The organism is Hyphomicrobiales bacterium, assembly GCA_016710435.1.
Lineage (GTDB): Bacteria > Pseudomonadota > Alphaproteobacteria > Rhizobiales > Aestuariivirgaceae > Aestuariivirga.
This window is the reverse complement of record JADJVV010000001.1, coordinates 1806816-1862609: the sequence shown is the minus strand read 5'-3', so window position 1 is coordinate 1862609 and position 55794 is coordinate 1806816. Positions and strand designations below refer to the sequence as shown.

The following is a 55794-nucleotide window of genomic DNA, read 5'->3' as shown; positions in this document are numbered from 1 at the left end:
CGAGGCATTGGGCATCGACCACTTCGCCCTGCCGACAGACAGCCTCGCCATCGCCGCCCATGAAGGGCGCCTCAACCGCAATTTCCAGGGCTACACCGACGATCAGGCGGATATCCTGCTGCCGCTCGGTCCCTCCTCCATCGGCCGCTTCGCCGATGGCTATGTGCAGAATGACTCCGCGACCGGGCAATACATGGCAAAGGTGAATGCGGGTGGCCTCGCACTGTCGCGCGGCATCAGCCTCACCAGCGATGACAAGTTGCGCGGCTGGGTCATCGAACGGCTGATGTGCGATTATGCCTTCAGCCTGACAGACGTGAGTGCCCAGTTCGGCGCGCCGGCGGACGAGATCATAGACTTGGCCAAACGCCTTGCGCGCGAGGACCAGGACGGCTTGTGCGAGATTGCCGATGGACTGTTCAAGATCACGCCGGAGGCATGGCCTTTCGCCCGCATCATCGCTGCCCGGTTTGATGCCTGGCTGGCGCTGGCACCGCGCCAATACTCGAAGGCCGTGTAACGCTCAGGCGTTGTCCTGCTCGGTCATCTGGCGGAGACGATTGAGCTCCGGCACTTCCACCGTGCGGTTGTTGTGGATGTTGATCACCCCGGCATGGCGCAGCTTGGTCAGCTGGCGGCTCACGGTCTCGATGGTGAGGCCGAGGAAGTCGGCGATGTCCGAGCGCTTCAGGGGAATGTCGAAACTCACGCCGCCCTCGTTGGAATCCAGTTCCGGATCGGCATGGGTGGCGATGAGATAAAGGAAGCTCGCCACTTTTTCCGATGCGGTCTTGCGGCCGAGTGTGAGCATCCAGTTGCGCGCCTCGTCCAGTTCCTTCAGGGTCTGTTCGTGCAGGCGGCGTTCGAGGTCGGGTGAGGAGCGGACCAGCGTTTCCAGCGTACCCGCAGGGAAGGAACAGACCTTCACGTCGGTCGCCGCTTCCACTGTCACGTCGCTCTGCCGCGCAAAAGGCCGGCCCATGAAATCGGGCGCGAACTGGAGGCCCACGATCTGCTGGCGGCCGTCGGCGGTGAGCTTGCTCAGCTTGACGACGCCGCTCAAGATGTTGGCCTGGCGGGGAATGTCCTGGCCCACGGGGGCGATCTCGCTCTCGGACGAAAAAATCTGCTTGGTCGTGTGCTTGCTCAGTTCCACCAGTTGCTCAGGCGAGAGCGCGCCGCAGATACCACGGTGACGGGCTTCGCAGGCGCGGCAGACCACGGGCACATCGGAGTTGTGCACGTCCTTCCGGGTCTCGTTGTTCTTGAGCACGTCTCTCTCGCTTTTAAGCGTGGCCGGAATTCGCCGTCGAGCCATCTTATAGGCGGTGAAACTCATAATTCAACCAACTCCCCGTGTACCACCGCCGCTATTAAACGCCGCAGTTGTGATTCATGGGGCCGGGTTTGGAAATATTCCCTTGACCTTCCCAGCATGGGAAGCACCATAACGCTGTTCATCCCGGCATTTTCCGGGCCACATCAGGTGGAGAACGCAGTTGAAATACGACCCTTCCGGCTCCCTCCCGCGCCTTGCCTTCCAGGCGACGCTGCATTGCATGACAGGTTGTGCCATCGGCGAGATCGCCGGCATGGCCATCGGCACGGCCCTTGGCCTCGGCGCGTGGACGACTGTCGGCCTTGCCGTCGTCCTGGCTTTCATCAGCGGCTTCGGGCTCACAATGATGCCGCTCTTGCGCAGCGGCATGGCCTTGCGCCAGACCCTTGCGGTGGCGCTGGCAGCCGACTTCGTGTCCATCTCCATCATGGAACTTGTCGACAACGCGGCAATGTTGATCATTCCCGGCGCAATGGCGGCAGGTCCTTTCGACAGCCTGTTCTGGATCAGCATGGCGGCTGCCCTTGGGGTGGCGTTTGTGGCGGCCTATCCGGTCAATGTGTGGATGATCGGCCGGGGGCAAGGCCATGCGGCGGCTCACGCGCATCATCATTGAGATGAAACCCCAGCGGAGACTTTCCCCATGAACATCGGTGAAGCATCGGCGGCGACGGGCGTGTCAGCGAAGATGATCCGCCACTACGAACAGACAGGATTGATCAGGCCGGCCTTGCGCAGCGGCGCCGGGTACCGGGTCTATGGGGACGCCGATGTGCACGACCTCCGTTTCATCCGCCGGGCGCGCGACCTCGGCTTCAGCACCGCGCAAATGGCGCAACTGATGAAGCTGTGGCGCGACCGGTCGCGCGCCAGCAGTGACGTGAAAGCCGTGGCGCTGGCGCATATCGGCGAACTGGAGGCGAAGATGCAGGCGCTGCAGGACATGACGCGGGCGCTCCGTCACCTCGCGGAGCATTGCCATGGCGATGCGCGCCCGCATTGCCCGATCATCGAAGACCTGTCGGCCGCAGGGGCAACACCGGCCGACGAGGGCCGCAAGGCCCTGGGCAAGGGCTTCGAGGTGCTGCGTTAGATCAGGCCGCCACGCCGCCATCCTGCAGCTGCCGTTGCGGGCGGTTGCTGGCTACCAGCGCCAGGGCCGTCAGGTTCATGACAACGGCATAGATCAGTGCCGGAACGGCCAGTTCGGCCCGGCCCAGAAGCGACGTGCAGATGAAAATCGCGATGGCGGCGTTCTGCAGCCCCGTTTCCACGGCAATGGCAAGAGCCTGGGTACGCGATATGCCGTGCACCAGGCGGGTGGAAAGGGCGAGCAGAACGGCACCCACGTTGAGCATCACAACGGCTGGTCCGGTCTCGCCCGCGTGCACCAGCAGCACCTCCCGGTTCTGCCAGAAGGTCGCGAGCACGATGCCGGCGAAGACCAGTTTGGCGGGTCGGTCCAGTGCTGCTGCGATTGTGCTTGCGCGCGCTTCTTTGGAACGCCGCACCAGCATCCCGGCTGCCAGCGGCACGGCCGTGACAGCCGTCATCACCAGTGCCATGCGCAACAGGCTGGTTGTGCCGATCTCGATGCCGCTCAGACCCAGCAGGGCCGGAATGGTGAGGCTCGCAGCGAGGCTTGTCACCAGCGTCATGGCGGTGGAGAGGGCCACATCGGCACCCGCCAGCAGGCTCACATAGTTTGAGGTAATGCCGCCGGGGCAGATGGCGATGATCATGAGGCCAAGGGCGATATCAGGCGGAAGGTGAAGAAGCCGGATCAGAATCCAGGCCAGCGCCGGCAAGACCAACATCTGCACCACCAACCCCGCCAGCAGGGCGTGGGGGGCGCGAGCAGTTGCTGAGAGATCCGCTACCGCAAGCCGCAGGCCGACGGTGAACATCAGGAAGGCGAGGGCAAGGGGCAGGATCAGCGCAAGCATGTGTCTCTCCGTTGCCTTCCGATATGCCCTGAAGGCACCCCTGCCCCTGACCAAAGTCAAGGGCAGAACCAGGCCGGCGACCTAGAACAGCCACATGATGAATACCCTGATGTCCCGCCGCCACATGCTCGTGGCCTGTGCCATGCTTGCGGCCGTTCCTGCCGCCTTGGCCCAGGAGGCCCCGGAGCAACCTGCCCGCCGCTTCATGATGGAGGACGCCACCACCGGCAATGTGGTGGATGATGACATCTTGCTGGGCAAGGTCTCGCTTCTCTATTTCGGCTACACCCACTGCCCGGACATTTGCCCCACCAGCCTTGTGCAGATGGCGGATGTGATGAAGGCGATGGGCGATGACGCGAAGAAGGTGCAGCCCATCTTCGTCACCGTCGATCCGGCGCGCGATACCTCTGCCGTCATGCGCGAATATGTGAAGAGTTTCGATATCCGGATTGTTGCACTTCGCGGACCTGCGCCCTACACCGACGCCATGGTCAAGGCCTATAATGCGCAATACGAGATCCAGAAACCGGGCGGCGATGATCCGCTGCTCTATACCGTCGATCACACCGCTTCGATCGCCATGGTGGGTGCGGACGGGGCGCTGTTGAAACGGTTCCCCTATGGCATCGCCACCGCCGAGATGACGGCGGCAGTCCAGGCCGCCGTGAAGGCCATTCCGGCAGCACCGTAGTGCTGACGCGCAGGGCCCTCGTCGCGGGCGGTCTTGCGGCTGTTGGAGGATGTGCCGTTGCGCGGGCGGAAGATGCGCTCTCGGCGGCGGTTCTCGCCATCACCCATGCCACGCCAAAATCACTCGACGGGATTGCGATGACGGGACCTGACGGGCCTGTGCGCCTCACGGATTTCCGTGGCCGTCTGGTGATCCTCAACCTGTGGGCCAGCTGGTGCCTGCCATGCCGGCGTGAAATGCCGAGCCTTTCACGGCTCGCTGGGGTTCTCACGGGAAAGCCTGTGGTGGTCTTGCCGCTCTCCTTCGACCGGCGCGGCCTTGAAGCGGTGACGGAATTCTACGCGGAGCTTGGCCTCACCAACCTGCCCCGGCTCGCGGGCGATACGGCGAACCTGCAGGCGGTGAACGTGGGACCGGGACTACCCGCCACGCTGGTCATCGATGCGGCAGGGCTCATGCGCTGGTCCGTCACAGGCGAAGCCACGTGGGATGATGCGGATACGCTCCGCTGGCTTTCCGCGCTATTGCCCGCCGCCTGACATCAGACGAGATCGGTTGAGCGGAAGCGCCAGAAACCAGCAGCGGCCGCGACGACCCCCAGCACGGAAGGATAGACCAGGGCCCAGACGACGTATCCCGGCACGCCGAAGCGGTCGAGGATGATGTAGGAGGCAGGCCCCAGCAGGATGAGCTGCGGATCGAACAGGATCATGCTGGCGGTGCGGAAAGTCTGCAGCGGATTGGCCAGCGCGATGCCGACAATGAAGGCGGGATCGAACTGCGAGCGGATGAGGATCGACAGCAGCAGCAGGTCCAGCAACGCCACCAGCAGGAGCCAGATCACCAGCGACGAGCCGAGCGAGACTTCCGTCGAACGCGCCAGGCTTGAGAGGAAAAATCCGAGGCCGAGGAAACAGGCGGCCAGCGCGCAGACGAGGCCCGCATAGAGCGACACCTGCATCCACGGCACATCATGGCCGCGCAGTTCGCCATAGACGACGGCGAAGGCGAGTGCCGCCAGCACGGGCACGACAATGAGAATCAGCCGGCCCAGGAACTTGCCCCAGTACCAGTGACCAAGCCGCATGGGGAAGGCGAGCATGTATTCGAGGTTGCCCACTTCCCGGTCACCCACCAGCGAACGCGCTGTCGTCACCAAAATGAAGAGCGGCAATACTGCCATGGTGATCTGGATGTAGGTGACGAGCAGCCGCGAAAGCCCCGTGAAGCCGAGCACGCGAGATTCCGAAATGCCGGTGAAGGCCAACAGCAGCATGAGGCCGAAGAAGACGGCGGCATAGAGGAAGAACCAGCGGGCGCGCAGGGATTCCTGCACCTCCAGCCGCGCGGCGACGCGTAGTCCCGAGGGGTGGCTCATGTCTTGCTCACGTCCGGTTCAAGGCAACGGCTGGAAAGGCCCTTGGAGAGCACGGCCTTGCGCGCCTCCTCGAATGTTACAGCGCCACTGCGGGCGTCCGCCACCGCGGCATAGCCATAATCCATGGGCGTGATGGCGCCCGAGGTGAAACTTGCCTTGCGGGCATCAAGCCAGGTGGTGCCATCATCGGAATTCATCACCCAGAATTCGGCAATGTCGGCGTCCTCCCACTTGGCGGACTTGAGCCATTGCGCGGCGCAGCCGAAGTCATCGAATTTCATCAGCGCCTTGTCCTTGACGATGCGGATTTCCGTGGCGAAATGCGGGTCGGAAATGATCATGCCGCACATGGTGCAGCTTTCGCGGCTGTAGTGGATTTCCTCGGCGCCCTCCGCCTGCTTCATGCAGCCGGAGAGGGCGAGCGCGGTGAAGGGCACGAAGCCAATGAACACGCGTCTTGTGCAGGGCTGCATGGGTCAGCGTCCTTTCCGGCGGTGGCTTTCCACGTCCATGGAGAATTTTTCGACAAGGCCGGCATAACGCGAGAGCATGGAGAGGAAGCGGAAGCTCTCGGCCGCGGGAACCTGGCCGGTGAAGGTGAGGTCGCCCTTCGCCGTCAGTCCCCAGGAGAGGAAGGCGCGGGCCATGGGTTCGTGCATCTCGCGCAGCACCACCATGCAGGCATGCTGTTCACCAGCCGACAGGCGGTCAGCCACCGCATCGTCCAGCACCACCTTGCCGCGGTCGAGTTCAACGACGCGATTGACCAGCGGCGCCACCTCTTCGAGGCGGTGGCTGGCGATGAGCATGGCGCAGTCCTGACGGGCCGCCAGCAGTTCGATGAAGGCGCCGCGCGCGGCGGGATCGAGGTTGGCTGAGGGTTCGTCGAAAATCAGCAACTTTGCCTCGCGGGCCAGCGCCACCGTGACCAGAATCTTCTGTTTCTGCCCGCCGGAGAGACGGTAAAAGGGCTGGCGCGCCACGGCGTCGAGGTCGATGCCCAGCTTCGCCGCCATGCCTTCCATCACGGCACGTTCGGCACCGGTTGTTTCGTGGGCGAAGCGCAGCAGTTCCCCCACGGGCATGCGGAGCGGCGGCGGCAGTTGCGGCACGAAGGCCACCTGGGCCAGCAATGCCGGCTCCCGGCGGCGGGCCGAAGCGCCATCGATGATGATCTCGCCTTCATAGCCATAGTGGCCAAGAAGGCAGCGGAACAACGTGGTCTTGCCCGCGCCGTTCGAACCTACCAGGGCGATGCGGTCCTGCGCCGCGATGCGCAGCGACAGCGCATCAAGCACGGCGCGGCCGTCGAATCTCTTGGTCAGATTCCTGATCTCGATCATCGGCTCAGATCACCTTGTCCAGTCCGCGGACCTTGAATTTCAGCGCCCCCTGCGGGCAGGCATCCACGCACATGCCGCAGCGCGTGCAGTCGGCGCCGATATACTCGAACGTGTCACTGGCGTAGCCCATCTTGGTCACCTCCAGCACATGCGGCACGAGACAGACCTTGCGGCATTCGCCTTCATGCAGGCAGAGCTCCAGATTGTATTCCACCTGCACCGGTGATACCGCGCCGGTGATGCCGTAGCTCAAGCCGATCGGGCACACGTAGCGGCACCAGAAGCGGCGCGAATAGAACACCTCGATCCCCAGCAGGAACAAGACCCAGAAGATGGCGACGGTCGGCCCATAGATGAGGGCGCGCGAGACGATGCCAACGGGGTTGATGTATTCGTAGATGGTGTAGCTGGTGAAGAAGGCGAGCGCGAGGAAGACTGCCCACAGCACGGTGCGCAGTCCGCGGTGGAAGACGTGATCCTTGGCAAGCCCGAGGCGCGCCAGCTTGAGGTGGATCATCTCGGCCCATTCGGCCAGCAGGTGATAAGGGCAGATCCATGAACAGAAGGCGCGGCCTCCCACCAGCCACCAGGCGATGACGACGGTTGCGGTGCCGATCACCAGGTTCAGCATCACCTCCTTGAAGGCGAGCATCACCTGCGCGGCACTGAAGACGTCCGCCATGTGGAAGCCGAAGAAGCGAGACGCCGTGAGCGCACCTTCCACCAGTTGCACGTCGAACCAGTAGGAGATGATGAACAGCGCGTTGAGAATGACGATGGAAGCCCAGCGCCTGTTCCGCCACTTGTTGGAGACGACGGGAAATTCATGCTCCTCGGCGATGCGTTGCTTGCGCAGCTTCACCTGGTCGGGGAGCTTCTTGAATTTCATCATGGCGCGGGCGGCGTCGGTCACTTCACCCTCTTCGGGCTTGCGCGGCGCTGCGCCGAACATCATGGCGAAGGCGTGCAGGAACCACTTCATGCCACGCGCTCCTTTGTCACCTTGGCATCCACGACGATGGCTGCTGGTTCGGCAGGGCAGATCATTTCGCAGGTACCGCAGCCCACGCAGGCGTCATGGATCACAGGGCGGCGGCGGGTGTCGCCGGCGTCGGTGCCCACACTTTCCAGCGAGATCGCACCCGTGATGGGACATTCGCGCACGCAGAGATCGCATATCTCGAGATCATAGGGGTGATCAGCCACGCGCATCGGCGTCCAGCGGTCGATGTCCTCGTAGCGCAGCATGCCCTGGAAGAGATCGCCGCGCGCCAGACCCTTGAAACCCTGTCCCTTCATGGCGAGGCAGGCATCGGGCCGTGCCAGGCGGGCGACACCCATGCGGACTTCTTCCTTGCGGGCAATCTCGTGGGTCAAGGCGCCGGTAGGGCAGGCGAGCACGCACTGCACCGCATCGCAGGAGAAATCGCAGGCCTGCTTGCGGGCATCGATATAGGGCGTTCCCAGCGCGTAGCCTTCATCACCATCGGCGAGCTTGATGGCTTCCACCGGGCAGACCTGCACGCATTGCCCACACTTGATGCAGGCCGCGAGAAAATCATCTTCCTCCAATGCGCCGGGCGGACGCAGGCGGTCGAACAATTGCTTGAGGACGGGGAAGTAGCCGACAAGCGACAGGCCCACGAGCGTCACGCCTGCCCCAACCGAACGGAGGAACATGCGGCGCTTTTCCAACTCGCGGCGGGTGAGGCGCTTCTTCGGCGCCTCGGGAATCATCTCGTCGATCTCGGGATCAGGCCTGGGCGTTGCGTCGGTCATTGCAGCAACAACTCAAGGGCGTCGGTTGGTTTCTTCTTTTCGGCTTCGGCCATGACCGGCGGCTGCACGAGCGGGTTCTGTTCGCGCATCAGCAGGCGCGGCTCACTGAAGGGTGCGAGGCGCTCGATGAAGTCCAGCGCTTCTAGCGCGAAGCCGCCACGGAAGAAATTCGCCTCGCGGTTCTCCATCCAGAGGCGGTCGGCGTAGCTGTAGATTTCAAAGGGACTGTCGCCCTTGCCGTCATGGTCTTCGTCGAAGCCGGTGAAATCGTCCCAGTAGTTCTGCTCCCACGTCTCGCGCATGGCCGTGCCGTTGCCGCGCACCGCGATCTGGGTGAAGTTGGTATTGAAGCTGTTGTTCCTGAACACGTTGGATTCCCAATCTGCCGAGAATTCAACACCAGTTCCGTTGTAGGCGACTTGATTTCGCTCAAATTGGTTGGTGGCGTCCGGATCATAGGGCGACAGGTCGAGGAAGATCCCCACGGCGTTGCCCATGATCTCGTTGTTGGCCGCAACGACGCCGCTGCTCTCCTTCATGCCGATGCCCATGCCGGAGGCTCCCCAGGAGCGCAGCAACTTGTTGCCGGTGATGGTGAGGTCGTTGGAATACATGAGGAACAACCCGACGACGCAGTCGGCGATGTCGTTCTTCTCCACGTTGTTGTGGTGGGCGTACATGAAGTGCACGCCATAGCGCGTGCCGTGGATGCGGTTGCCGCTGATCGTGTTGTCGTGGGAATACCAGACAGCAAAATCGCGGGTGCCGTGGATGAAGTTGTCCTCCACGCGGTTGAAATGGCTGTACCAGAGCCGGATCGAGTCGCCTTTCAGTTCCAGCGGCATGTCCTTGGAGGAGATGTCGTTGCGGCGGAGGATGTTGCTGTCGCCCTCATGCACGTCAATGCCGAAGAGGGTGTTCTCGATGGTGTTGTCCTTGATCAGGTTGTTGTTGCCTTCCACCCGGAGGCCCGCGTCGATGGCATTGTGGAGCCGGCCGGAATTGCGGATCGTGAGGTTCTTCAACGTGGCCTTGTCGGTGAGTAGACGCACGACGGTGCCCTCGCCGCCGCCATCGATCACCACGCCGCTGCTGCCATCGAGGTCGACGGGCTTCGTGATTGTGATGTGTTCGGCGTAGATTCCGGCAGGAGGTTTCACGGTGGCGCCATCCGCCGCGGCGTCAATCAGGTCCTGCAACGGCCCTGCCATGGCGGTCGCGGCCATGAAGCAGGCAGCGCAGGCCGCCGCAATCATTGCCGCCACGCGCCGCATCAGGTTTCAGGTCCCTTTTCTCCGGCCAGCAGCAACTGCTTGCGGCGAATGAGGGCGGCAAGGGCCAATAGCAGGCTCGACGCCACCATCAGGCCGAAGCCATAGTGTGGGTAGGAGTGGGTGGTGAACTGCGCCACCTTGCCATCGCCGAACACGGTCGGCATGAAGGGTTTCAGTGTGAAGGCGCCCATCTCGTTGAGGCGGTGGCCATACCACCAGAGCCAGGCCGAATATTCCGCGAGGAAGCCCAGTGGCAGCACCATGGGCAACAGCACCAGCAGCCAATAGAAGACGCTGCGCACGCTCCACGCGGCAAAGATGAGAAGCGCCATGCCGCCAACGATGGTCGCCGCCAGCAAGACCGAAATGGACTCCATCATGCGGGCCAGCGGATCATTGCGTTCGGGACTGTTGAACCAGCGCGCCAGGCTCTTGTCATAGTGCCAACCCATGACCTGATAGCCGCTGCCATTCCATCGCTCCTGCCCGGAGGCGGGCTTCTTGTTCTGGTCGAGGGAGAAGTTGGCACGCAGGTTTTCGATCAGATCGTCGCGTGAGCCGGAGGAGACGACAGCGTCCTTCTCCTTCTTGTTGATGTCGGCCATGGCCTCCTTCAACTGCTTGACGATGGGATTGAGATTGGAATCGTCGATCTTGTCGGCGGTGTCCTGTCCCAGGGAATTGACGAGGCCTTCGAGATAACCCTGCGACTGATACCTGACGCCGCCGGGCGTGAACATGGTGACGCCCATCCAGATCGCAATGGCGGCGTATCCAGCAACGGAGACGGCCATGCGCGACTTGCGCCCGGGGGCGGCGAAGGCGAGCAGCATCACCACCATCAGCGAGAAGAGGAACGGCGCATAGGCCTTTTCCACCGGGCCACCCGAGGCAATGGGATACATGCCGACGTAGTGGTTGATGGTGTCCATCTCATGGACGCAATCGAGCGCTTCCTTCTCCTCCACCTCCTGCGAGGTGCGGATGGAGCAGCCGTTGCGCACGCTGTCCATGTGGAAGTCGATGCGGATGCCATCGGGGAAGGTGGCTTCCGGATAGTTGGGCGCCGTCAGCGACACCCACCAGGCAGGCGAGAAGAAGGAGGCGATGATGAGCACCGCGGCGATCAGTGTGAACAGGCGATAGACAATGGCCCTGCGATCAGGTGACGAGGTGGTCATCCCGCATTCCTTCTTCCGTTGTTGTTCGTCGTTGTCCGGCTGGCGGGCTTACTGGAAGTCCGGATTGACCCAGTCGGGCGCGCCCACCAGTTCGGCCGGCGCTTTCAGACGGGAGACGTAGTCCAGCACCGCGACGGTATCTTCATCGGTGAAGTTCTGGATCTGCTTCACCATGTCCGGGTTGGCGTTGCGGCGCTTGCCTTCCTTGATCCACTTGTACTGGCGCAGCAGGTATTCATAGTGCTGGCCCTGGATGCGCGGATAATACTTGGCATCGTCGCCCTGACCCTGGTCGCCGTGGCAGCGCACGCAGTTGTCGGCATAGAGCTGCTTGCCCTTTTCCACACTGGTACCGGGACCGACGCCATTGTTCGGGTTCATGGGAAGCTTGGCGATATAGGCCGTCACGTCGGCGATCGACTGCGGGCCACCGATTTCCTGCGGCAGGGCGAAGGGATACATGGTGGGATTATCGCGGTTGAGGGCGCGAATGTCCGAGAGCTGCTTGATCAGCACGTCACGGTGCTGGCCGGCGATCTGCGGGAAGGTGCCGTCGGTCAGGCCCCAGCCGTTGGGCTGGTGACAGGCGGAACAGACTTCATAGACGTCGCGGCCATTTTCCAAATTGGGCGTGAGGGCGAGCGCTTCATCCTGTTCGCCGCCGCCCTGGTTCCACGCCTTGGGCGCGGTGGCGGGAGCATCATCGGCGCCGGCGAGCGGCGCGAAGGTCACACTGGCGAGAAGGGTGAGGGCGGCAATCTTGAGAAGTTTCATGAGTGATGATCCTTGTGGTTACTTGGCAGACCGGTCGATCTGCGAGAGGTAGGTGGCGATCGAGGCGATGGCGGCGTCATCGGCCTTCTTGATGATGGTGAGCATGAGCTTCGACTGGCCGTTGACACGCAGGCCATCGCGAATATCGGTCATCTGGCGGATCAGATAGTCGCGCTGAAGCCCGGCGAGGTTGGGATAGTTGGGAATGCTCGCCTTCTTGCCGTCTGCGCCATGGCAGGCGACGCAGCCCAGCTTCTTGTAGTTGGCAGCACCCGCGGTGAGGTCGTCGGCGCTCGGTGCCGGATCAAGGAGCTTCGGCTTCGGCGGATCAAGCTTGCTGAGGTATTTGGCGATCTTCACAAGGTCCTCGTCCGTGACGAGATGCATCACCGCCGACATGCCTTCGGTGAAGGGATGGCCGGTGGGATCCTTGCTCCCCACGCGCTTGCCCGCCTTGATGTCGCGCAACTGGGTCAGGATGTATTTTTCATTCTGTGCGGCGAGGGCCGGGAATGTCTGAATGGGGCGTGCGCCCTTGATGCCGTGACAGGCGACACAGGTCTTGGTCTTGTAGAGCTTCTCTCCGTCGGCGATGTCGTCCGCCCAGACGGCAGACGTGAGCACCGCGAGTCCGGCGAAAGTGGCGAGAAGTATCTTTTTCATCGTATGGTTCCCTGGTTGAAGGACCGGGCGGCCCGAAGGCCGCCCGGAAACGTGTGTCACTGCACCTTCTTGGCGCCGTTCTGTTCGAGGTAGGTCTTGACGCGCAGACCGATGTCCGCAGCCTTGACCTGGTACTGCCACCACTGGCCCGCCCAAAGGGTGGCATTCTGCCAATCCTTCTTGGCGGCGAAGTCTTCCGCCTTCGTCTTGGCCTCGCCGGCGAACTTCAACTGGTCGGTGGCGTCCTCGACGAGGGCAACCGCATCCGGATAGTCCTTGAAGTTCAGGCTGGTGATGTAACCGACCACGCTGTCGATGATGGCTTGCGTATCGGTGCAGCTCTTGTGCTGCTTGTCGTAGTCGGCCTGGGTATAAGCCTGGCCTTCCGCGCCTGTTGCCGTTGCTTCCTTGAAGCCCTTCGGCTTGACCACGAGGAAGCCGGTCATCTCGAGATGCAGCGCCGAGCAGAACTCGGTGCAGTAGTACGAGAAGACGCCGGGCTTGTCGGCCTTGATCTTGGCCGTCGCGGTCTTGCCGGGTTCAAGCGAGAGGTTCACACCGTAGGTGCTGACCGAGAAGCCGTGGGTCTCGTCCTCGGCACGTTCCGAGTTCGTGATCACGAATTCCACTTCGTCGCCTTCTTCCACTTCCACGATTTCAGGCGTGAAGTGAGAGCGGATCGCGGTCATGTAGACCTTGACCTTGTTGCCGTTGCGCTCGACCTTTTCGCTGCCCGGACGGACAGAGTCAGGATGCTTCTCGCCGGTGCGGCTGTTGGTGCCGTACTTGTAGCGGACCAGCGGCTTCAGCTTGTCGGCCGAGATCGCGGTCGCGTAGTGCGGCTCGCCGAGCGGGATGGGCATGTCATACAGCAGCTCCATCTTGTCGCCGGAGATATCGATCAGCTGATGGTTCTGCGGATGCAGCGGACCCACAGGGTTGAAACGGTCGATCGCCAGCTTGTTGAGGGCGATGAGATACTTGCCAGCCGGATGGGCCGACTCGCCTTCCATCGCCACGAGATGGCCGATGTTGTAGTGGACGGAAATCTTGTCCAGCACCTTGCCTTCGCAATAATCCCACTTCGCCACCTGGCTGTCGACGTAGAGCGAGGTGTAGACAACGCAGGGCTTGGAGTCATACTGCGTGTGCAACGGGCCAAGGCCGAGTGGCACCTGCTTGTGCAGGGCATCTTCCAGCGCGATGATCGGAACGCCGTAGCTGTCCTTGCCGGAAAACTTCTTGCCGTCAATCGCTGCCTTGATCTTCTCGAAGGAGTAGACCGAGGCCTGCGTGTCGAGTTTGCCGCCGACGATGATGAACTTGCCGTCGGGCGAGACGTCGACGCCGTGCGGCGACTTCGGTTCGGCCACGAGGGCGAGCACGCCTTCATCGATCAGCGTCTGCATCGAGATCACGGCATGATCGTTGATCTTGGTGAACTTGCCGGCCTTGAACAGTGCTTCCGCCTTCTTCCAGTTGATGATGTGCAGATAGTCGGTGTCGTTCTGCGAACAGCCCGCTTCAAACGGCGGACGGCCACGCTCGATGCCGCCGACATAGCGTTCCGAGCAGAAGGAGTTGGTGAAGGACCAGCCGTCCGACACGCCCTTGCCGGCATCGCTCAGGTCCTGCGTATAGGGCGGCAGTTCCACGGAGAAGGAGTTCTCCGGTTCGATGCGGCCCTTTTCGCGGTTGAACTTCCAGTAGGTGACGGCACCGCGGAACTTGTCGTTGAATTCCGACAACGGCGCAAAGCCGCGGCCCAGCACGCCCGGATACTGGGCGGCTTCAATCACGTATTCGCTGTTCGGCGTCACGAAGGCGCCGCCGTGTTCCGACTGCATGATGGGATTGACGACGATCTGCTGCGTTTCGAAGTCATGCAGCGAGATGACGGCGATGCGCGGCGCGGACTTGTCGTTGATGAAGAGATACTGGCCGTCCTGATCGCCATTGGTTTCGGTGATGGCGGGATGGTGGGTGTCGCCCCACGGCACGTCGCGGCCGTCGATCTTGCCCTGTTCCAGAACCTTCTTGGATTCTTCGTCGTAGCCATAGCCCTGCCATGGCTCAGGCGTGAACACGCCGATGTACTTCAGGATGCGCATGGACGGCACGCCGTACACGATCACCTGGCCCGACTGGCCGCCGGACGAGAAGACGATGAATTCGTCGCGCTTGCCGGTCGGCGTGTAGGTCTTGGCGGCCGCCAGCAGGTCCTGTTGCGTCAGGCCACGGCGGGCCAGCACCTGGTCCAGTGTTTCTGCTGACGCGCTGCTCCCGGCCAGAATGAGGCCCAGCCCCGCCACACCAGTTGCGGCGAGAAGGCCTTTTTGAATTTTTTTCAACATGATTTGCCCTCAAATGAAGGCCGGAAACGTGATTGTGCCCGGACCTCCTGTGGCGTGCGGGAGTCTTGCCACCCCGGCGCCTGATCCGTTTTCGCACTGCAGCGGGAACTGCTGCCTTGACTTTCGTTAAGGTGGCAGAGGTGGCCCCTTGGCAAATGTGACGCAGGCCGCTCCCAATACGGCCGGCCACTCGACCACATGAAACGCACTTCTGCCATCTCAAGAGTCTTCCGGGCGCGCTCGTTCATCGCGCGGCTGGCGATTCTTGTGCTGGTGCTGCAGGCCCTCATCCCCGGAGTCCTTGCCTACTCCGCCGGACTGGATGGCGTGTGGTGCCGCTCGCTGGCAGCGGCAGACACCGGCTCCCCTTTTCCCTCCGCCGGTGCGGAACCCTGCCTTGTCTGCGTGCTCATGTGTTCCGGGAATGCACCCCTGCCCGCCGCCGCGATGGTTCTTCCAGCACCTCCGGCGGTGGCAGGGGCTTTTTTCCCTTCGCTTGGCGCCGTGGCTGGGCCACGCCGCGCCAACGACCATAATCATCCCATCCGTGCACCACCCCGAAGGCCTTCCGGCTTCCGGCCGGTCTCCGGTGCTGATGGGTGTGCCCTCACCTGACGCGGCCTGAGACCGGTCCCGAGTCCGGGGCTGTCTGAAGCGGGTCAGCGGTTGACTTTTGTCAATGCTGTCACATCCGTTGCTACCGATAAGGGGCGCATCCTCCAACCGGATCCCGCCCATGACCCTCACCCGCGCCCTGCTCCTCGCCTCCCTGCTCTTCATTCCTGCCGCGCAGGCGGAAGATGCGTTCTTCGATGCCGACTACCAGGGCAGCGAAGTCGTGTCGGATGGAAAGGGCCAGGTCCATGTGAAGGTCGTGTACTTCCCCGGCGAGGATTGCTGGGCCATGGCGAACCTGCGGGAAGGGGTCCCCGACAAGCTCACCGACCAACCGACGGAACGGCACCTCTACGTCACGGTCAATGTTGCGAAAACAAAGCAGGACTGCAAACTGACGAGCACCTTCCTCGAAGGGCAGATCGTCATTCCCGACAAGAAGGGAAAGATCAGTCTCGATATCTTCTTCGTGGATGAGCGCGGCGTGCTCGTGCGTTCGCAGCGTCACCGCATCCAGCGCGACACGTGCATCGAATCCTGCTGATCAGCCCTCAGCCAACCCGGACATCGCGAGCGCTGCAAACAGTGCAAACTGAAACAGCACCGTGAGCGGCAGGCAGCGGTTGATGGCCGCTGACACAGGCGTTCGCCAGACGATCACCGCCAGTGCCGCAGCCATTGCCATTGCTCCCAGCGCCATCGCACGGGACAGCGGAGCGGGCTCCGTCAACAGTGGCAACAGCAGCGCGGCTGACATCACCAGCACGGCATAGAGAAGCCGCGAACCTGTCACGCCTGCGATGATCGCGAGGGTGCGCCGGCCAGCGGCGGCATCCGTCGTCCGGTCGCGGTGATTGTTGAGGAGAAGCACGGCACTGGATGGCAGGCCCATCATGATCCCCGCAACCGGTCCTGTGGCCGTGAGGGCCGAGCCCATCACATGCATTGTGCCCGTCACGGCGATGACGCCGAAGAAGGCCAGCACGATCACCTCGCCGAGCGGCGTGTGGGAGAGTGGAAGCGGACCCATGGAGTAGGCATAGCCCAGAAGCAGCGAGAGAAGTCCGATCAGCACGATGGCCCAACCACCGGCCAGCACCAGCGGCAAGCCCGCCGCCAGCGCTGTTGCGAAGGTGAATCCCGCTGCAGCCTTCACCTGCCGCGCATGGAGCAAGCCAAGCGCCGTCATGCGGGGCGGCCCAAGGCGCTCGGCGGTGTCGGTCCCGCGCTCAGCGTCTGCGGCATCGTTCCACAGGTTGGTGCCGATCTGGATTGCCATGGCGGAAAGTCCCGCGGCGAAGGCCAGGCCCGGCCGCACCGGTCCTTGCTGGGCGGCGAGCCATGAGCCGCACAGCACGGGCGTCAGCGACAGGCCGACAGTCTTCAGCCGCGCGGCAATGACCCAGCGCAGGGCGACGGGCAGGCGGGCGAGACGTTCGCGTGTGTCGAGAGTGCTGGTCATGCCGGAACCCTGGCGACATGCAGGACCGCGACGCCAAAGACGAAGCGGCGCAGCGTTACATCCGCAAACCCTGCCGCTCGGAGTTCCGCCGCCATGGTCTCGGCATCGGGAAAGAGGCGGATCGAGTCGATGAGATAGCGGTAAGCCTTGCGATTGCCGGAGACGAGTGCGCCGAGTGCCGGAATGACGAAGCGGGAGAAGAGATTGTAGAACGGCGCGAACCAGCCATCGGGCTCGGAAAATTCCAGCAACACCAGTCGTCCGCCCGGCTTCAGAACACGGCGGACTTCGCGGAGCGCCTTCGGCGGATCGGTCATGTTGCGCAAGCCAAAGGACAGCATGACGGCTTCGGCTGATGCGTCTTCGAACGGCAGCGCCTCGCCTTCCGCCACTTGGCAATCGATCTGGCCGGCGGCGCGCCGGCGCGCCACCGCCACCATGCCGGGACTGGCGTCGGCGAGGATGATGCGGGCCTCCGGCAGGCGTTTGCGCAGGGCCAAGGCGAGGTCGCCCGTGCCGCCCGCGAGATCAATCACCGTGCCGGTGGCGGCACCGGGGGCGGCCGAGGTGACGGCAACGGCGGCCCGCTTCCACAGCCGGTGCAGGCCAAAGCTCATCAGGTCGTTCATGAGGTCGTAGCGGGGAGCGACCTGATCAAAAAGATTGCGGACGAAGGCACGGCGTTCGGCCTCATCCACTTGCGTGGCGCCGAAGGTGGTGCGGAGCGGCGCAAGAGACTCAAGCCTGTCGAGGGAGGGATCGTGGGTCACTTCATGGCTGCCTGGAGTTTGGACAACATCGCATCAGGCGACGCCGTGTGGGGAAATTGCGTGCGGAAGGTCCCGTCCGGACCCATGACGTAGAAGATGGAGGTATGATCGACGGCGTAGTCATCGCGGCTCGTGTCTCCGGCGAATTGATAGCGCGCGCCATAGGCGGCCGCCACCGCATCGAGTTGCGCGCGCGTGCCCGTGACGGCGGTGACGTTGGCCCGAAAGGCCTTGCCGTATTCGGCAAGACGCGCACCCTGATCGCGCTGCGGATCAACCGAGATGAAGAGAACAGCGGGCTCCCGGTCCTGGGCCAGGCCAAGCCGGTCAATCACCCCCGCCAGCCTGGCGAGGGCCATGGGGCAGACATCCGGACAACTGGCGTAGCCAAAATAGACGATCAGGATCCGGCCCCGGAAATCGGTGTCGCGGACGGTGTTGCCGTCGCCATCGGTGAGTGCGAAAGGACCGCCAATCACGTGGTTCGCGCCACGTTGCCATGTCCATGCACCAACGGCTGCCGCGGCGGCGAGGGCCGATCCCGTCACATGCCGGCGGGTCAGTGCTGATGTGATGGATGTCTTCATTTTGCGGGGGCAAAATAGACGGTCAGATACAGCTTCAAATTGACCAAACTCAAATTGCCGGAACGCCGCAAACCGTCTATGCGAATGGCCCGGAGCTGGTGATGCAACTTCCCATATCTACCACTGATTTCAAGGTTGTGCGCGAAACCGCGCTGCTCGGCGGCTTGTCCGATGCGGCCCTGCGCAACATCATCAGCGATTCCTCGGTGCACCAGTTCAGCCGTGGCCAGACGCTGTTCACGCAAGGCGACAATGCCGATGCCTTCTTCGTGGTGCTGGAGGGATGGATTAAACTCTTCCGCCTCACCACCAGCGGCACGGAAGCCGTGATCGGCATCTTCACGCGCGGGCAGAATTTCGCCGAGGCTGCGGCCTTCACCGGGGGCGTCTACCCGGTGAGCGGCGAGGCGGTGACGGACTCGCGGCTGCTGCGCGTCTCGGCGCGGCGCCTGTTCGAGCGCATCCGGGAATCGCCCGAGATCGGCCTCGCCATGCTGGCCTCGACCTCGCAGCACCTGCACCTGCTGGTGCGCCAGATCGAGGCTCTGAAGGCCCACACCGGAGCCCAGCGCATCGCGGAATTTCTGTTGGAGCTATCACCCTCGGCTAACGGCCGCTGCGTGGTCGACCTGCCCTACGACAAGGCCCTCATTGCAGCGCGTCTCGGCATGAAGCCGGAAAGCCTGTCGCGGGCGTTCAACCGTCTGGCTGATTATGGCGTCTCCATCGTGCAGCGCCAGGCCATCATCGAGGATGTCGAGCGGCTGCAGGATTTCGCCGAACGCGAACGCGCCGAAATCATGCGCGGACGCGGCGAAGACTGATCCCGTCACGGCACCGACAGCACCGCCATCAGCAGCAGCAAGACCGTGAGACTGGCAACCGCCGCCTGCCGCCAGCTTTGAGCGGCACGAAGTTCAAGATAGTCCAGCAGGATCAGGCGTGACTTGATGAAGGCCGCACCGAGGATCATGGCAAGCCAGCCGGGGCGCGGCAGTGGCGGGGCGAAAACGAGGAAGCCGGCCACCAGAAACGCCAAGGCCGCCATCACCAGCCAGCTTCGCGTCAGGTGGGTCATCGCGGCACCAGATAGAGCACCGGGAAGACCAGCACCCACACCAGGTCCACCATGTGCCAGAAGGCGACGGAGGGTTCCACGTGCTGCGGCTTTGGGCGCGTGGCGACGAGGGTGAGCAGCGCCACGCCGAACACCACGTGGGCCGCATGGAAACCAGTGATCAGCGCATAGAGGGTGAAGAAGGGATTGCCCTCCAGCGCCACACCCTGAAGCCAGAGATCACGGTATTCCGCAAACTTGAGGACGAGGAACACGAGGCCCAGCGCTGCCGCCACCAGCAGGCGAAGGCGCGCGCCGGCAACACTGCCCTTGCGCGACAGGTCCTGCGCCAGCGCGGCGGCATAGCCGCTGGTCAACAACACAATCATGCCCATGGTACCTGCGCCCGCATGGAGAAGATGGGCGCCGGCACGAAAAGCGTCGGCGTGAAGAAGGCGCATCACGAGGAAGCCCACAAGGGCCACGCTGAAGACGAGGATTTCCGAGGCGATCAGGACCCAGATCAGGACATGGCCGGGAAGGCCATCATGGTGGTCGTCCGTGGCCCGGGTCATCAGCTCACCAGGTGGCGGTAGATGCCGGGCAAGGCTTCCGCCAGCCGCGCGGGGTGGCTGACGATATGAAAGCCGTTGCGGCCGAAGATATGCGGCACATAGGCCTCGGCGCGGCGGTCGATGGTGATGGCGAACACCGCAAGTCCGGCCATGCGGGCTTCGAGCACGGCGCGGCGCGTGTCTTCAATGCCATGGCGGCCTTCGTAGTGATCGATGTCATTGGGCTTGCCGTCGGTGACGACGAGCAGCAGGCGGCGCAGCGCCGCCTGCTTGCGAAGATCGACCGTGGCCTGTCGAACGGCCGCACCGAGGCGCGTGTAGTGGCCGGGGCGCAGGGCAAGGATGCGGTCAAGCACATCGGGGCCCATGGTTTCATCGAAACGCTTCACCCGGTCATAGAAGACGCGGTCACGGCGGACCGAGGAGAAGGTGGAGATGGCATGGGCGTCACCCGTTGCCGCGAGGCCATGGGCCATGGCGAGCAATGTCTCGCGTGCGATCTCGATGATGCTCCGTTCTTCGGCAACGCCTTCGGTGGAGCGCGAGACATCGGCGAGGGTGAGGACCGCGAGGTCGCGCGATACGGGGCGGAGCAGCTTGAAGATGCGTCCCTCGTTGGCAACACCGGCGCGATGGTCAGCGGCCATGCGGAGGGCTGCATCCAGATCCAGTTCGCAGCCGGAGTCCTCGCCGCCCTGCAGGGCCTGGCGCGGCACCAGTGCTTCGAACTGCCGGCGCACGCGGGCGACAAGGCGCGTCTGCGCCGCCGTCAGCGCGGGACGTTCTGTTCCTTCCGTTCCCTTGGCTACACCGGCGAGAATGCGGACATGATCCGGAAGGTATTGCCCGCGGCGGTGGTCCCATTCGGGCAGCAGGCTTCCCTCACCCAGTTGCGCGCGGTCCACTTCCTGCGGCGAGAGGTCGAGGTCGAAGGCCAGCCTGGTCGCAGGTTTGGCATCGGTATCGGCCAGTCCCAGTTCGTCGTGGTCGTCGGCGGCCTTGCGGGCGGTCTCGGCGTCGTCATCCTCCACCTTGCGGCCGAGGTTGAACATCTCGGCCCAGGTCTTGATGGTTTCAAAGCGGTGCAGGATGAGCGGATCGCGCCGCCGTGCCTGATCGGATTCGCGGCGTCGGGCGCGCTTGCGCTTTTCGCCATCGCGCGGCGTGGCGCTTCCCGAGGAAGCCGTATCGCGGGCCGCAGGACCACCGGCAGCCCGCACCTGCCAGTGCGGCCAGTGCTGCACCGGCGCGTGGGTGCAGTATCCCGCAGGCGCCCGCAGTCCGCCGGGCAGCGCTTCGCCCGCCGTGATGAAATTCCAGAGGAGAGCAGGTGACGCGATGGCATCTCCCAGCATGCGGCGGAGCGTGTTCTCCACATCGGTTTCGGCGGGCGGGAGTTGCGTTGCAGGCCGCATGGCAAGGGCTGCGGCATCAAGCGCAGCGGCCACCGCTGCAAATCCGGGCGCGGCTGTTGCAATTGCGGCGCGGCATGTCCAGGCGGCACGCAAGGCATGAAGATCACTGCGCAACGGATCGTCATCGGGTTCCGGCGCTTGCCACGTTGCGGCCCAGGCGGCGAACCAGAGATAGGCCGCCTCGTTGAGCGGTTTCACCTCGCTCCACGCCATGGCCTCCGGCACCGCAAGCGTTTCGCCATCCCAGCCGGGCTGGCTCACCTTTTCGCCGGCATGGCCGATCTTCTGCAGGAAGCTGCGGCGGTGGCGCACGGCGGCAGCGTGAAGCGGTGCAAACACCACGCCCGCATCTCCGCCCAGGCCGCGCAGGATGATGCCCATGCGTGGGCGCATCTCCTCCAGCGTCACCTGTGCGGGGCTGGAAACACCTTGCGCCTCGCGGTCTCCCACGAGGCGGTGCCACAGGGAGCCGATGGCTTCCTCGGGTTCCCAGGGATGAGCGTGCAGCTCGGCCATGGGCGTCAGCCCAGCGTGGCGGAGACGAGATCCCTGAGACCCTGCATCACGGCGGGATCATCGGTCAGGGGCTGGAGCATGGCGACATCGACGGCACGCTCAAGGCTCATGCCGCCCACGATCAGCGTGGCGGCGTAGATCAACAGGCGCGTCGAGGCCGCCTCCTCGACATCGCGGCCGCGCAGGGCGCGAAGCCGCGTCGCCACCTGAACCAGCAGCTTGGCGCGCTCGATCGGGATTCCGCTTTCGGCGGAGACGATGGCTGCTTCGCGCTCCTCGCGGGGAAATCCGAATTCGATGCCGATGAAGCGCTGGCGCGTGGAAGGCTTCAGGGACTTGAGGACGTTCTGGTAGCCGGGGTTGTAACTCGCCACCACCATGAAGGACGGCGGTGCGACAAGCGTCTCGCCGGTGCGATCCAGCAGGAGCGTGCGGCGGTCGTCGGTCAGGGGATGGAGCACGACGGTCACATCCTTGCGGGCTTCCACCACCTCGTCCAGGTAACAGATGCCGCCAGCGCGTACCGCGGCGGTGAGCGGCCCGTCGCACCACACCGTTTCGCCGCCCTTCAGGAGGTAGCGCCCGGTGAGGTCCGCCGAGGTCAGGTCGTCATGGCAGGCGATGGAAAAGAGCGGCAGGCCCAGCCGCGCCGCCATGTGGGCGACGAAGCGGGTCTTGCCGCAGCCCGTCGGCCCCTTGAGCAGGAGCGGCAGGCGGTTTCGCCATGCCGCTTCAAAAACACGGCACTCGTCACCTGTCGGTGCGTAGTAGGGCGCCGGTGGGGCGGCCCGGGTTTCCGTGTTCATGGCAAGCGGCATGGCGTGTGCTCCTGTCATTCGGCCGGGGCCGAAACGACGTTGGTGATCACTTCGCGGCGGGGCACGAAGGTGGCGTAGATGAAGAGCAGAGCGCCCAGCACCACCACCACGCCCGAGCCCAGGCGCATCCAGTAGAACAGCGCGAGCTGGTCCTGCACGTCCATGTAGCCTTGGCCCAGCACACGCTGCAGGTGGGTTTGCACCACGCCGGCAAAGGTGAGGGTGAAGGTCATGAAGGCCATGCCGGATGACATCAGCCAGAAACTCGCCATGTTCAGCACCTGATTATAGGGCTTTCGGCCCAGCAGGTAGGGCATGGCGTAGGTGATGATGGCGAGGTTCATCGAGACATAGGCGCCGAAGAAGGCGAGATGTCCGTGGGCCGCCGTCACCTGCGTGCCGTGGGTGTAGTAGTTCATGGGGGCAAGCGTGTGCATGAAGCCCCACACGCCGGCGCCGAAGAAGGCGAGCACCGAGCAGCCCAGGGCCCACAGGAGTGCGGCCTTGTTGGGATGCTCGCGGCGGCCTTTCCACACCATGATGAAGGTGAACATCACCATGGCGAAGAAGGGCAGGATTTCCAGCGCCGAGAAGACGGAGCCGATCCACTGCCAGTAGCCCGGCGTGCCGATCCAGTAGTAGTGGTGGCCGGTGCCCAGGAGGCCCGTGAACAGGGCGAGGGCCACGATCACATAGAGCCACTTTTCCACCACCTCGCGGTCAACGCCCGTGAGCTTGAGCATCATGAAGGCAAGGACGGAGGCCATGACCAGTTCCCACACGCCTTCGACCCAGATGTGCACGACGTACCACCAGTAGATCTTGTCCACCGTCAGGTTGGCGGGATTGTAGAGTGCAAACAGGAAGAAGAGTGCAATGCCCCAGAGGCCGAGCAGCAGCACGTTGGTGATGACTGTCTTGCGGCCCTGCAGCACCGTCATGGAGACGTTGTACAGGAAGATGAGCGCGGCGACGATGATGCCGAGCTTCACCCACAGGGGCTGTTCAAGGAATTCGCGTCCCTCGTGGATGCCGAAGAGATAGCCCACCACGGCGCCGCTGGCGCCCACCATGAGCAGGATGAGCTGGATATACGCCAGCTTGGGCGAATGCAGCTCACGCTCGGTTTCTTCCGGGATGAGATAGTAGGATGCGCCGAAGAAGCCCAGCAGCAGCCAGACGATCAGCGCGTTGGTGTGGATCATGCGCGCGACGTTGAACGGCACAAGTTCCGAGAGGAAATTGGGCGCGACGTAGATGTATCCGACGAGGAGCCCGAAGAGCACCTGCGCGGCGAAGAGCGCCATGGCACAGGCAAAATAGGCCAGTGCGACTTTCTGTGACTGGTATTTCATGATTGTGTCCCCTCCTCAGCCGCTGTCCTTGGGCGGCCAGCCCTGGGTGTTGATCTTGCTCACCCACTCAAGGAAATCGGCGATGTCGTTGAGTTCCCCGTCGGTGAGATGGAAGTTCGGCATCTGGCGGCGGCCGGGAATGCCGGTGGGCTGGCTCGATATCCAGGCCTTGATGGCTTCCTTTGCTCCCGCAGGATCGTCCTTGCCGCCGTAGCGCACGAAGACGTTGCCGAGTTCGGGCGCGAAGTAGGCGCCTTCACCCAGGATGGTGTGGCAGTCGATGCAGGCATTGCGTTCCCACACGCGTTTGCCCCGCACCACGGATTCAGTCAGGTTTTGCGCATTCGTGGATGTGCTCACTGCATAGTAGTGGCTGTGCGCCGTCAAGGCAGCGAACACCACAAAGAAGAAAAGCGAGCCCCCGAAGAAGATGTTGCGCGCTTGGGATTTTGTCAGGCCTTCACTCATGGCACCATTGCCTCCTCCCCACATGTCGGTTCTGACGTGTTAGGGCGGCGGCGGCGATGCGGTCTTGACCATCGTCAAGAGCGGCCGTCCAAAGCAGGCTTCAGGCGGGCTCGGACTCGTGGATCTGCCGCTCCGCCGGGCATTCGATCTCCTCAAGGGAGAGCTTGCCCTCGGCATGGGCGTCAAGGTTGCGGCGGCAGGCGGAAATGGGCAACTGCTTCATGCGCACGGCAATCTGCTCCGGCGAGAGGCCTTTGAGCAGCGGGCAAAGTTCAGGATCGAATTCGCCCTTGTCGAGCATGGCCTGGCACATGAGGGGTCTCATAGGTCATTCCGCGACGGCGATCAAATCCCGAAGCGGTTGCCTTTCAGGTTGCGGTTGCCGTCCGCCCGATCCGGGAATAGCGGCGGCGATACTCCTGCGGTGTGACGCCCGCGATCTTGCGAAACACCCGGCGGAAGGCGGCCGGATCAAGATAGCCTACCTGGGCGGAGACATCATCAACGGCAAAACCCGAGGTTTCGAGAATCTGCTTTGCCTCCTCGATGCGCAACTCCAGGACGTAATCCATGGGGCTGCGGCCGGTTGCCGATTTGAAGCGACGCGCGAAGGTGCGCGCGTTGAGCGCCGACATTTCCGACATGCGCTGCACCGGATTTGGTTCACTGTAGTTATCCGCGATCCAACCCTGACATGCGGCAATCACGGCGTCGGAGGAGTTCTTGCGCCGATTCATGGCGGCGAAAATCAGTTGTCCCGCTTCGTGCCCCGTGAGCAGATGGACCTTCGCCGTCTGCCGGGCGATATCCGGCCCGCAGAACTTTGTTATCACGTAGAGAACCAACTCCTGCCACGATGTCACGCCACCTGCCGTGACGATCCCATCGGCCTCGTGCGTCAGGCACAGGATGCTGTCGCGCCGGAACGTGCATTTCGGAAATTCCTGCGCAATAAGTTCGGCATAGGCCCAGTGCGAGGCGATTTCCTTTCCATCCAGCAATCCCGCCTCCGCCAGCATCAGCGTGCCCGAACAGACGGAGCAGATCAGCACCCCTTGCCTGTGCAATTGCTGCAACCAGGGCACAAACGCTGCGTACTCGCTGCGGGCCACGGCATGGATGGGACTGTACATGTCGCAGACGATGACGGCATCACATGCGCTAATGGTTGTGATGCTTGCATGGGGCTCGACAACAATGTTGCCGGGACATCGGAAGGCTTGACCATCGGCAGAGACGATCCTGACATCCAGACTCTCCGCGCCGGGCTCGCCCAGCACCATGTCAGGAAAAACCATGCCGGCGGAAAAGAGGACATCATAGATGCCGAACAGTACGGCGGCCGAACTCGTGGGCGCCGCAAGCAAGGCGATGACGGGCCGGTGGTTTTTCATGTGTCCCCATCCTGTCCTGTTTGGACCTTTTATGTCTCCTCCGGCACTCAACACAACTGGCCATTCCTGACATGCTCCCCGGTGATTGCATGGGAGAGAGACATGGGAGACCACAAGACTGCCAATGCTTCGCTCGAACAGCGTCTGCTGAAGCCGGGACAGGCTGCATATGATTCCGTCCGCGCCGTCTGGAATGGCATGATCGACCGCAAGCCCGCGGCCATCCTGCGGTGCCAGTGCGCCGCGGATGTCCAGCGGGGAATCGCGTGGGCGGCCGCGGCGGGCCTGCCCGTCTCAATCAAGGCAGGCGGTCACAACGTGGCGGGACATGCCGTGGGCGCTGGTTCGCTGATGCTTGATCTCTCCGGCATGCGTAAGGTCACGGTCGATCCAGCGGAGCGGATTGCGTGGGTGGAAGGCGGCGCCTTGTGGGGTGACGTGGATGCCGCAACACAGGCCCATGGCCTCGCCACGCCCGGTGGATTGATTTCGGAGACGGGTGTTGCGGGCCTTACGCTTTCGGGGGGCGTGGGCTGGTTGCGATCACGCCATGGCCTGTCGATCGACAACGTGCTTGCAGCCGAGGTCGTGACCGCGGACGGGCAACTGATCCTGGCCGACAACCAGAGACATCCCGACCTCTACTGGGCACTGAGAGGCGGAGGCGGCAACTTCGGCGTCGTCGTGCGCTTCTGTTTTGCGCTGCATCCGGTCGGTCCTGAAGTGATGTTCTGCGCGCCCATCTATCCCGCGTCGGTGGGCAGTGCACCCATCCGCTTCTGGCGTGATTTCATTTCCCGGGAATCGGACCGGCTGGGATCACTGGTCGAATTTTCCACCATTCCGCAGTCGACCGACTATGACGCCGCCTATTGGGGGCAGCCTTGCTACACGATCGCCGCTGTCTACGCCGGAGATGCGGCCGAGGGAGAGAAGATCGTGGAACCCTTGCGCAACCTCGGAACCAAGGCCGCGGATTTCTCGGGCCGCATGGCCTATTGCGATGTGCAAAAGCTTTTCGATGCGCTTTTTCCCACAGGACAATACCGCTGCTATTGGAAGAGCCACCTGCTTGCCGACTTGAGCGACGAGATGATTGAAGAAGGGCTGGCCAACGCCATCGACAATCCCTCGCCCAAATCGATCAGTTCCTTCTGGAATTTCGGCGGGGCAACAGCGCGTGTGCCGGCGGACGAAACCGCTTTCGGCGATCGGGGTTTCGGCTGGATGTATTCCCTGGATTCCGTCTGGGAACGCAAGGAGGATGATGCCAAGGTACGCGACTGGACGCGGGCGGCATGGGACCGTTTCCGCAAGCACGCCTACAGGAAACGGCTCTATCTGAATTTTGCCGGACAGGACGAAGACAGCGCCGCATTGACCGAAGACGCGTTCGGTCCTCACCTTGCACGCCTTCGCAAAATCAAGGCCGCCTATGATCCCGGCAACATGTTCCGCTTCAACCAGAACATTCTCCCCGCCAAGATCTGACGCGGGCCAAGGGACTCAATCAGTTTGCGTAGATCTTGTTGCAGGCGTCCTTTTCCGGTCCAGCCGGGAGTGGAATGCAGGAGGCCAGGTTGACTCTCTTGCAGTCAGTCAATGCTTGTCCCACTTGACCTGCACATCTGTTGACCACCGTTTTCTTTAGAGCAGGGCAAGCACCCGTGTAGACGATTACGCCGTTTGAACAGATTGTGGGAGTCGGGGTTGTCGCCCTAACACTGGGGGTTGCTGCGGCGAAGGCAAAACCCAAAATCGCAGATGCGGCAACAATCTTAGTGGCGGCGAAGGACTTTGAAACATTTGACGACATTGCTTAACTCCCAAAAGGATTTTCTTGTTTGTCGTTGGCCGGGCCACCCCCCGCCCAATCTGGACGATGTCGCGAGGGCGGAAGCTTGGCAAGATATTTCCGAAGTCTGTTAGTGGGTTGCCAAATCTCGCACCCGCGTACTGGGTGGGCGGGATCAGCAACAGGGCGGAATGCGGAGCCACGAGTAGTGCGCCGTGAAGTTCGAGCCACCGAAAATGGTGACAGCAATGCCGAGAGCAGTCCAGCCAAAGTGATGCGCTAACAAAGAGATTCCTAGGACCAGTAGAAGTCCAGCAAGGGACATCTCTATGTCCCTAGGGCCTTCGTCGTTGGGCAGCAGGGCAACATCCATTTGAAGACGTAAATGTCTCTTGGAGTTGGTTGCGGTTCAGAATCTTTCTCGGTCATTGGCGTTCGTCCCGCTCTCCGACATGCTTCTTACTCGGTGTTGGCAGATCCTGTACCTGGTATTCATCACTTAGAAATTGAATGGAGCGCGATTTATCTCAATCAAGTTTCTGTCGGGGTCCATCAGGAATACCTGAGGAAATCCTGCCAACCCCGTTCGCTTCAATATCAGTTTTTGGGGGTGATTTTCAGGATGGTTTTCATCGTACCCTAAATGATGCAAATGAGTGACGGCGGCTTCGAAGTCCTCCACCCGCAGTGCAAAATGAATGTCATCATTGTCTACCGCACGGCCAGTTCGAAAGTTGGCCTTGGGGTGAGCGGTAAGATGGATTTGCAGTGGTCCGATGCCATACCATTCACCATCAATGGAAAATGGGGGCCGTGGCACCTTCTTCAAGCCGAGCACGTTCTCATAAAACGAGCGCGCGGCTTCCATGTTATTGGTTGGGATAGAAACGTGGTGCAGCGAAAAAAGCATAGAGGGCTTCCTTGAGAACCCCCACATCCAGAAAGTATAGGGGTCACAAACTATATGCAAGGTCCCGCGAAATGACAGCAGCTCGGTTGAGTTTTCAACCTTCCGCAGCGGAAGGATTTTGTGTCGAGATACAGCCAGCAGAAACTGGCCCACGAGTGCGTCAGCTTCCAGCGCTTGTCGAACAGGTCTCCGCGCCGATAGGCCCGATTGGAAAAATGGTGCCGCTTAGGTGACTCGAACACCTGACCCCATCATTACGAATGATGTGCTCTACCAACTGAGCTAAAGCGGCCCGGCGGTGCTTTGCACCGCGTTTCAGACGGGCGGGGGATAGACGGTTTCTGTTCCGATTTCAACCGTCAATGCGTTCGGGCGCATCGACGCCCGGATCATCGGGCGGACGGTCGAAGGGCAGCGATTTTGGCGGCTCGCCCGTGGCCTCGCGCACGGCCGCGGGGGCGGCGATTTCCGCCACCCGTTCGGCTGCCGGCGCGTCCAGCGGTTCCACTGGCAGCATGTCGAAGGGCACCTTCCATTCGGAAGGCACGATTTCACCTGTCACCGGGGACAGCGGCATCCAGCGCGGGCTGGCCACGCCATCCGACACCCACATGGGATCGCGGGGGGCATGGATGGCGCGGGCAAACCATTCCCGCGACTTGCCCTTGTCGCCTTCCGCATCTTCGATTTCGCCCATCAGGGCGCAAACCCGGGCCGGGGGACGTTCGGCGGCATAGGGCGCCAGTGCGGCGCGGGCCACGTCGAGGCGGCGCGCCGCCACGGCAGCCCTGGCGAGGGCGCAGGCGCCTTCAAGCGAATCGGGGGTGGCACCCACGAGATCACGCACCCGTTCGAAACGGGCCTCCGGACCATCACCTGTCACGGATCGTGCCATCAACTCGGCAAGGTCCGGATGGGGGGCGAGCGCCCAAGTGGTGCGCAACAGCTTCTGGGCCTTGCGCACATTGCCGGATGCGATGTGACTCCGGGCCGCAATGGAGGCGGCGGGAACGAGCGCGGGATCGAGACGGAGCGCATCCAGCGCCAATTCCAGGGCGCGGGTCCGGTTATCGTCTTCGATGGCAAGTGCTTCGGCGGTGATGAGGGCGGCGCGTTTGCGCGCCGCATCAGCCCGGGAGATCAATCCGGAACGGCCCTGCTGGTCCAGGGTGTGTGCCGCCGGAAGCCAGAGCTTGCGGGCGGCCTGCACCTGCAACACGGCTGTGGAGGCCCAAGGCAGGCGCGGATTGCGGGCCAGCGCCTTCTCGGCATGTTGGAGTGCCGCGACGAGATCGCCGGACTGGCGGGCTTCGGAGAAGAGGCCGCGCAGGCCCATCAGTTCGGTTTCCGGGTCCTTCGCCATGGTCTCGAAGATCCGCTTCACGCTTTCGCGGTCGCCCCTCAATTGCGCGGCCTGGGCGGCCAACACGTTGACCAGCGGTTCGTCCGACAGGGTATTGGCCGCGATCGCGGCATGGCGGGAGGCGGCATGGGCATCGCCGGCACCGGCGGCAACGATTCCCTTGGACAGCGACTCATAGGCCTTGCGGTGCTTGCGGAAGCGGAAGAACTCGCGGGCCGCCGTGGGGCTGCGCAAGACGCGGCGCAACAGTGACCAGAGGAACGACAACGCCACGATCAGCATGATCGTCAACGCCACCGCCACGAAGAGTTTCATCTCATACTGGCGGCCGAGCCATGTGACCGTCACGCTGCCGGGACGGTCGGCCAGCCAGGAGAAGAAAACGGCCACTGCCACCAGCAAGGCAAATCGCCAGATCATCCTGATCATGTCACTGCCCCGCCGCCTGGACGCGGGACGCTGCTGCCACCACATCGCCCAGAGCCGCTTCGAGAGAAATGCGGGCGGCGGCGCGGTCGCGCCACTGCTGCAGACCTGCGGGCAGCGCGCCTTCGGGTTCATCCACGGCGGCGATGGCCTGGGGAAGGTCGCCGGCATCCGCAAGCGCAATCGCCTTCTCGCCCACCTGCTGCCAATTCACCGCGTCAAGATCGCGGATGGTGATGACGCTGGAGAGCATCTCGCCGAAACGGTCCCAGAAGCCGGGCTCGGAGGGCAGAACCTTGATTTCCGGCGTGGGCAAGCTGGGCTTCAGGGCTGCGAGTTCCGTTGCCAGGCCCTTGGCGTTGGGCAGGCCCGTCGCGGCATGGGCGGCAAGAACATCAAGCCCACCCGCGGCCGGCAGAAGCCGCACGATGCGGTCGCTCTCTTCGCCATAGGCGGCACCCGCTTCGATCTTGGCCTTGAGATCGGCAATGGTCTGGGTCAGCACGGCGGCATCGGGCATGCCGGTCTTCTGCGCCTTGAGTGCCGCCACATCCTGTTCAAGTGTTGCGAGGCGCTGGGCCACATCGGGGGAAATGACCGCGGCGGACGTTCCACCTGTTCCGGACGGGGACGGATTGCTGCCAAGCGTGGCAAGCGCTTTCTTGGTTTCGTCGATCTGTGACTGCAAGGCGGTGACGCTGGACCTGGTGGCGGCAAATTCCTCTTGCAGCACCTTCTGGCCAGAGGTTGCGGAGCCTGCTGCTGTTTCGAGCGCGTTCACGTCGGACGTCAGCTGTTCTCCCAAACGCTCCAGCGCCTGCACCTGGGTGGCGAGAGTCTCATGGCCCTTGCCGATGATGTCGACGCGCTGTGCGATCAGCTGAACGTTGTCGCTGGGGAAATAGCTGGAGAGAAGATCGCGGTAGATCCATCCGCCGGCGATGCCGCCCACGGCGAGTGCTGCCAGAAATGCAATGCCGCCATAGGAACCGCTGCGCCGTGGTGGGGGTGGCGGCGGCGGTTCTGCATGCGGCGTGTGCGAGGCATGTGGCGCTTCGCGTTCCACCGTCACTTCATCCGGATCAAGGTCGATCACCGTGGGCCTGACGGGCGATGTATCTGCATCGTTGCTCATGGAGATAAGGGCTATTCCTGTTCGGGCAAGGGTTCAAGCGTTTCAAGTGCCGCAAGCATCGCCTCTTCGTCAGGATTTGCGGCAATTTCATGCGGCCAGCCGGGCGGTAGCGCACGTGCCACGTTGGCGGAAAGACAGAGGTGAGTCATCCTCGCCATGTGTTGTGCGCAGCCCGCCTTTTCAATCGCTGCGCGCCACAGTGCCGCGCTGCGGGGCGAGTAGAGCAGAACGGCATCCGACGTTGAGACAGCCTCCCGAAGGTCGGCCGGTGTTGTCGAGACGGCATCATAGGCGACGACGCGCGTGACATGGAAACCGGCGGCCCGGAGCTTGCCTTCGAGGTCGCCCGAGGTAGCGGCACCGGAGAGATAGAGAAGCGGGCCTTTGTCCTTTGCAAGATGTTGCACGATGAATGCCGCGAGGCCATCGACATCGCCGCCATGGGCCCGCACCTGCACAAACCCGGCGGTGCGCGCTGCGGCGGCGGACTGGGGGCCGACACAATAGACCGGGAGATGCATCACTCCCGCGAGCAACGCCACATTGGCAAGGCCGTTGGCGCTGGTGATGCAGACGCCCTGGTACGGCTCCGCCGGAATCGTGGCACCGCCGCGTGGAGCAATCTCCAGCAGCGGCACGATCAGGGGCTCATGCCCCAACGCCTTCACCTTCGCGGCAAGGGGCGTTGCATCTTTGGTGGGCCGCGTGAGGATCACTCTCATGCTGCGCGCCAGCCCGTTCAGGCCGCGCCGACGATGAGACTGCCGCCCTTTGCCTTCACTTCGGCTGCAGCATCCGTTCCCATCTGCGCGGCATCGGCGGGCGCGCCGCTCCGTTCGGCGGTGAACACCTTGCTTCCGTCGAGGGTCAGCGTTTCGCCGCGGAAGTGGAGAACTCCATTGGCGAGCCTCGCATGTCCGGCGATGGGTGTGCGGCAGGAACCATCGAGCGCCGCGAGGAAAGCGCGCTCGCAGGCGATGGCGTCGGCCGTCTCCACGTGGTTGATGGCGCCGAGCATCGTGCGGATGCGGGCGTTGCCGGCATGGATCTCGATGCCGATCGCACCTTGCGCGATGGCGGGCAGCATCTCCTCCATCGGCACGATGGCGGCGATGTGGTGCGACAGGCCGAGACGATTGAGGCCGGCGACGGCAAGGAAGCTGGCATCGGCCACGCCATCCGCCAATTTACGCAGGCGCGTTTCCACATTGCCGCGAAACTGCACCACCTTCAGGTCGGGACGGAGACGCAGCGCCTGGGCCGTGCGGCGCACCGAGGACGAGCCCAGCGTCGCGCCCAGCTTCAGGTCTTGCAGCGACGTCGCGCTCAGGCTGATCAGGGCATCACGCGCATCTTCGCGCGGCAGCGTGGCGGCGAAGGCGAGTCCATCCGGCAACACCGCCGGCATGTCCTTCATGGAATGAACGGCGAGGTCGATCTCGCGGGCGAAGAGCGCCTCCTCGATTTCCTTGGTGAAGAGGCCCTTGCCGCCGATCTCTGACAGGGGGCGGTCGCGGATGCGGTCGCCTGTCGTGGTGATGACGACGATCTCGAATTCCTCCTCCGGCAGTCCGTGGGCCGCCATGAGGCGGCGGCGGGTTTCGTGGGCCTGGGCGAGTGCGAGGGGCGAACCCCGTGTTCCGATACGGATTTTGGTCATTTGCAAAGTGTAAGTTCCGGATGCTACAGCGGCAACGTCTAATTCATTTGCCCCTCCTCACGCCAGCCGGACTCATGGCCGCATCCGCAACCCTCATTCTTGGACTTGAAACCTCCTGCGACGAGACGGCAGCCGCCGTGGTGCGCCGCGATTCGGAGGGGCGCGGGACCATCCTCAGCAATGTGGTGTTGTCGCAGGTCAAGGATCACGCGCCTTATGGCGGCGTGGTGCCGGAAGTGGCGGCGCGCGCCCACATCCGCCACATCGGCAGGCTGGCAGAGCAGGCGCTAACGGAGGCGAGGGTCGAGGCGGGAGCGCTTTCTGCCGTGGCCGCCACGGCGGGGCCCGGCCTGGTGGGTGGACTGCTCGTGGGGCATACGTTCGGGAAAGGCTTCGCGCTGGCGCAGGGCCTGCCATTTCTCGCCATCAACCACCTGGAAGGACATGCGCTCACGCCGCGTCTCCTGGGGCCGTGCGTTTTCCCCTATCTGCTGCTGCTGATTTCCGGCGGGCACACGCAATTCCAGTTGGTGAACGGCGTGGGCGCCTACCAGCGTCTCGGCACCACCATTGATGACGCGCTCGGCGAGGCCTTCGACAAGACGGCCAAGCTGCTCGGCCTTGGCTATCCCGGCGGGCCGCAGGTGGAAGAACTGGCGAAGCTCGGCAATCCCCTGCGCTTTCCGCTGCCACGTCCGCTCAAGGGCCGGGCCGATTGCAATTTCTCCTTCTCGGGCCTCAAGACCGCCGTGCGCGAGATCGTGCAGGCCCTGCCCCGCGTGAGCGACGACGACCGCGCCGATGTCTGCGCCTCCTTCGAGCGTGCCGTGGCCGAGACGGTGGCGGACCGGACGCGCCGCGCCATGGCGCTGTTCCGGGAGATGTGCCCGGAGGCCGCTACGCCCGCCTTCGTGGTGGCGGGCGGCGTAGCAGCCAATGCGCGGCTGCGGGCGATGTTTGCCGAGGTGGCGGAGGCGAACGGATTCGCGCTCGCTGTCCCGCCGTTTGATCTGTGTACGGACAATGCGGCGATGATCGCCTGGGCGGGGGCGGAGCGCCTTGCGCTCGGACTGCAGGATGAACTGGATTTTGCCGCGCGGGCGCGCTGGCCGCTCGATGCGGTTTCGGCCCCGCTCGTGGGGCACGGACGGCTGGGGGCGAAGGCATGACGAAAAAGATCTGGGTGCTGGGCGGCGGGTCGTGGGGTTCGGCGCTGGCGCATGTGGCACGCGGTGCGGGGCACGACGTCGCCGTCTGGAGCCGCGCCAACAAGGACATGCGGCTTGCGAGAGATGCGGACGCGGTGATCGTGGCCGTACCGGCGCAGGCGGTGCGGCTGGTGCTGACCGAGGTGCAGGTGCCGGACAAGGCTGCCGTCATCATTGCGGCCAAGGGCATTGAACGCGGCACCGGTCACTTCATGCATCAGGTGGTGCGGTCGCGCGCGCCGGAAAACCCCGCACTCATCCTGTCGGGGCCGAGCTTTGCGGCGGATGTGCTGGCGGGCAAACCCACGGCCGTGACGCTGGGCGGCCCCACGCTCGAGCTTGCCAATGCCTGGGCGCAGGCGTTGAGCCTGCCGCACTTCCGCATCTACGGTTCCGACGACGTGCTGGGCGTGGCCCTTGGCGGAGCCATCAAGAACGTGCTCGCCATCGCCTGCGGGATTTCCGACGGACGCAGGCTCGGCGACAGCGCGCGCGCGGCCCTCATCACGCGGAGCTTTGCCGAACTCACCCGTTTTGGGCAGGCGATCGGCGTGCGCGCCGATACGCTGATGGGCCTCTCCTGTCTCGGCGACCTGATGCTGACCTGCACCAGTCCGCAATCGCGCAACTATTCTGCGGGCCGCCTGATCGGCAGCGGTGCTGCCGTGCCTGAGGCGCTGGCCGCGACCGCGGGCACCGTGGAAGGTGCCTATACCGCACTTGTCGCCGTTGATCTGGCCGCGCGTCATGGCGTGGACATGCCCATCGTGTCCGCCGTGCATGCCATCCTTGACCGCAACACCTCGCCCGAGGATGAAATCAACCGCCTGCTGGCGCGTCCTCTCAAATCCGAATTCTGAACCGGAGATTTTCCATGCTTTTTGCCCTCATCTGCACCGACAAGCCGAACAGCCTCGACCTTCGCATGGCGACGCGGCCCGCCCATCTCACTTATCTTGAAACTGTTGATGTGAAGGGGGCCGGGCCCTTCCTGGATGCCAGCGGCAATCCCAATGGCAGCCTCGTCATCATCGAGGCCGCTGACCAGGCGGAAGCGCAGGCCATCGCCGGGCGCGATCCTTACGCCATGGCGGGACTGTTTGCATCTGTCGAGGTGCGGCCATGGAAGTGGCTCATCAAGAATCCGGAGACGAAGTGATGGCCTTCTGGCTGTTCAAGTCAGAACCCGACGTGTTCTCCTTCGACATGCTGATGAAGAAAGGCGAGCGGGGCGAGGAATGGAGTGGGGTTCGCAACTACCAGGCCCGCAACAACATGCGGGCGATGAGACTCGGTGAACGCGGCTTCTTCTATCACTCCAACATCGGCAAGGCGGTGGTTGGCATCGTCGAGGTGTGCAAGACCATCCATCCGGATTCGACCGCCGACAAGCCGGCGTGGGAATGCGTTGACGTGCGCGCCGTGGCGCCGCTGCCGCAACCTGTCAGCCTTGATGCCATCAAGGAAGTGGCGGCCCTTGCGGAGATGGTGCTGGTGAAGAACTCGCGGCTTTCCGTGCAGCCGGTCACGGCCGTGGAATTCCGCGCCATCTGCAAGATGGGCGGGCTCGATCCCGCATCGTTTGCCCCATGACGCCGGACGAGCGCGCCCGCTTCGTGCGTGCGCACACCGAGATCCTTGCGCCACCGCTGGTGCCGGAGGTGAAGCTTCACCTCGCCCATGAGGCGTTGCCGATCTGGCAGAAGACGGAAGAGGAACTGGGCGAGATCGGATTGCCGCCGCCGTTCTGGGCCTTTGCCTGGGCAGGCGGTCAGGCGCTGGCACGGCATGTGCTGGATCATCCTGCACTGGTGATGGGAAAGCGCGTGGTGGACCTCGCCTCCGGCTCCGGGCTTGTGGGCATTGCGGCGCTGAAGGCCGGTGCGGTGGAAGTGCTTGCAGCCGACATCGACCTCTTCGCCGTGGCGGCGATGGAGATCAACGCAGCGCTCAACGGTGTTGCCCTGCGCATCACCGGCGACAATCTGCTGGCCCACGCAGCACCTCGCCACGACGTGATCCTCGTCGGAGATTTGTTTTACGAACAATCACTTGCGGCTACCTGCTTCGCCTGGCTCACAGCGGCGCGGGAAGAAGGTGCAATCGTCTTCATCGGTGATCCCGGGCGCAGCTACCTGCCCAAGGACAAGCTCGTCTCCATCGCCACCTACGCGGTGCCTGTGACGCGCGACCTTGAAGATGCGGAGATCAAGAAGACGTCGGTATGGCGGCTGGCTTGAGGGGCGCGCCGCTGTTGTTCAGGTAAAGCGCCACCATGATGAGCGCCAGCGCGGCCCACAGCCAGGGATCGCCCGCACCGCCGAAGAAATACATGGCGATGAAGACGGCGGCGGGCGAGGAGAGATAGACTGCCTGCGACGTGTAGCTCGCCCCTTTCTCGCGAATGAGGGTGAAGAAGGAAATGCGTTCCGCCACCCACATGCCGGTGGCGAAGACGAGGCTCCACCAGACCACCGGCCCGCTGTAGGCCGTTGACCACGGCGGCGAAAGCACCAGCACGAAGGGCAAGGCCAGCAGTCCCGAGAGCAGCGACTCCGCCGCTCCGACGGAGAACGTGGTGCCGTCTTTCGGCCAGTTCTGCTGGGCGTACCAGTTGTAGGTGGCCCACAGCAGCGGATTGATGAAGGATGCCAGCAGCCACCAAGACACCGCGCCGCTCACCATGCCGTCGCGCGTCAGCACCAGAAGCGAAGAGGCCGCAAAGCCGAAGAGGATGGCGATGATGCGGCGGCGCGTGAGCGGATCACGGCCCGTGAGCGCGCCCACGAGAAAGCTGATGATGGGCGAGATCGAGAACACCAGCGCCAGTTCCGGGGCCGGCACATGGCGCGCCAGGGTGAGGGACCAGGCAAAGGGCACGTTCATCAGCGTGGCGCAGACAAGTCCATACTTCAGGATGGCCGGGCTCCAGCCCCAGTCACCTTCCCAGAGACGGGCGACGCAGAACAGGAATACCGCAAGGCCCAGGCCCGTGTAGCAGATGACATGGCTGACCGGCACGCCGCTCTCGCCCCAGTACTTGTACAGGCTGGGGGAAACGCCCCAGAACGTTCCGAGGGCGATGAAATACAGGATATGGCGCAGAGCCGGCATGGGCGGTGGCGGTTCCTCGGGACTTAGACAGGAGTCGGATTGCAGGCTATAGACTTGTCCGCCGATAAGACGAACAAATCCGGCATGTATGGGAGGAATGACGCCTATGTCCGAGAGAGTCGTTGCGGTTCCGGCGGCGTGGAAAAAGCGCGCCTGGGTGGATGAAGCCGGTTACAAGAAGAAGTATGCGGAATCCGTCAAGGATCCGGTGAAATTCTGGGCCCGGGAAGGCAAGCGGCTGGACTGGTTCAAGGCGCCGAAGAAGACCAAGAACACCAGCTATGCTCCCGACAAGGTGTCGATCAAGTGGTACGAGGATGGCGTCCTCAATGTCTCCCACAACTGCATCGACCGCCACCTGAAGAAGCGCGGCAACCAGGTCGCCATCATCTGGGAAGGCGACAATCCCTACGACGACAAGAAGATCACCTACAACGAACTCCATGTGCAGGTGTGCAAACTTGCCAACGTGATGAAGAAGCACGGCGTCAAGAAGGGCGACCGCGTCACCATCTACCTGCCGATGATCCCCGAAGCCGCCTATGCCATGCTGGCCTGCGCCCGCATCGGGGCTGTCCATTCCATCGTCTTCGGCGGCTTCTCGCCGGAAAGCCTCGCGGGCCGCATCGAGGATGCGAAATCGCATTTCATCATCACGGCGGACGAAGGTTTGCGCGGCGGGCGCAAGGTGCCCCTCAAGGCCAACACGGATGCCGCCCTCGCCAAGACCGGCTCTTCCGCCAAGGTTCTGGTTGTGCGCCGCACGGGCGGCGCCATCAACTGGGAGCCGGGCCGGGACATCTGGTACCATGAGGAAATGGTCCACGCCGCCGCCGACTGCAAGCCGGAGAAGATGAAGGCGGAAGACCCGCTGTTCATTCTCTACACGTCGGGTTCAACGGGCAAGCCCAAGGGCGTGCTGCATACGACGGGCGGGTATCTCGTCTTTGCGGCGATGACGCACCAGTATGTCTTCGATTACCATGACGGCGACATCTATTGGTGCACGGCGGATGTGGGCTGGGTCACGGGCCACAGCTACATCGTCTACGGTCCGCTGGCCAATGGCGCCACGACCCTGATGTTCGAGGGCGTGCCCAACTTCCCCTCCGCCTCGCGCTTCTGGGAGGTGGTGGACAAACACCAGGTCAACATTCTCTACACGGCGCCAACGGCAATCCGCGCCCTCATGCAGCTGGGCGACGAGGCGGTGACGCATACATCGCGCAAATCGCTGCGGCTGCTGGGGTCGGTGGGCGAACCCATCAATCCCGAAGCGTGGGAATGGTATCACCGTGTGGTGGGCGACGAGCGCTGCCCCATCGTCGATACGTGGTGGCAGACGGAAACGGGCGGCATTCTCATCACGCCCCTGCCGGGCGCCACGAAATTGAAGCCGGGTTCCGCCACCAAGCCGTTTTTCGGCTGCCAGCCGGCGCTTGTTGACGACAAGGGCATGCTGCTGGAAGGCGAGGCCTCGGGCAATCTCGTGATCCTCGATTCCTGGCCGGGCCAGGCGCGCACGATCTATGGCGATCATGAGCGCTTCATGCAGACCTATTTCTCGACCTACAGGAACATGTACTTTACCGGCGACGGCTGCCGCCGCGATGCCGATGGCTATTACTGGATCACGGGGCGCGTCGATGACGTGATCAACGTGTCCGGCCATCGCCTCGGCACGGCGGAAGTGGAGTCGGCGCTCGTCTCTCACGCCAAGGTGTCGGAAGCAGCCGTGGTCGGCTATCCGCACGACATCAAGGGTCAGGGCATCTATTGCTATGTGACGCTCATGAAGGACGAAACGGGCGACGACGACCTGCGCAAGGAACTGGTGGCCCATGTCCGCAAGGAGATCGGGCCGCTGGCCACGCCGGACAAGATCCAGTTTTCGCCCGGCCTTCCCAAGACCCGCTCGGGCAAGATCATGCGCCGCATCCTGCGCAAGATCGCCGAGGATGATTTCGGCTCGCTGGGCGATACGTCGACGCTCGCCGATCCGACAGTGGTCGAAGACCTGATCGAGAACCGCCAGAACAGGCGGGGCTGAGGCGGGCCTTCCCACTCGCTGCCCCGCCGGCGGAGCGTGAAGATGTGGACCCCTGCCCCCAACGGGCAGAGTGCGGTATGACGGCCCCATGTCCGACTACATCACATCCGCACTGGCGACCCTGCTGGTGGTTGCCGATCCCATCTTCATGAGCGCGCTGTTCCTCGGCCTCACGGCGGAGATGACGGACGCGCACCGGCGCGAAGTGGCGCTTCGGGGCTCCGTCATTGCCTTCTGCATCCTGCTGGTGGCGGGGCTGGGTGGGGCGCGACTCCTCGACCTTCTCGGCATTTCGCTGTCGGCGTTCCGCATCGCGGGCGGGTTGCTGCTCCTGTCATCGGCGGCCGAGATGGTGTTCGACCGACGGGCGCAGCGGCGCGAAGACACGGTGAAGACCGCGATCACCGTCGATCATGTGCGCAATATCGCGGCCTTTCCGCTGGCCATTCCGCTGATGGCGGGACCGGGCGCCATCACGGCAATGATCCTGCTGGCGGGCCGGGCCGAAGGCGACTGGAGCAAGCTCGGGGCGCTCTACGGCGTGGCGGCCTGCGTCATGCTGGCCTGCTACCTGTGCTTCCGCATCGCCGTGCCGATTTCAAAGACGCTGGGCATCACCGGCCGCGCCGTGATCACGCGGTTGCTCGGCATCATCCTTGCGGCGCTGGCCGTGCAATTCGTGATCGACGGCGTCTTCGCCCTCAGCCGTTGAAGTCGTCTCGCTGAAGGGCGAGGCGGGGGCGCGGGGCGCGCGGCGCAGGCACATGGGCGTGGCGATGCTCCGGCACATCGGGAATGGTGGGCATGAGGCGGACAGGTGGCGCGGGCGCGGCTTCGGGCCCACGCATGGCGTGCACGGCGAGTCCCCGCAGCAGGAGTGCGGGGCCTGCAAACATCAGCCAGAACACCAGCGTCATCAATGTGAGTGCGGCGAGCGTGGTGGAGGCGGCGGGCGGTGTGGCGGCAAGCGCCAGGACCAGCCAGAGCGTCCAGGCCGAGGCCAGGGCCGCCAGTGACAGCGAGATGGCGAGACTGCGATGAGCCGACACATCGAGAACCAGGGGCCGGGCCGAGAGCGGTTCGCGGGCAACATCCACAAGCCAGGGCCGCGCCACCACATGAAGGAAGATCACGCTGGCGGCAAGAATGGTGAGCAGCACACTGTGCGCACCCAGGGCCTGCAGCGGCGGCAGTTCGTTGGTCTCAAAGAGACGTGTCGCCATCAGTCCGCCGCCGGAGAAAGCCAGCAGCAACAGGCCAAAGGCCATGGTGGTAGTGACAATGTGGAGCGATTGCAGCGAAGCCGGGGCCCAGTGGCGCTGGACATAATGCACGGCGATCAGGCGCAGCAGCGCCACCGCGGCACCACCGATCAGCAGCAGACCGGACGACTGCATGACTGTGACAAAGACGGAATAAGACATGGCGTAACCCCTCGCGACACGCCCACGGCTTTGATCCGTGTGCTGAGCTTTTGTTTTTTGTGCCGACGCCGCCCAGCGAGAAAGGTCTGCCCGCGTGGTGGCAGAAGTGGGGCGGGAATGTTGTCAAAAAAAGAGGGACGGAGGATTGTCCATCCTGCCGTCCCCAAGTCTGCCGGACTCTGCCGGCAACCGCGAAAGACTATGCTTCGAAAATGGGAGGATCCGAGAAGGTCTTGCGATGAGTCTTCCTTCGCAAGCGCAATGCCAGTCTTGCAACAGATCAAACAAATGTAGATTTATATTTCATAATCAATGACTTGTGCGCACTCGTGAAAATCAGGATGGAGCCCTCGACCGCACCCTGATGACCATCGTTTGGGCAGCGCACGCACCAAAAGGCAGCACTAGCTGGGCTGGTGATTTTCCAGCCAATTGGAGAAGCGGGCGAGGCCTTCGCGGAGCTTGTCCTCGTCCTTGAGGTAGCACATGCGCAGGAACCCTTCCCCCGCCGCGCCGAAGGCAGCACCCGGCGCAAAGCCGACGTTCGCCTCATCGACAAGGCGGCGGGCGGTGGCGAGTGAGTCGCGCATGCCATCGATGGCGAAGAAGAAATAGAAGGCGCCATCAGGAATCTGGAAGCGGATATTCTTGTGGCCGCGCAACGCCTCGATGACGATGTCGCGGTTCTTGCGCGCCGTCGCCACTTGGCTGTCGACGAAAGCATCGCCGAGGTTCAGGGCGGCGGTGCAGCCGCGCTGCAGGAAGACCGGACTGCCGGAGGTGTTGTACTGGATGAAGCGCTCGAACACGGGGCCCAGCGCCTTCGGCGCCTGCACCCATCCCTGCCGCCAGCCCGTCATGGCCCAGTTCTTGGAGAAGGTGTTGCAGAGGATAAGCTGCTCTTCGGTGTCGCAGATGTCGAGGAACGAGGGCGCGCGCTTCGCGCCATCCTTGCCGAAGTAGAAGCGGCCATACACTTCGTCGGCGACAATCCAGATGCCGTGCTTGCGCGAGAAGTCGCGAATCGCCGTGAGGTCGGCCCGCGACGCCGTCCAGCCCAAGGGGTTCGAGGGCGAGTTGATGACGATCGCCTTGGTGCGCGGCGTCACCGCGGCGAAGAGGCGGTCGAGGTCGAGTGACCACGCGCCATTGGAGAAGTTCATGGGCACTTCGACGGGACGCGTGCCTTGCAGGCGCAAGGGCCCCGCATAGTTGGGCCAGGCAGGTGCGGGGATGAGAATGTCGTCGCCATCGCCCGCCACCATCTGGATGGCGTTCTGGATGGCCTGCATGCCCCCGCCGGTGACAAAGAAATTCTCGCTCGAAAATTCCCGGCCATAGTGGCGCGTGTGATAGTCGGCCAGCGCCTGGCGCAGTTCGGGAATACCACGCTGCCAGGTGTAGAAGGTCTCGCCCTGCAGCAGACTCTCCACCGCGGGTGAGCAGAACTCGCGGGGCGTGGGCAGGTTTCCCTCGCCCGCCCAGAAGGCGATGATGCCGGGACGGCCCATGCCGTACATCGCGACATTGACGATACCGCTGTCCGGTTCGGTCTGGGCAGGAATGGTGAGGCGGGACAAAAGCTGGTCAGGTGTCATGACCCATCCATGCAAAGAAAAAGCCCGGGTGTCCAGCACCCGGGCTTCAGGTCTCCCTTGCGGGAAATGCTTACTTCTTCTTGAGCGCGTCGCGGATTTCCGCGAGCAGCGTGTCGGTGGTGGAGGCGGGCGGCGGCGGTGCCGGCGGCTCGGCCTTCTTCATGCGGTTCGAGATCTTCACCAGCTGGAAGAGGAAGAAGGCGATGATCAGGAAGGTGATGACAGTCTGGATGAAGCTGCCATAGGCCAGCGTGGAGCCGGCTTCCTTGGCGGCGGCGAGTGTCGCGTCCTTGGGCGCGCCACCTGCGAGCTGCATGAACTTCTGCGTGAAGTCGACGCCACCCGTGATGACGCCGATGACCGGCATCAACAGGTCGTTCACGACCGAGTTGACGATGTTGCCGAAGGCGCCGCCCATGATGACACCGACGGCGAGGTCAAAGGCATTGCCCTTGAATGCGAAATTCTTGAATTCAGACCACATGTGTGAAGTCCCCCAATAAAGTGATTGTTCCCAAAGGTTGCAGATCCTGAGATGCCTGCAATCCCAGCGGGATGTTAATCCAGTTCCATGATTTGAGAAAGTGGAAATTCCATTCCGCGGGTTCCACTCTTGCGCGGGGCCCGTAACCCTGGCCATGATGCCCACAGGAGGGGGAAATGGTCTTTCAGGCCTGGACAATCGTTCTGGTCGGCTTCTGCTATGTGGGCCTGCTCTTTGCCGTGGCCACCTGGGGCGACCGGCTGGCCGCCCGGCGGAAGAACCAGCGGCGGCCGCGCCCCCTGATCTATGCCCTGTCGCTGGGTGTCTATTGCACCTCATGGACCTATTTCGGCAGCGTCGGCATTTCGTCGCGCACTGGCTATGATTTCATCCCGGTCTATCTCGGCCCGATCCTCGTCTTTGCCCTGGCCTATCCGCTGATCAGCCGGATCGTGATGATCGCCAAGACGCAGAACATCGCCTCCATCGCCGACTTCATCTCGGCGCGCTATGGGAAGAACGAGGCGCTCGGCGCCCTGGTCGCCATGATCGCCGTCATCGGCATCGTTCCCTACATCTCGATCCAGCTCAAGGCGCTGTCGTTCTCCCTGCAAACCGTGATCGCCAGTGGCGGCGCCACCGGGAGTGCAGCTGCGGGCTCCGGCTGGGCACCCCTGCCGCTGGCAGGCGACATCGCCCTTTTCGTCACCATCGCCATGGCGATCTTCGCCATCCTCTTCGGCACGCGCCATATCGACACGACCGAGCACCAGGACGGGATGATCCTCGCTGTCGCCGTCGAGTCGGTGGTGAAGCTGGTGGCTTTCGTGGCGGTGGGCGTGTTTGTGACCTATGCGCTGGCCGGTGGCGTGGGCAATCTTTTCGAAATCGTGCGCAGTGATCCCAGGATCACCGCAGTCTTCGACCATACGCCCGATGGCGGCCGCTGGCTCAGCGTGACATTGGTCTCCGCGATTGCCGTGCTGCTGCTGCCGCGGCAATTCCATGTGGCCGTGGTCGAAAATGCCCACGGCAGCGACGTGCGCCGTGCAGCCTGGCTGTTTCCACTCTATCTGGTGTTGATCAACCTCTTCGTGGCGCCCATCGCCATTGTTGGGTTGCAGATGCAGTCGGGTGCGGATCCCGATACCTACGTGCTTGCCCTGCCGGTTCTGGCGCAATCACCATTCTTCACCACCGTCGCCTTCGTGGGTGGTGTTTCGGCTGCGACCGCCATGGTGATCGTGGAAACAATTGCGCTCGCCATCATGGTCTCCAACAACATCGTCGTGCCTCTGGTGCTGTTGCGCCAGGGCGAGCACAACATGTTCCAGCATCGCGAGGGCGACACGCGCAACACCGCCCTCATCAACATCCGCCGCATCTCCATCTGCTGCATCCTGCTCTTTGCCTATCTCTACTACTGGCTCGCCGGGAATGCGGCGGCGCTGGCGCAGACCGGATTGATCTCCTTTGCTGCCATCGCGCAGTTCGCGCCATCCTTCTTTGGCGGACTTTATTGGCGGAATGGCACGGCGCGTGGCGCTGCGGCTGGCATTTTCGCTGGGTTTGCCGTGTGGGCCTACACGCTGCTCATTCCCAGTTTCATTGATTCCGGATGGCTGGGTGCATCGCTGCTGCAGGATGGCCCATTCGGAATCGCCGCGCTGAAGCCGCGCCAGCTGCTCGGCATCGAGTTCGATCCGCTGACGCACGGCGTGTTGTGGAGTCTCCTCGCCAATATCGCCGCGTATGCCGCTGTCTCCGCCATGCGCCCGCCGAGCCGCATCGAGGCGCTGCAGGCAGAGGCCTTCCTGCCGGATTCGCGCGCGGGCTCCGGTCTCGCCGGGTTCCGCCTGTGGCGCTCCAGCGTGACGGTGGCACAGGTCGAGGAAACCGTCGCGCGCTACCTCGGCACGGAAAAAACCCGCGAGGCGTTTGCCGGCATGGTGGCGATGCGGGGCCTTGCCAATGACCCCGGGCTAGAAGCCGACATCGGCATCCTCAATTTCGGTGAACACCTGCTGGCCTCCGCCATTGGCCCCGCCTCGTCGCGGCTCGTCATGGCGCTGCTTCTGGAGCGGCACACCAAGGGCTCGCGCGATGCCATGCAACTGCTTGACGATGCCTCCTCGGCGATCGAGCACAATCGCAGCGTCCTGCAATCCGCCATCGACAACGTGCCACAAGGCATCGCGGTGTTCGATCACAAGGGGGCTCTCGTCTCGTGGAACGCGGCGGTGAAGGACGTGCTGGCGCTGCCCGTGGCGCTTCTGCGCGTCGGCACGCGCATCGACGAATTCCTCATCTACGTGGGCACGCGCACGCTGGAGCCGGAAGCGCGGCAGGACAGCGCCATTGCCGCGCGCCGCCGCAAGCTGTTTGCAGGCGAAGGGCAATGGCGGCAGCGCCTGGTGGAACCGCTCTGCGTGGTGGACATCCACAGTGGCCGCCTGCCCGATGGCGGCATCGTCGTTTCTTTCTCGGATGTCACCGAAACGGTGGCGGCGGCGGATTCGCTGCTGCTTGCCAACGAGACGCTGGAACTGCGTGTGGCCGAACGCACGGCGGAACTGACCAAGCTCAACGGCGAACTGGCCAAGGCCAAGGCCGAGGCCGACGCCGCCAACCAGGGCAAGACCCGCTTCTTCGCCGCCGCCAGCCACGACATCCTGCAGCCGCTCAATGCAGCGCGCCTGTTCACCAGCACGCTGGTGGAAGGCCAGGCGGCAACGCCCGACAAGACCATCGTGCGCAACGTCGATGCCGCGCTGGAGGCGGTGGAAGACATTCTCTCCACGGTGCTCGACATCTCGCGGCTCGATGCGGGCGCCATCAAGCCGGAGGTCGAGAGTTTCCCGGTGCAGGAACTCTTCGACACGCTGGCCCGCGAATTCGACCGCCTGGCCAGCGACAAGCACTTGTCGCTTCGCTTCGTCCACACCACGGCGGTGGTGAAATCCGACCGAAAGCTGCTGCGGCGCGTGCTGCAGAACCTCGTCTCCAACGCCATCAAGTACACGCCGAAGGGCCGCGTGCTTGTCGGCGTGCGGCGAAAGGGAAGCGGTTTCCAGATCGCGGTGCATGATACGGGGCTCGGCATTCCGTCGGAACAACTGCGCGTCGTCTTCCGCGAATTCGAGCGCCTGGGGCGCGACAAGCACAACGAGCCCGGCCTTGGCCTTGGCCTCTCCATCGTGGACCGGCTGTGCAAGGTGCTGCGCCACCCGATCACGCTGACCTCGCAGGTGAACACGGGGTCTGCCTTCATGGTGCTGGTGCCGGGCGGGCGCGAGGCGGTGGCGCGCGAAGCTGCCGCGGTTGCGCCTCCCGTCATCCATCAGCCGCTCGCCGGCTTGCGCGTGCTGGCCGTCGACAACGAGACCTCCATCGTCGAGGGCCTTTCGGCGCTTCTCGCCAACTGGAATGTCACCGTCATTCCCGCAACGAGTGCGGCAGAGGCGGTGGAGCAGATGGAACGGCACGGGGCGGAGATCGATGCGGTGCTGGCCGACTATCACATCCACCGGGAAGACGGCATCGCGCTGGTGCAGGCGCTGCGGCGGCGGGCCAAGCGGCACATCCCTGCCATCCTCATCACCGCCGATCGCAGCAAGCGGGTGCAGGACGACGCGCAGGCCGCCAGCATTCACTACCTGCGCAAACCCGTGAAGCCCGCCTCCTTGCGCGCCAGCCTCTCGCAAATCGCGCTGAGCCGGGAAGCAGCGGAATAGCGGGGAGACTTATCCGCTCACAGGAGAAGTTGTTCAGCCTTCGTGAATGGACTCGCCGTCGATCTTGCCGGCGGCGATCACCGCCTGCGTGCGGCTGTCGACGTTGAGCTTGAGCAGGATGGCCGAGACGTGTGCCTTGACCGTCGCCTCCGACACATCAAGCTCATAGGCGATCTGCTTGTTGAGAAGGCCTGCCCGCAGCATCATCAGCACGCGCACCTGCTGCGGCGTCAAGGTTGCGAGGCGCTTCGAGAGATCGTCAATCTCGCGTTCCTCGTCGGTCAGTTGCTTGGCCACCTGCGGCGCCCACACCTCGCCGTCAAGAATCGACGACACGGCACGGCGCATTTCTTCCGCCGGGGTGGATTTGGGGATGAATCCGGACGCCCCCAGCGCCAGGGCACGGCGGATCACGGCCGGTTCTTCCTGGCCCGAGACAATCGCCACCGGAATGGAGGGGAACTGGGCGCGGAGGAAGGCGAGGCCCGAGAGCCCCTGCACACCCGGCATCTTGAGATCGAGCAGGACGAGGTCGCAATCGCGGTCGTCATCGAGAATCTTGATGCCATCATCGAGGCTCGCCGCTTCCCGGACTGCCGCATTGGCGAGGATTCCGGCAAGCGCTCCCTTCATGGCATCGCGAAAAAGGGGGTGGTCGTCGATGATAAGGATCTGGCGGCTGCTCACGCTGTTCACGGGCTTCGACTTCCGTTCTGACATTCACTTCCTCGCCAGATTGCCACAGGTGTTGTATGGCCCCCAACATGACCATAGTTCAAGAACAGATGCGCGGCTTTTTTCCCACGATCGAACCGCATGTGCGGGGCAGGCTCAAGGTCTCTGCCCTGCATGACCTCTATTACGAGGAATCCGGCAATCCCGGCGGCTTGCCCGTGGTGGTGCTGCATGGCGGGCCGGGCGGCGGCTCCTCGCCCAACCTGCGGCGCTTCCACGATCCGGCGCTCTACCGCATCATCACTTTCGACCAACGCGGCTGCGGGCGATCGACGCCCCATGCCTCGCTCGAACACAACACCACATGGGACCTTGTTGCCGACATGGAGGCGCTGCGCCAGCACCTCGGCATCGCGCGCTGGCAGGTGTTCGGCGGATCCTGGGGATCGACCCTGGCGCTGGCCTATGCGCTGACCCATCCGGAGCGCGTTCGGCAACTGGTGCTGCGCGGCATCTTCACGGTGCGGAAATGCGAGATCGACTGGTTCTACCAGCACGGGGCATCCATGCTGTTTCCGCAGCAATGGGAGTCCTTCATCGCGCCCATTCCGCCTGAGGAGCGGCATGACCTCGTGGCGGCCCATCACCGCCGACTCACCGGGGCCGACCATGAGCAGAAACTCCACTCGGCGCGGGCCTGGGCGCAGTGGGAAGGCGCCACGCTGTCCCTGTTGCCCGATCCATCACGGGAAGCGGCCTTCGGCGAGGACCACTTCGCCATCGCCTTTGCCTCAATCGAGTGCCACTACTTCATGAATGCCGGTTTCTTCTCCGCGGACGGCTGGATCATCGATCAGGCCCATCGCTTGCGGGAAATTCCCGGCATCATCATCCAGGGCCAATATGACGTGGTGACGCCGCCGGCCACCGCCCATGCGCTGCACCGGGCCTGGCCCGAGGCGGATTACGTGCTCATTCCCGATGCCGGCCACGCTGCGGCGGAACCCGGCACACTCAACGCGTTGATTCGGGCCACTGATTCTTTCGCACATGCGAAGGGCGCATAGCTACCCTGCACGCCAGAGGCGAGAAGGCAACGAATTCTCCACATTTCGCCACCATATGCACCGCAACATAAAAGGTTACGCATCATGGTCATTCGCACGCTCAAGGATATTCTCGTCGGCCTCTCGCAGGGTGTCGGCTTTGCTTTCGAGCGCCGCAGCGACTTCACGGCCAGGGCGGTTTTCCCCGCGAGCGCCACAATCAAGCGCTGATTTCGCTCGATTTTTTCCGTGCCGCCACAATTGTGGGGCAGTTCCCTCCTGAAATAGCCTGAAAATGACCTGCGATTATTCGCGGTTGAGCATTCTTGCAGCCCCAATTGAAGGTCACTCTCACACTCGATCCAGCGGGGGATCGGCGGGTGCCACCAACGGCGCTACTCAAAGAGACGGCCCAAGTTTTGGCCTCTTTGCCTTTCTCCATTCTGGTCCGATCTGTCCGCCTTGGGCTCCTGTCGCCGTCCCGAGTTCAGAGCGGATTGGAGGCCCGTTCCTGCCCAGTCGGTAGGAACGGGCCTTTTCCTTTTGGGCGTCAGCTCACTTGGTGATGACCGCTTCCAGATAGGTGCTCGGCACCACCAGGGCTGTGGCATCCTTGCGCTTTGCCGTGGCGATCAATTCCAGCACATCCGCTTCCAGCTTGCCGCGGGCCATCTCGTCCAGGGCCGCAAAGGCCTTGTGGGTCGGGCCGTAGTAGGTCCGGAACACCTGCACGAAGTGGGCGGGCGAGTGGTACCGGAAATTGAAGCTGCGGCGCTCGGCCTTGATCTCGTGGCCGGGGAAGAGCGTGGCAAGGTGCATCTCATCGCCCCAAAGGGCGGGAGACGTGAGGCCTGCGGGCGGCGGCACGTGGCGGCCGATCACCTTGAACAGGCTGCCGATGAAGCTGTCCGGCGTCCAGTTGGCAAGGCCAATGCGGCCGCCCTTGCGGAGCACGCGCGACATTTCCGCCGCCGACTGCACCTGGTTCGGCGCAAACATGACGCCGAAGGTGGAGAGTACAACGTCGAAACTTGAATCGCCAAAAGGCAGCGCTTCCACATCCGCCGTGCGGAACGCAACCTCCAGGCCTTCGGCCTCGGCGCGGGTGCGGCCCTGGTTGAGCAGGCTTTCCACATAGTCAGTCGAGGTCGTCGTGGCATGGCGGCGGGCGGCGGCCAGCGTGGCATTGCCGTTGCCGGCGGCCACATCGAGCACGCGTTCGCCCGCCATTACATCCGCCGCCTCCGCCAGCATCTCACCCACGATCTGCAGGGTGGTGCCCACGACGGCATAGTTGCCGGAAGCCCATGTGGCCTGCTGCTTTTGCTTGATGGCGGTGTAGTCCGGGGCCGGCTGCACGCCTGGGTTCGGGTTGGTGTTCATGGTCATGTCTTCCTTTGTGGAAATGCCGTCCTCGCGACGGGGCTGCACATAGGAAGGCGGCGGCAGGAGGTTGAGTCCTCGAAATGGAGCAAAGCCGATACAGATTGTGGACTAGCACCGGCCCCTCCGTTGGGGCATAGGGAACGCCTGACGTGGGGGGCATGGAGATTTGTCTATGTCCAACGAAAGCTATCATCACTTCTGTCCGATCGCGAAGGCCTGCGAGATCCTTGAGCCACGCTGGACACTGCTTGTGCTGTGCGAACTCCTGAACGGGGCGACACGCTTCAACGACATCCGCCGCGGTGTACCCTCGATGTCACCCACGCTATTGTCGAAGCGACTCAAGGAAATGGAAAAGAACGGACTGGTGCGCCGTGACATTCATCCCGCGACAGGCGACAGCAGCTACCGCACCACAAAGCTCGCTGACGAGCTTGCCCCCGTCATCATGGCGCTGGGCGACTGGGCTCACCGCAATGTCGATGCCGATGTCTGCCTCGAACAGCTGGATGCGCGGCTGCTGATGTGGAACATGCGGCGCAAGGTGAATACCGCCGTGCTGCCGGCGCGGCGGCGCAGCGTCATCCAGTTCATCTTCCCGGAACTGCCGGAACAGGAACGCAACTACTGGATCATCGGGCGGCCCGGCGTTGAGGCCGACCTCTGCGTCATCGATCCGGGGCATGACGTCGATCTCTTCATCACCGCCGACCTGAAGGCGCTCACTTCAGCGTGGATGGGGCATTCGGCGCTGCAGACGGAAATCGACCGCAACAAGATCAGCCTCGTCGGCGACGACATGCTCGCCAACTCGATGGGCACCTGGATGGTGCGAAGCCGCTACGCCGCCGCATGAAGGCGGTGTGGTGTCTGGCTGCTTCCGGTTGCCACCCAACCCCGTCTGGAACAAAACGCGAATCCGTGCTAGGCGAGCGGGATGGACCTGTCTTCTCGTTTCCTCACGCTCGGTGGCCACAGCTTCACCTTTGCCGAAACCTTGCTCGCGGCGGCGGCCTTTGGGCTGCTGCTGCTGTTGCTCGCGGTCATCCTCGCCTTTCGCGCCCAAGCCGGCCGCAAGGCGGAGCGGGCGGAGGCGGCCCGGCGCACCGCCGACATGGACGTCCGCCTCGCCGAACTCTCGGGCGCGGTGCAGAGCTATGCCTCGCAGTCCCAGAGCCACCAGATCCACCTGCAGCGGGTGATCGACGAGCGCATGGACATGGTGAGCGCACGCGTCGGCCACGGCCTCAGCGAGCAGGCGGAAAAGACCACGCTGTCGCTGTCGCAACTCAACGCGCGTCTTGCCGTGATAGATGCCGCCCAGCAGAATCTCACCACGCTCTCGGGCGAGATGCTGTCGCTCAAGGACATTCTCAACAACAAGCAGTCGCGCGGTGCTTTCGGCCAGGGGCGCATGGAGGCCATCATCCGCGACAATCTCTCGTCGCGCAGCTTCGCCTTCCAGGCAACGCTCTCCAACGGCACGCGCCCCGACTGCCTGATCACGCTGCCGGATTCTTCGCTGCGACTCGTGATCGATGCGAAATTTCCGCTGGAAGCCTTCACGGCGTTCACGGCGGCACAGGATGAAGCCGCGCGCAAGTCGGCCGAACAGCGGCTGAAGGCCGACATCGGCAAGCACGTGAAGGATATCTCGGAAAAATATCTGCTGAGCGGCGAAACACACGAGACGGCGATCATGTTCGTGCCGTCGGAATCCGTTTACGCCGAACTGCACGAGAAGTTCGACGACGTGGTGCAGAAGGCCCACCGCGCCCGCGTCATCCTCGCCTCGCCCAACGTGCTGATGCTGCTGGTGCAGACCATGCAGGCGATCGTCAAGGACGTGGCGATGCGCGAGCAGGCGCACCTCATCAAGGCGGAAGTGATGCGGCTCCTGGAAGATGTGGAGCGCCTGAAGGAGCGGGCCTCCGATCTCCGCCGTCACTTCGACATGGCCAGCACTGATCTGGAAAAGCTCACCACTTCCGCCGACCGTATCGGCAAGCGCGGCACGCGAATTGAAAACCTCGATGTGTCCGATGACAGCGTGGCAGGCTTGCCGGATGGCGCCCGTCCCCGTCTGGTGACGGGAAGCTGAGAGGCCGTTCACGGCCCCGCTTGGCGACGATGAAGTTGAGACCAAGTCCCACCCTTCACAATCGCCAGCGTCACTTCTTCAGGTAGATCTCGCTTGCCACTGCCGTCTTGATTTCCTCGAAAGCGGCGGAGAGGTCGGTGTCATCGTTGGCGATGAAGAAGCTCTTGGCATCGCTGGCGCAGGCCTTGAGGCGGGCGCGCGTCGTGGTGTCGTCGAGGTCGAAGGCCAACGTGATGATGCGGATGCCATCGGCCTTGGCGTTGCTGCACAGCTTGGCGAGATTCTTCTCGCCCTGCGAGACGTTGCGAGACGTTCCCGGACCGAAGGCTGGTTCCGTCTGCATGCCGTCGGTCAGCACGATCATGAACTTCTGCGTGTCGGGGTCGCTGAACGACACGCCCTCGTTAAAGGGCATGTTGTCGGAAAGCAGATGGTAGCCGAACTCGACGCCCAGCGCGATGTGCGTCCAGGCGTAGGGCTTCATGGCGGCGAGTTGCGTCTTCACTGCGGTGCTGTCGGTCGTCAGCGGTTTCACGATGAGCTTGTTGGCGGCATAGCCGCTGCAGCCGTCGGAGGCATGGTCAGGGGCGACCGGCTGGTTCCACTTGGTGTCCACGTCGCTCGTCGGCGTGGCATTGGTGAGGTTGTAGGGATACTTGCGGTCCTGCGTGCAGCCCGTCCAGTTGCCCGTGCCGGTGGCACCCTTCACATAGGCCTTGGGCAGCGTCACGTAGACATGATGCGAGAACGGAACGAGGCCGAACTTCACCTTGCCGGGGCTTGCGGCGGTGAGATCGGTCACCAGCTTCGTCGCGGCATCGCGCATGGCGATGTACTTGACCTTGGTGCCGGAGATGTCGCCCATGGAGCCGGAATAATCCAGCACCATGGCAATCTCGGCCTGCTTCATGCTGGCAAGGCCGACCTCGGCCGAGGCCTTGGCATTGATTTCGGAAATGCCAGCGACGCGCATGAAGGACATGGGCACGGCCAGTGTTGCATCGGCCTTGAAGGTGCCGGACTCGACGCGGAAGTCGGTGGTGGTGCCGTAGCCGCCCGCGGCACCGCGCGCCATGTTGGCATCGAAGGAGGCTTCGGCGATGGTGGCGCGCTCGGTGTCGGTCTTGCCCGAGGCGGCAGCGCCCGCGAGGGCGGCGGCATCCAGCGCCGACTGCATGTGCGTCGCGGCGCTGTTGTAGTTGGCGTAGTCGATGCCCGCACCGGCGGCGAGCAGCACCGGAATGGCACTGAGGGCAAAGAGGATGGCCGTGTCGCCGCGCTCGTTGTTCCACAACCGGCGAAGGGTCTTGCGGAAGTTAAACATGTGGCCTGCTCCTGTCCCATTCCGGCACAAGGGCCGGCTGTTTGAGGATCAAGGAGCAATCGCCAGTCCGGTCCGCGCACACCGGGCATGTGCGCCAGCGACAGGGTTTATGAAGTGTTAACGGGCTGTCTCAAAGCGGGCGGCGGGCCCGCAGCGCCTGGGTGAGGGTGCCTTCGTCGAGGTAATCCAGTTCGCCACCCACCGGCACGCCATGGGCGAGGCGCGAGGTGGCGATGCCCTTTTCCTTCAGGCGTTCGGTGATGTAGTGGGCCGTGGTCTGGCCTTCGACGGTGGCGTTGGTGGCGAGCACGACTTCCTTCACGCTGCCATCGCCCACGCGATCAAGGAGGCCGCCAATCGAGAGGTCTTCGGGGCGCACGCCGCCCAGCGCCGAGAGCGTACCGCCGAGGACATGGTAAAGCCCCGTCCAGGCGCCGGCGCGCTCCAGCGCCCAGAGGTCGCCCACATCCTCGATCACGCAGATGAGGCTCTTGTCGCGGCGCGGGTCGCGGCAGATGGAACAGGGATCGACGGTATCGACATTACCGCAGACCGAACATTGCGACACCTTGTGGCGGGCATCCTCCAGCGCCAGCGTGAGGGGATCGAACAGCTTCTCGCGGTTCTTGATCAGGTGCAGCACGGCGCGGCGGGCCGAGCGCGGCCCCAGGCCCGGCAGGCGGGCGAGGAGCTGGATCAGCTTTTCAAGTTCAGGCCCGGCCTGGCGCTTCATGCGTGGCTCAGAACGGCAGCTTCAGTCCGGGCGGAAGCGGCAGGCCGCCGGTCACGGATTTCATTTCTTCCGCCGCCGCAGCTTCGGCCTTGGACTTGGCATCGGCGTGGGCGGCGACGATCAGGTCTTCGAGGATGTCCTTCTCGTCGGCCTTCATCAGCGAGGCATCGATGTCGAGGCCGGTGAGCACGCCCTTGCCGTTGAGCGTGACCTTGACCAGGCCGCCGCCGGACTGGCCGGTGACGGTGGTTGCCTCCAGCTTCGCCTGCATGTCGGTCATCTTCGACTGCATGGACTGGACCTGTTTCATGATGTCAGCGAGATTCTTCATCTGGTTCTTCCGGTGTGAAGGTGGGGAGAGGTTGCGGTTCCCTGACGCTCGTGATCTCGGCGCCGGGGAAGGTCTTGAGGATCGCCTGCACGGCGGGCAGTTCGCGCGCTTCCTGGAGCGCCACGGCCTCGGCCGACTTGCGCTGTTTCAGGATCGGCTCGGCGCCGCCCTCGCGCGCCACGGTGACGAGGGTGCGGCGGCCGGTCCAGGCTTCGAGCTTGCGCATCAGTTCATTGGCGAGGCCGGCGGGCGCATCGCGTTCCAGCGCGAATTCGATGCGGCCCTCGCTCACCGAGATGGGGCGGACGTGACGTTCCAGTTCGGTCTTCAGCTTCACGTCGCGCCGGTCGCTCACGTATTTCACAAGGCCTGCGAAGTCGGCGAAGGCCACGGGCTCGCGCGGCGATGCGGGCGGCGGGGATTGCGGTGCGGGCGACAATGCAGCCGCAAGGCCTGCGCCATTTCCGGCGGCGGAGGCGGAGGCCCCGTTGCCCTCGCCGCGCAGCGGCAGAGACTTCACGTTGGAGGCCGGCGCGGCGCCCGATTTCGCGATGCGCGCCAGTTCATCGGCGGGCGGCACTTCGACGGCATGGGCGAGGCGGATCAGCACCATCTCGGCGGATTGCATGGGGTTGGCGGCGGTTGCCGTTTCCTGAATGCCCTTCAAAAGCATCTGCCAGGCGCGCGAGAGCATGGGCACGGCGAGTTTCTCGGCAAAGGCGAGGCCGCGCGTCTTCTCGGCCTCGGTGCGCGCGCCGTCCATCAGGGCGCTGTCCTTGACGAGGCGCAGGCGCGTGACCCAGTGCACGAAGTCCGCCATGTCGGTGAGGATGGTTTCGGGATCGCCGCCGCCTTCGAATTGTTGCGCCAGTTCGGCGAGGGCGCGGGCCGGGTCGCCCCCCATCACCGCATCGAAGAGTTCGATCACGCGGCTGCGGTCGATGAGGCCCAGCATGTTGCCCACATCATCGGCCTTCACCGTGCCGTCGCCATAGGCGATGGCCTGGTCGAGCAGCGAGAGGCCGTCGCGCACCGAGCCTTCGGCGGCGCGCGCGATCATGCGCAGCGCCTCCTCCTCCACCTCGGCGTTTTCGAGTTTGGCGATGCGGCCGTAGTGCTGCATCAGCAGCGTGGCATCGAGGCGCTTCAGGTCGAAGCGCTGGCAGCGCGAGAGGATGGTGACGGGAACCTTGCGGATTTCCGTTGTCGCGAAGATGAACTTCACGTGCGGCGGCGGTTCTTCCAGCGTCTTCAGGAGCGCGTTGAAGGCGCTCTTCGAGAGCATGTGCACTTCGTCGATGATGTAGACCTTCATGCGCGCCTGCACCGGCGCATAGCGCACCGAGTCGATGATCTCGCGCATGTTGTCGACGCCGGTGTTGGAGGCGGCGTCCATCTCGATCACGTCCATGTGGCGGGATTCGAGGATCGCCTCGCACTGGGGCGTCATCTCGGGCATGTCGATTGCGGGGCCGGGCGGATAGTTCAGCGCCCGGGCGATCAGCCGGGCCGTCGTCGTCTTGCCGACGCCGCGCACGCC

Annotated in this window: 58 protein-coding genes and 1 tRNA gene (2 of these 59 running past the window's edge); 20 read left to right on the top strand and 39 right to left on the bottom strand. The window is 63.6% G+C overall.

The window, feature by feature from the left end; genetic code table 11:
- A protein-coding gene (hemN, locus tag IPM06_09020; protein MBK8770556.1) for an oxygen-independent coproporphyrinogen III oxidase crosses the window boundary here: on the top strand, positions 1-520 show its final stretch. 845 nt of this gene lie to the left of the window's left edge; 520 of the gene's 1365 nt are visible here — the last part of the coding sequence; its start codon lies beyond the left edge, outside the window; the stop codon is at positions 518-520.
- Positions 521-523: 3 nt separating this feature from the next.
- Here the strand turns inward: hemN and IPM06_09015 are convergent, their stop codons facing one another.
- Complete coding sequence (locus IPM06_09015) at positions 524-1318, bottom strand: Crp/Fnr family transcriptional regulator (protein ID MBK8770555.1); 795 nt, start codon at positions 1316-1318, stop codon at positions 524-526.
- A gap of 241 nt (positions 1319-1559) precedes the next feature.
- On the opposite strand from IPM06_09015, the gene IPM06_09010 reads away from it, so the two are divergent.
- A complete protein-coding gene (locus IPM06_09010; GenBank protein ID MBK8770554.1) occupies positions 1560-1955 on the top strand; it encodes a DUF4396 domain-containing protein in 396 nt (131 codons plus the stop codon).
- A 27-nt stretch (positions 1956-1982) separates the two neighbouring features.
- Positions 1983-2432 carry a Cu(I)-responsive transcriptional regulator gene (gene cueR / locus IPM06_09005; protein ID MBK8770553.1) on the top strand — a complete coding sequence of 150 codons (450 nt, stop codon included), beginning with the start codon at positions 1983-1985 and terminating at the stop codon, positions 2430-2432.
- Between the two features lies 1 nt (position 2433).
- On the opposite strand, the gene IPM06_09000 is transcribed toward cueR, so the two are convergent.
- On the bottom strand, positions 2434-3285 hold the full coding sequence (locus tag IPM06_09000; protein MBK8770552.1) for a bile acid:sodium symporter family protein: 852 nt from the start codon (positions 3283-3285) through the stop codon (positions 2434-2436).
- A 94-nt stretch (positions 3286-3379) separates the two neighbouring features.
- Here IPM06_09000 and IPM06_08995 point away from each other — a divergent pair, with 94 nt between their 5' ends.
- Together IPM06_08995 and IPM06_08990 are read left to right on the top strand one after the other, a co-directional pair.
- On the top strand, positions 3380-3979 hold the full coding sequence (locus tag IPM06_08995; protein MBK8770551.1) for an SCO family protein: 600 nt from the start codon (positions 3380-3382) through the stop codon (positions 3977-3979).
- On the top strand, positions 3979-4518 hold the full coding sequence (locus IPM06_08990; GenBank protein ID MBK8770550.1) for a TlpA family protein disulfide reductase: 540 nt from the start codon (positions 3979-3981) through the stop codon (positions 4516-4518). Before IPM06_08995 ends, IPM06_08990 begins: the two co-directional genes overlap by 1 nt.
- Before the next feature lie 2 nt (positions 4519-4520).
- Here the strand turns inward: IPM06_08990 and IPM06_08985 are convergent, their stop codons facing one another.
- The 10 genes from IPM06_08985 to nosZ are packed head-to-tail and all read right to left on the bottom strand — an operon-like array spanning position 4521 to position 14725.
- A complete protein-coding gene (locus IPM06_08985; GenBank protein MBK8770549.1) occupies positions 4521-5357 on the bottom strand; it encodes an ABC transporter permease subunit in 837 nt (278 codons plus the stop codon).
- Positions 5354-5830 carry a protein NosL gene (locus IPM06_08980; protein ID MBK8770548.1) on the bottom strand — a complete coding sequence of 159 codons (477 nt, stop codon included), beginning with the start codon at positions 5828-5830 and terminating at the stop codon, positions 5354-5356. The genes IPM06_08985 and IPM06_08980 overlap by 4 nt, the downstream gene beginning before the upstream one ends.
- 3 nt (positions 5831-5833) lie before the next feature.
- Complete coding sequence (locus tag IPM06_08975) at positions 5834-6700, bottom strand: ABC transporter ATP-binding protein (protein ID MBK8770547.1); 867 nt, start codon at positions 6698-6700, stop codon at positions 5834-5836.
- Between the two features lie 4 nt (positions 6701-6704).
- Complete coding sequence (locus tag IPM06_08970; protein MBK8770546.1) at positions 6705-7682, bottom strand: NapH/MauN family ferredoxin-type protein; 978 nt, start codon at positions 7680-7682, stop codon at positions 6705-6707.
- Entirely contained in the window at positions 7679-8479 is an 801-nt protein-coding gene (locus IPM06_08965) for a 4Fe-4S dicluster domain-containing protein (protein MBK8770545.1), read from the bottom strand. The genes IPM06_08970 and IPM06_08965 overlap by 4 nt, the downstream gene beginning before the upstream one ends.
- Positions 8476-9753, bottom strand: a complete 1278-nt coding sequence (nosD, locus tag IPM06_08960; protein ID MBK8770544.1) for a nitrous oxide reductase family maturation protein NosD — start codon at positions 9751-9753, stop codon at positions 8476-8478. The genes IPM06_08965 and nosD overlap by 4 nt, the downstream gene beginning before the upstream one ends.
- Complete coding sequence (locus tag IPM06_08955) at positions 9753-10934, bottom strand: hypothetical protein (GenBank protein MBK8770543.1); 1182 nt, start codon at positions 10932-10934, stop codon at positions 9753-9755. Before IPM06_08955 ends, nosD begins: the two co-directional genes overlap by 1 nt.
- Before the next feature lie 48 nt (positions 10935-10982).
- Positions 10983-11708, bottom strand: a complete 726-nt coding sequence (locus IPM06_08950; GenBank protein ID MBK8770542.1) for a c-type cytochrome — start codon at positions 11706-11708, stop codon at positions 10983-10985.
- 18 nt (positions 11709-11726) lie between these two features.
- On the bottom strand, positions 11727-12371 hold the full coding sequence (locus tag IPM06_08945; GenBank protein ID MBK8770541.1) for a cytochrome c4: 645 nt from the start codon (positions 12369-12371) through the stop codon (positions 11727-11729).
- 56 nt (positions 12372-12427) lie between these two features.
- Positions 12428-14725: a Sec-dependent nitrous-oxide reductase gene (nosZ, locus tag IPM06_08940; GenBank protein ID MBK8770540.1), complete on the bottom strand. Its 2298-nt coding sequence runs from the start codon at positions 14723-14725 to the stop codon at positions 12428-12430.
- A gap of 198 nt (positions 14726-14923) precedes the next feature.
- On the opposite strand from nosZ, the gene IPM06_08935 reads away from it, so the two are divergent.
- Together IPM06_08935 and IPM06_08930 are read left to right on the top strand one after the other, a co-directional pair.
- On the top strand, positions 14924-15340 hold the full coding sequence (locus tag IPM06_08935) for a hypothetical protein (GenBank protein MBK8770539.1): 417 nt from the start codon (positions 14924-14926) through the stop codon (positions 15338-15340).
- A gap of 121 nt (positions 15341-15461) precedes the next feature.
- On the top strand, positions 15462-15884 hold the full coding sequence (locus tag IPM06_08930) for a hypothetical protein (protein ID MBK8770538.1): 423 nt from the start codon (positions 15462-15464) through the stop codon (positions 15882-15884).
- Here the strand turns inward: IPM06_08930 and menA are convergent, their stop codons facing one another.
- From menA to IPM06_08915, 3 genes are read right to left on the bottom strand one after another with little or no spacing between them, the layout of a single operon-like run.
- The gene (gene menA, locus IPM06_08925) at positions 15885-16802 is read right to left on the bottom strand and encodes a 1,4-dihydroxy-2-naphthoate octaprenyltransferase (GenBank protein MBK8770537.1); all 918 of its coding nucleotides are present in this window, start codon (positions 16800-16802) and stop codon (positions 15885-15887) included. It lies immediately after the preceding gene.
- Complete coding sequence (locus IPM06_08920; protein ID MBK8770536.1) at positions 16799-17572, bottom strand: class I SAM-dependent methyltransferase; 774 nt, start codon at positions 17570-17572, stop codon at positions 16799-16801. The genes menA and IPM06_08920 overlap by 4 nt, the downstream gene beginning before the upstream one ends.
- The gene (locus IPM06_08915; GenBank protein MBK8770535.1) at positions 17569-18159 is read right to left on the bottom strand and encodes an SCO family protein; all 591 of its coding nucleotides are present in this window, start codon (positions 18157-18159) and stop codon (positions 17569-17571) included. Before IPM06_08915 ends, IPM06_08920 begins: the two co-directional genes overlap by 4 nt.
- A 101-nt stretch (positions 18160-18260) precedes the next feature.
- Between IPM06_08915 and IPM06_08910 the strand changes: the two genes are divergently transcribed.
- A complete protein-coding gene (locus IPM06_08910) occupies positions 18261-18983 on the top strand; it encodes a cyclic nucleotide-binding domain-containing protein (GenBank protein MBK8770534.1) in 723 nt (240 codons plus the stop codon).
- 5 nt (positions 18984-18988) lie between these two features.
- Here the strand turns inward: IPM06_08910 and IPM06_08905 are convergent, their stop codons facing one another.
- From IPM06_08905 to IPM06_08870, 8 genes are all read right to left on the bottom strand, one after another.
- On the bottom strand, positions 18989-19237 hold the full coding sequence (locus IPM06_08905) for a cytochrome C oxidase subunit IV family protein (GenBank protein MBK8770533.1): 249 nt from the start codon (positions 19235-19237) through the stop codon (positions 18989-18991).
- A complete protein-coding gene (locus IPM06_08900) occupies positions 19234-19791 on the bottom strand; it encodes a cytochrome c oxidase subunit 3 (protein ID MBK8770532.1) in 558 nt (185 codons plus the stop codon). The genes IPM06_08905 and IPM06_08900 overlap by 4 nt, the downstream gene beginning before the upstream one ends.
- Positions 19791-21722: a nitric oxide reductase D protein gene (locus IPM06_08895; protein ID MBK8770531.1), complete on the bottom strand. Its 1932-nt coding sequence runs from the start codon at positions 21720-21722 to the stop codon at positions 19791-19793. The genes IPM06_08900 and IPM06_08895 overlap by 1 nt, the downstream gene beginning before the upstream one ends.
- A gap of 5 nt (positions 21723-21727) precedes the next feature.
- Positions 21728-22528 carry a CbbQ/NirQ/NorQ/GpvN family protein gene (locus IPM06_08890; protein MBK8770530.1) on the bottom strand — a complete coding sequence of 267 codons (801 nt, stop codon included), beginning with the start codon at positions 22526-22528 and terminating at the stop codon, positions 21728-21730.
- A gap of 26 nt (positions 22529-22554) precedes the next feature.
- Positions 22555-23895, bottom strand: a complete 1341-nt coding sequence (locus IPM06_08885; GenBank protein MBK8770529.1) for a cbb3-type cytochrome c oxidase subunit I — start codon at positions 23893-23895, stop codon at positions 22555-22557.
- 15 nt (positions 23896-23910) lie between these two features.
- Positions 23911-24363, bottom strand: a complete 453-nt coding sequence (locus IPM06_08880) for a cytochrome c (protein ID MBK8770528.1) — start codon at positions 24361-24363, stop codon at positions 23911-23913.
- A gap of 100 nt (positions 24364-24463) precedes the next feature.
- Complete coding sequence (locus IPM06_08875) at positions 24464-24688, bottom strand: hypothetical protein (protein MBK8770527.1); 225 nt, start codon at positions 24686-24688, stop codon at positions 24464-24466.
- A gap of 43 nt (positions 24689-24731) precedes the next feature.
- Entirely contained in the window at positions 24732-25757 is a 1026-nt protein-coding gene (locus IPM06_08870; protein ID MBK8770526.1) for a helix-turn-helix domain-containing protein, read from the bottom strand.
- A 102-nt stretch (positions 25758-25859) separates the two neighbouring features.
- Here IPM06_08870 and IPM06_08865 point away from each other — a divergent pair, with 102 nt between their 5' ends.
- Positions 25860-27248: an FAD-binding oxidoreductase gene (locus IPM06_08865; protein ID MBK8770525.1), complete on the top strand. Its 1389-nt coding sequence runs from the start codon at positions 25860-25862 to the stop codon at positions 27246-27248.
- An 803-nt stretch (positions 27249-28051) separates the two neighbouring features.
- Here IPM06_08865 and IPM06_08860 read toward each other — a convergent pair.
- From IPM06_08860 to hemC, 6 genes are all read right to left on the bottom strand, one after another.
- A complete protein-coding gene (locus IPM06_08860) occupies positions 28052-28462 on the bottom strand; it encodes a VOC family protein (GenBank protein MBK8770524.1) in 411 nt (136 codons plus the stop codon).
- A 216-nt stretch (positions 28463-28678) separates the two neighbouring features.
- Positions 28679-28754: transfer RNA gene (locus tag IPM06_08855), tRNA-Thr, on the bottom strand.
- A gap of 60 nt (positions 28755-28814) precedes the next feature.
- On the bottom strand, positions 28815-30254 hold the full coding sequence (locus IPM06_08850) for a heme biosynthesis protein HemY (protein MBK8770523.1): 1440 nt from the start codon (positions 30252-30254) through the stop codon (positions 28815-28817).
- A 1-nt stretch (position 30255) separates the two neighbouring features.
- A complete protein-coding gene (locus IPM06_08845) occupies positions 30256-31386 on the bottom strand; it encodes a hypothetical protein (GenBank protein ID MBK8770522.1) in 1131 nt (376 codons plus the stop codon).
- A gap of 11 nt (positions 31387-31397) precedes the next feature.
- Positions 31398-32108 carry a uroporphyrinogen-III synthase gene (locus tag IPM06_08840; GenBank protein ID MBK8770521.1) on the bottom strand — a complete coding sequence of 237 codons (711 nt, stop codon included), beginning with the start codon at positions 32106-32108 and terminating at the stop codon, positions 31398-31400.
- Positions 32109-32125: 17 nt separating this feature from the next.
- Entirely contained in the window at positions 32126-33046 is a 921-nt protein-coding gene (hemC, locus tag IPM06_08835) for a hydroxymethylbilane synthase (GenBank protein MBK8770520.1), read from the bottom strand.
- A 74-nt stretch (positions 33047-33120) separates the two neighbouring features.
- Here hemC and tsaD point away from each other — a divergent pair, with 74 nt between their 5' ends.
- From tsaD to IPM06_08810, 5 genes are read left to right on the top strand one after another with little or no spacing between them, the layout of a single operon-like run.
- Positions 33121-34215: a tRNA (adenosine(37)-N6)-threonylcarbamoyltransferase complex transferase subunit TsaD gene (gene tsaD / locus IPM06_08830; protein MBK8770519.1), complete on the top strand. Its 1095-nt coding sequence runs from the start codon at positions 33121-33123 to the stop codon at positions 34213-34215.
- Positions 34212-35114: an NAD(P)-dependent glycerol-3-phosphate dehydrogenase gene (locus tag IPM06_08825; protein ID MBK8770518.1), complete on the top strand. Its 903-nt coding sequence runs from the start codon at positions 34212-34214 to the stop codon at positions 35112-35114. Before tsaD ends, IPM06_08825 begins: the two co-directional genes overlap by 4 nt.
- Positions 35115-35128: 14 nt before the next feature.
- Entirely contained in the window at positions 35129-35413 is a 285-nt protein-coding gene (locus IPM06_08820) for a hypothetical protein (GenBank protein ID MBK8770517.1), read from the top strand.
- Positions 35413-35847, top strand: a complete 435-nt coding sequence (locus IPM06_08815) for an EVE domain-containing protein (protein ID MBK8770516.1) — start codon at positions 35413-35415, stop codon at positions 35845-35847. The genes IPM06_08820 and IPM06_08815 overlap by 1 nt, the downstream gene beginning before the upstream one ends.
- On the top strand, positions 35844-36494 hold the full coding sequence (locus IPM06_08810) for a methyltransferase (GenBank protein MBK8770515.1): 651 nt from the start codon (positions 35844-35846) through the stop codon (positions 36492-36494). The genes IPM06_08815 and IPM06_08810 overlap by 4 nt, the downstream gene beginning before the upstream one ends.
- On the opposite strand, the gene IPM06_08805 is transcribed toward IPM06_08810, so the two are convergent.
- Positions 36463-37368 (bottom strand): DMT family transporter, encoded by a 906-nt coding sequence (locus IPM06_08805; GenBank protein MBK8770514.1) that lies wholly within the window; start codon positions 37366-37368, stop codon positions 36463-36465. The genes IPM06_08810 and IPM06_08805 overlap by 32 nt on opposite strands.
- A 106-nt stretch (positions 37369-37474) precedes the next feature.
- On the opposite strand from IPM06_08805, the gene acs reads away from it, so the two are divergent.
- Both acs and IPM06_08795 read left to right on the top strand, forming a co-directional pair.
- The gene (gene acs, locus IPM06_08800) at positions 37475-39418 is read left to right on the top strand and encodes an acetate--CoA ligase (GenBank protein MBK8770513.1); all 1944 of its coding nucleotides are present in this window, start codon (positions 37475-37477) and stop codon (positions 39416-39418) included.
- An 88-nt stretch (positions 39419-39506) separates the two neighbouring features.
- Positions 39507-40130: a MarC family protein gene (locus IPM06_08795; protein ID MBK8770512.1), complete on the top strand. Its 624-nt coding sequence runs from the start codon at positions 39507-39509 to the stop codon at positions 40128-40130.
- Here IPM06_08795 and IPM06_08790 read toward each other — a convergent pair.
- The 3 genes from IPM06_08790 to mscL all read right to left on the bottom strand — a co-directional run bounded on the left by IPM06_08790 (position 40120) and on the right by mscL (position 42924).
- Positions 40120-40842 carry a hypothetical protein gene (locus IPM06_08790; protein ID MBK8770511.1) on the bottom strand — a complete coding sequence of 241 codons (723 nt, stop codon included), beginning with the start codon at positions 40840-40842 and terminating at the stop codon, positions 40120-40122. The genes IPM06_08795 and IPM06_08790 overlap by 11 nt on opposite strands.
- Before the next feature lie 404 nt (positions 40843-41246).
- On the bottom strand, positions 41247-42440 hold the full coding sequence (locus IPM06_08785; protein MBK8770510.1) for a pyridoxal phosphate-dependent aminotransferase: 1194 nt from the start codon (positions 42438-42440) through the stop codon (positions 41247-41249).
- 70 nt (positions 42441-42510) lie between these two features.
- Positions 42511-42924: a large conductance mechanosensitive channel protein MscL gene (gene mscL, locus IPM06_08780; protein MBK8770509.1), complete on the bottom strand. Its 414-nt coding sequence runs from the start codon at positions 42922-42924 to the stop codon at positions 42511-42513.
- Positions 42925-43100: 176 nt separating this feature from the next.
- Between mscL and IPM06_08775 the strand changes: the two genes are divergently transcribed.
- The gene (locus tag IPM06_08775) at positions 43101-46658 is read left to right on the top strand and encodes a PAS-domain containing protein (GenBank protein MBK8770508.1); all 3558 of its coding nucleotides are present in this window, start codon (positions 43101-43103) and stop codon (positions 46656-46658) included.
- A 33-nt stretch (positions 46659-46691) separates the two neighbouring features.
- Here IPM06_08775 and IPM06_08770 read toward each other — a convergent pair whose 3' ends face one another.
- Positions 46692-47378: a response regulator transcription factor gene (locus IPM06_08770; GenBank protein ID MBK8770507.1), complete on the bottom strand. Its 687-nt coding sequence runs from the start codon at positions 47376-47378 to the stop codon at positions 46692-46694.
- Between the two features lie 44 nt (positions 47379-47422).
- Between IPM06_08770 and pip the strand changes: the two genes are divergently transcribed.
- Entirely contained in the window at positions 47423-48400 is a 978-nt protein-coding gene (gene pip / locus IPM06_08765) for a prolyl aminopeptidase (GenBank protein MBK8770506.1), read from the top strand.
- A 534-nt stretch (positions 48401-48934) separates the two neighbouring features.
- Here the strand turns inward: pip and IPM06_08760 are convergent.
- Positions 48935-49762, bottom strand: a complete 828-nt coding sequence (locus IPM06_08760) for a class I SAM-dependent methyltransferase (GenBank protein ID MBK8770505.1) — start codon at positions 49760-49762, stop codon at positions 48935-48937.
- 175 nt (positions 49763-49937) lie between these two features.
- Between IPM06_08760 and IPM06_08755 the strand changes: the two genes are divergently transcribed.
- Complete coding sequence (locus tag IPM06_08755) at positions 49938-50621, top strand: helix-turn-helix transcriptional regulator (GenBank protein MBK8770504.1); 684 nt, start codon at positions 49938-49940, stop codon at positions 50619-50621.
- Positions 50622-50702: 81 nt separating this feature from the next.
- Positions 50703-51866, top strand: a complete 1164-nt coding sequence (gene rmuC, locus IPM06_08750) for a DNA recombination protein RmuC (GenBank protein ID MBK8770503.1) — start codon at positions 50703-50705, stop codon at positions 51864-51866.
- Between the two features lie 70 nt (positions 51867-51936).
- Here the strand turns inward: rmuC and IPM06_08745 are convergent, their stop codons facing one another.
- The 4 genes from IPM06_08745 to IPM06_08730 form a co-directional block, all read right to left on the bottom strand.
- Positions 51937-53190 carry a VWA domain-containing protein gene (locus IPM06_08745; GenBank protein MBK8770502.1) on the bottom strand — a complete coding sequence of 418 codons (1254 nt, stop codon included), beginning with the start codon at positions 53188-53190 and terminating at the stop codon, positions 51937-51939.
- Between the two features lie 130 nt (positions 53191-53320).
- Positions 53321-53923 carry a recombination protein RecR gene (gene recR, locus IPM06_08740; protein ID MBK8770501.1) on the bottom strand — a complete coding sequence of 201 codons (603 nt, stop codon included), beginning with the start codon at positions 53921-53923 and terminating at the stop codon, positions 53321-53323.
- Between the two features lie 7 nt (positions 53924-53930).
- Positions 53931-54254: a YbaB/EbfC family nucleoid-associated protein gene (locus IPM06_08735; GenBank protein ID MBK8770500.1), complete on the bottom strand. Its 324-nt coding sequence runs from the start codon at positions 54252-54254 to the stop codon at positions 53931-53933.
- Positions 54238-55794 carry the 3' portion of a DNA polymerase III subunit gamma/tau gene (locus IPM06_08730; protein MBK8770499.1) on the bottom strand. Its footprint extends 135 nt past the window's final position, so the window shows 1557 of its 1692 coding nt (coding positions 136-1692); its start codon lies beyond the right edge, outside the window — the gene reads right to left on this strand; its stop codon occupies positions 54238-54240. The genes IPM06_08735 and IPM06_08730 overlap by 17 nt, the downstream gene beginning before the upstream one ends.

Coding starts and splice junctions, on each gene's coding strand:
- IPM06_09015 (MBK8770555.1), bottom strand. CDS start 1,318: ATGGCTCGACGGCGAATTCCGGCCACGCTTAAAAGCGAGAGAGACGTG.
- IPM06_09010 (MBK8770554.1), top strand. CDS start 1,560: ATGACAGGTTGTGCCATCGGCGAGATCGCCGGCATGGCCATCGGCACG.
- cueR (MBK8770553.1), top strand. CDS start 1,983: ATGAACATCGGTGAAGCATCGGCGGCGACGGGCGTGTCAGCGAAGATG.
- IPM06_09000 (MBK8770552.1), bottom strand. CDS start 3,285: ATGCTTGCGCTGATCCTGCCCCTTGCCCTCGCCTTCCTGATGTTCACC.
- IPM06_08995 (MBK8770551.1), top strand. CDS start 3,380: ATGATGAATACCCTGATGTCCCGCCGCCACATGCTCGTGGCCTGTGCC.
- IPM06_08985 (MBK8770549.1), bottom strand. CDS start 5,357: ATGAGCCACCCCTCGGGACTACGCGTCGCCGCGCGGCTGGAGGTGCAG.
- IPM06_08980 (MBK8770548.1), bottom strand. CDS start 5,830: ATGCAGCCCTGCACAAGACGCGTGTTCATTGGCTTCGTGCCCTTCACC.
- IPM06_08975 (MBK8770547.1), bottom strand. CDS start 6,700: ATGATCGAGATCAGGAATCTGACCAAGAGATTCGACGGCCGCGCCGTG.
- IPM06_08970 (MBK8770546.1), bottom strand. CDS start 7,682: ATGAAGTGGTTCCTGCACGCCTTCGCCATGATGTTCGGCGCAGCGCCG.
- IPM06_08965 (MBK8770545.1), bottom strand. CDS start 8,479: ATGACCGACGCAACGCCCAGGCCTGATCCCGAGATCGACGAGATGATT.
- nosD (MBK8770544.1), bottom strand. CDS start 9,753: ATGCGGCGCGTGGCGGCAATGATTGCGGCGGCCTGCGCTGCCTGCTTC.
- IPM06_08955 (MBK8770543.1), bottom strand. CDS start 10,934: ATGACCACCTCGTCACCTGATCGCAGGGCCATTGTCTATCGCCTGTTC.
- IPM06_08950 (MBK8770542.1), bottom strand. CDS start 11,708: ATGAAACTTCTCAAGATTGCCGCCCTCACCCTTCTCGCCAGTGTGACC.
- IPM06_08945 (MBK8770541.1), bottom strand. CDS start 12,371: ATGAAAAAGATACTTCTCGCCACTTTCGCCGGACTCGCGGTGCTCACG.
- nosZ (MBK8770540.1), bottom strand. CDS start 14,725: ATGTTGAAAAAAATTCAAAAAGGCCTTCTCGCCGCAACTGGTGTGGCG.
- IPM06_08935 (MBK8770539.1), top strand. CDS start 14,924: ATGAAACGCACTTCTGCCATCTCAAGAGTCTTCCGGGCGCGCTCGTTC.
- IPM06_08930 (MBK8770538.1), top strand. CDS start 15,462: ATGACCCTCACCCGCGCCCTGCTCCTCGCCTCCCTGCTCTTCATTCCT.
- menA (MBK8770537.1), bottom strand. CDS start 16,802: ATGACCAGCACTCTCGACACACGCGAACGTCTCGCCCGCCTGCCCGTC.
- IPM06_08915 (MBK8770535.1), bottom strand. CDS start 18,159: ATGAAGACATCCATCACATCAGCACTGACCCGCCGGCATGTGACGGGA.
- IPM06_08910 (MBK8770534.1), top strand. CDS start 18,261: ATGCAACTTCCCATATCTACCACTGATTTCAAGGTTGTGCGCGAAACC.
- IPM06_08905 (MBK8770533.1), bottom strand. CDS start 19,237: ATGACCCACCTGACGCGAAGCTGGCTGGTGATGGCGGCCTTGGCGTTT.
- IPM06_08900 (MBK8770532.1), bottom strand. CDS start 19,791: ATGACCCGGGCCACGGACGACCACCATGATGGCCTTCCCGGCCATGTC.
- IPM06_08895 (MBK8770531.1), bottom strand. CDS start 21,722: ATGGCCGAGCTGCACGCTCATCCCTGGGAACCCGAGGAAGCCATCGGC.
- IPM06_08890 (MBK8770530.1), bottom strand. CDS start 22,528: ATGAACACGGAAACCCGGGCCGCCCCACCGGCGCCCTACTACGCACCG.
- IPM06_08885 (MBK8770529.1), bottom strand. CDS start 23,895: ATGAAATACCAGTCACAGAAAGTCGCACTGGCCTATTTTGCCTGTGCC.
- IPM06_08880 (MBK8770528.1), bottom strand. CDS start 24,363: ATGAGTGAAGGCCTGACAAAATCCCAAGCGCGCAACATCTTCTTCGGG.
- IPM06_08875 (MBK8770527.1), bottom strand. CDS start 24,688: ATGAGACCCCTCATGTGCCAGGCCATGCTCGACAAGGGCGAATTCGAT.
- IPM06_08870 (MBK8770526.1), bottom strand. CDS start 25,757: ATGAAAAACCACCGGCCCGTCATCGCCTTGCTTGCGGCGCCCACGAGT.
- IPM06_08865 (MBK8770525.1), top strand. CDS start 25,860: ATGGGAGACCACAAGACTGCCAATGCTTCGCTCGAACAGCGTCTGCTG.
- IPM06_08860 (MBK8770524.1), bottom strand. CDS start 28,462: ATGCTTTTTTCGCTGCACCACGTTTCTATCCCAACCAATAACATGGAA.
- IPM06_08850 (MBK8770523.1), bottom strand. CDS start 30,254: ATGATCAGGATGATCTGGCGATTTGCCTTGCTGGTGGCAGTGGCCGTT.
- IPM06_08845 (MBK8770522.1), bottom strand. CDS start 31,386: ATGAGCAACGATGCAGATACATCGCCCGTCAGGCCCACGGTGATCGAC.
- IPM06_08840 (MBK8770521.1), bottom strand. CDS start 32,108: ATGAGAGTGATCCTCACGCGGCCCACCAAAGATGCAACGCCCCTTGCC.
- hemC (MBK8770520.1), bottom strand. CDS start 33,046: ATGACCAAAATCCGTATCGGAACACGGGGTTCGCCCCTCGCACTCGCC.
- tsaD (MBK8770519.1), top strand. CDS start 33,121: ATGGCCGCATCCGCAACCCTCATTCTTGGACTTGAAACCTCCTGCGAC.
- IPM06_08825 (MBK8770518.1), top strand. CDS start 34,212: ATGACGAAAAAGATCTGGGTGCTGGGCGGCGGGTCGTGGGGTTCGGCG.
- IPM06_08820 (MBK8770517.1), top strand. CDS start 35,129: ATGCTTTTTGCCCTCATCTGCACCGACAAGCCGAACAGCCTCGACCTT.
- IPM06_08815 (MBK8770516.1), top strand. CDS start 35,413: ATGGCCTTCTGGCTGTTCAAGTCAGAACCCGACGTGTTCTCCTTCGAC.
- IPM06_08810 (MBK8770515.1), top strand. CDS start 35,844: ATGACGCCGGACGAGCGCGCCCGCTTCGTGCGTGCGCACACCGAGATC.
- IPM06_08805 (MBK8770514.1), bottom strand. CDS start 37,368: ATGCCGGCTCTGCGCCATATCCTGTATTTCATCGCCCTCGGAACGTTC.
- acs (MBK8770513.1), top strand. CDS start 37,475: ATGTCCGAGAGAGTCGTTGCGGTTCCGGCGGCGTGGAAAAAGCGCGCC.
- IPM06_08795 (MBK8770512.1), top strand. CDS start 39,507: ATGTCCGACTACATCACATCCGCACTGGCGACCCTGCTGGTGGTTGCC.
- IPM06_08790 (MBK8770511.1), bottom strand. CDS start 40,842: ATGTCTTATTCCGTCTTTGTCACAGTCATGCAGTCGTCCGGTCTGCTG.
- IPM06_08785 (MBK8770510.1), bottom strand. CDS start 42,440: ATGACACCTGACCAGCTTTTGTCCCGCCTCACCATTCCTGCCCAGACC.
- mscL (MBK8770509.1), bottom strand. CDS start 42,924: ATGTGGTCTGAATTCAAGAATTTCGCATTCAAGGGCAATGCCTTTGAC.
- IPM06_08775 (MBK8770508.1), top strand. CDS start 43,101: ATGGTCTTTCAGGCCTGGACAATCGTTCTGGTCGGCTTCTGCTATGTG.
- IPM06_08770 (MBK8770507.1), bottom strand. CDS start 47,378: ATGTCAGAACGGAAGTCGAAGCCCGTGAACAGCGTGAGCAGCCGCCAG.
- pip (MBK8770506.1), top strand. CDS start 47,423: ATGACCATAGTTCAAGAACAGATGCGCGGCTTTTTTCCCACGATCGAA.
- IPM06_08760 (MBK8770505.1), bottom strand. CDS start 49,762: ATGAACACCAACCCGAACCCAGGCGTGCAGCCGGCCCCGGACTACACC.
- IPM06_08755 (MBK8770504.1), top strand. CDS start 49,938: ATGTCCAACGAAAGCTATCATCACTTCTGTCCGATCGCGAAGGCCTGC.
- rmuC (MBK8770503.1), top strand. CDS start 50,703: ATGGACCTGTCTTCTCGTTTCCTCACGCTCGGTGGCCACAGCTTCACC.
- IPM06_08745 (MBK8770502.1), bottom strand. CDS start 53,190: ATGTTTAACTTCCGCAAGACCCTTCGCCGGTTGTGGAACAACGAGCGC.
- recR (MBK8770501.1), bottom strand. CDS start 53,923: ATGAAGCGCCAGGCCGGGCCTGAACTTGAAAAGCTGATCCAGCTCCTC.
- IPM06_08735 (MBK8770500.1), bottom strand. CDS start 54,254: ATGAAGAATCTCGCTGACATCATGAAACAGGTCCAGTCCATGCAGTCG.